53 protein-coding genes (2 of these 53 cut by a window edge) are annotated in these 57,671 nt (G+C 54.6%); 33 read left to right on the top strand and 20 right to left on the bottom strand.

The features are described from left to right. Together MKZ35_RS16630 and MKZ35_RS16625 are read left to right on the top strand one after the other, a co-directional pair. Window positions 1-476: the final stretch of a glycine--tRNA ligase gene (locus tag MKZ35_RS16630; RefSeq protein ID WP_482514775.1), read on the top strand. The gene continues 1,039 nt to the left of window position 1, outside the view; the window shows 476 of its 1,515 coding nt (coding positions 1,040-1,515); its start codon lies beyond the left edge, outside the window; its stop codon occupies window positions 474-476. 96 nt (window positions 477-572) lie between these two features. Continuing rightward, the gene (locus MKZ35_RS16625) at window positions 573-806 is read left to right on the top strand and encodes a DUF433 domain-containing protein (protein WP_482514316.1); all 234 of its coding nucleotides are present in this window, start codon (window positions 573-575) and stop codon (window positions 804-806) included. Window positions 807-1,438: 632 nt separating this feature from the next. On the opposite strand, the gene MKZ35_RS16620 is transcribed toward MKZ35_RS16625, so the two are convergent. Beyond that, window positions 1,439-1,846, bottom strand: a complete 408-nt coding sequence (locus tag MKZ35_RS16620; RefSeq protein ID WP_482514315.1) for a hypothetical protein — start codon at window positions 1,844-1,846, stop codon at window positions 1,439-1,441. Window positions 1,847-2,065: 219 nt separating this feature from the next. On the opposite strand from MKZ35_RS16620, the gene MKZ35_RS16615 reads away from it, so the two are divergent. The 9 genes from MKZ35_RS16615 to MKZ35_RS16575 all read left to right on the top strand — a co-directional run bounded on the left by MKZ35_RS16615 (window position 2,066) and on the right by MKZ35_RS16575 (window position 16,349). Further along, the gene (locus MKZ35_RS16615; RefSeq protein WP_482514314.1) at window positions 2,066-4,504 is read left to right on the top strand and encodes an efflux RND transporter permease subunit; all 2,439 of its coding nucleotides are present in this window, start codon (window positions 2,066-2,068) and stop codon (window positions 4,502-4,504) included. Window positions 4,505-4,656: 152 nt separating this feature from the next. Further along, complete coding sequence (ileS, locus tag MKZ35_RS16610; protein ID WP_482514313.1) at window positions 4,657-8,130, top strand: isoleucine--tRNA ligase; 3,474 nt, start codon at window positions 4,657-4,659, stop codon at window positions 8,128-8,130. Window positions 8,131-8,287: 157 nt separating this feature from the next. Next, window positions 8,288-8,935 (top strand): lipoprotein signal peptidase, encoded by a 648-nt coding sequence (locus MKZ35_RS16605; RefSeq protein ID WP_482514312.1) that lies wholly within the window; start codon window positions 8,288-8,290, stop codon window positions 8,933-8,935. Window positions 8,936-9,060: 125 nt separating this feature from the next. Continuing rightward, window positions 9,061-11,007, top strand: coding sequence for an ABC transporter ATP-binding protein (locus MKZ35_RS16600; protein WP_482514311.1), 1,947 nt, complete (start codon window positions 9,061-9,063; stop codon window positions 11,005-11,007). 356 nt (window positions 11,008-11,363) lie between these two features. Then, the gene (locus MKZ35_RS16595) at window positions 11,364-11,753 is read left to right on the top strand and encodes a hypothetical protein (RefSeq protein WP_482514310.1); all 390 of its coding nucleotides are present in this window, start codon (window positions 11,364-11,366) and stop codon (window positions 11,751-11,753) included. Continuing rightward, entirely contained in the window at window positions 11,753-13,873 is a 2,121-nt protein-coding gene (gene rnr, locus MKZ35_RS16590; RefSeq protein WP_482514309.1) for a ribonuclease R, read from the top strand. Before MKZ35_RS16595 ends, rnr begins: the two co-directional genes overlap by 1 nt. Window positions 13,874-14,208: 335 nt before the next feature. Then, window positions 14,209-15,180 carry a polyprenyl synthetase family protein gene (locus tag MKZ35_RS16585; RefSeq protein ID WP_482514308.1) on the top strand — a complete coding sequence of 324 codons (972 nt, stop codon included), beginning with the start codon at window positions 14,209-14,211 and terminating at the stop codon, window positions 15,178-15,180. A gap of 144 nt (window positions 15,181-15,324) precedes the next feature. Next, window positions 15,325-15,963, top strand: a complete 639-nt coding sequence (locus tag MKZ35_RS16580) for a rhomboid family intramembrane serine protease (RefSeq protein WP_482514307.1) — start codon at window positions 15,325-15,327, stop codon at window positions 15,961-15,963. Between the two features lie 110 nt (window positions 15,964-16,073). After that, complete coding sequence (locus MKZ35_RS16575; RefSeq protein ID WP_482514306.1) at window positions 16,074-16,349, top strand: PLD nuclease N-terminal domain-containing protein; 276 nt, start codon at window positions 16,074-16,076, stop codon at window positions 16,347-16,349. Window positions 16,350-16,464: 115 nt separating this feature from the next. Here the strand turns inward: MKZ35_RS16575 and MKZ35_RS16570 are convergent, their stop codons facing one another. Continuing rightward, window positions 16,465-17,097, bottom strand: coding sequence for a DUF2939 domain-containing protein (locus tag MKZ35_RS16570; protein ID WP_482514305.1), 633 nt, complete (start codon window positions 17,095-17,097; stop codon window positions 16,465-16,467). A gap of 306 nt (window positions 17,098-17,403) precedes the next feature. On the opposite strand from MKZ35_RS16570, the gene MKZ35_RS16565 reads away from it, so the two are divergent. After that, window positions 17,404-18,246: a glycerophosphodiester phosphodiesterase family protein gene (locus MKZ35_RS16565; protein WP_482514304.1), complete on the top strand. Its 843-nt coding sequence runs from the start codon at window positions 17,404-17,406 to the stop codon at window positions 18,244-18,246. Between the two features lie 362 nt (window positions 18,247-18,608). Then, window positions 18,609-18,995 carry a helix-turn-helix domain-containing protein gene (locus MKZ35_RS16560; protein ID WP_482514303.1) on the top strand — a complete coding sequence of 129 codons (387 nt, stop codon included), beginning with the start codon at window positions 18,609-18,611 and terminating at the stop codon, window positions 18,993-18,995. A gap of 100 nt (window positions 18,996-19,095) precedes the next feature. Here MKZ35_RS16560 and MKZ35_RS16555 read toward each other — a convergent pair whose 3' ends face one another. From MKZ35_RS16555 to recF, 3 genes are all read right to left on the bottom strand, one after another. Next, complete coding sequence (locus MKZ35_RS16555; RefSeq protein ID WP_482514302.1) at window positions 19,096-19,659, bottom strand: acyl-CoA thioesterase; 564 nt, start codon at window positions 19,657-19,659, stop codon at window positions 19,096-19,098. 412 nt (window positions 19,660-20,071) lie between these two features. Continuing rightward, entirely contained in the window at window positions 20,072-20,389 is a 318-nt protein-coding gene (locus MKZ35_RS16550; protein WP_482514301.1) for a DciA family protein, read from the bottom strand. Window positions 20,390-20,481: 92 nt separating this feature from the next. Then, window positions 20,482-21,798 carry a DNA replication/repair protein RecF gene (recF, locus tag MKZ35_RS16545; protein ID WP_482514300.1) on the bottom strand — a complete coding sequence of 439 codons (1,317 nt, stop codon included), beginning with the start codon at window positions 21,796-21,798 and terminating at the stop codon, window positions 20,482-20,484. Here recF and pdhA point away from each other — a divergent pair. The 14 genes from pdhA (at window position 21,785) to MKZ35_RS16475 (ending at window position 36,130) form a co-directional block, all read left to right on the top strand. Next, complete coding sequence (pdhA, locus tag MKZ35_RS16540; protein WP_482514299.1) at window positions 21,785-22,837, top strand: pyruvate dehydrogenase (acetyl-transferring) E1 component subunit alpha; 1,053 nt, start codon at window positions 21,785-21,787, stop codon at window positions 22,835-22,837. The two genes, recF and pdhA, sit on opposite strands and share 14 nt — an antisense overlap. A gap of 44 nt (window positions 22,838-22,881) precedes the next feature. Beyond that, complete coding sequence (locus MKZ35_RS16535) at window positions 22,882-23,652, top strand: tetratricopeptide repeat protein (RefSeq protein ID WP_482514298.1); 771 nt, start codon at window positions 22,882-22,884, stop codon at window positions 23,650-23,652. A 172-nt stretch (window positions 23,653-23,824) separates the two neighbouring features. Further along, complete coding sequence (gene ribH, locus MKZ35_RS16530; protein ID WP_482514297.1) at window positions 23,825-24,301, top strand: 6,7-dimethyl-8-ribityllumazine synthase; 477 nt, start codon at window positions 23,825-23,827, stop codon at window positions 24,299-24,301. A 248-nt stretch (window positions 24,302-24,549) separates the two neighbouring features. Next, a complete protein-coding gene (locus tag MKZ35_RS16525; RefSeq protein WP_482514296.1) occupies window positions 24,550-24,933 on the top strand; it encodes a TraR/DksA family transcriptional regulator in 384 nt (127 codons plus the stop codon). Between the two features lie 175 nt (window positions 24,934-25,108). Beyond that, window positions 25,109-26,212 (top strand): hypothetical protein, encoded by a 1,104-nt coding sequence (locus MKZ35_RS16520; protein ID WP_482514295.1) that lies wholly within the window; start codon window positions 25,109-25,111, stop codon window positions 26,210-26,212. Next, the gene (locus MKZ35_RS16515) at window positions 26,179-26,985 is read left to right on the top strand and encodes a pseudouridine synthase (protein ID WP_482514294.1); all 807 of its coding nucleotides are present in this window, start codon (window positions 26,179-26,181) and stop codon (window positions 26,983-26,985) included. Before MKZ35_RS16520 ends, MKZ35_RS16515 begins: the two co-directional genes overlap by 34 nt. Window positions 26,986-27,172: 187 nt before the next feature. After that, window positions 27,173-27,925 (top strand): type III pantothenate kinase, encoded by a 753-nt coding sequence (locus MKZ35_RS16510; protein WP_482514293.1) that lies wholly within the window; start codon window positions 27,173-27,175, stop codon window positions 27,923-27,925. Continuing rightward, window positions 27,912-29,255: a BamG family beta-barrel-assembly machinery protein gene (gene bamG / locus MKZ35_RS16505; protein ID WP_482514292.1), complete on the top strand. Its 1,344-nt coding sequence runs from the start codon at window positions 27,912-27,914 to the stop codon at window positions 29,253-29,255. The genes MKZ35_RS16510 and bamG overlap by 14 nt, the downstream gene beginning before the upstream one ends. Window positions 29,256-29,292: 37 nt before the next feature. After that, on the top strand, window positions 29,293-29,832 hold the full coding sequence (lptC, locus tag MKZ35_RS16500; protein ID WP_482514291.1) for an LPS export ABC transporter periplasmic protein LptC: 540 nt from the start codon (window positions 29,293-29,295) through the stop codon (window positions 29,830-29,832). A gap of 111 nt (window positions 29,833-29,943) precedes the next feature. Beyond that, window positions 29,944-30,222 (top strand): hypothetical protein, encoded by a 279-nt coding sequence (locus MKZ35_RS16495; RefSeq protein WP_482514290.1) that lies wholly within the window; start codon window positions 29,944-29,946, stop codon window positions 30,220-30,222. Between the two features lie 108 nt (window positions 30,223-30,330). After that, a complete protein-coding gene (locus MKZ35_RS16490) occupies window positions 30,331-32,457 on the top strand; it encodes a peptidylprolyl isomerase (protein WP_482514289.1) in 2,127 nt (708 codons plus the stop codon). Between the two features lie 197 nt (window positions 32,458-32,654). Further along, a complete protein-coding gene (locus tag MKZ35_RS16485) occupies window positions 32,655-33,308 on the top strand; it encodes an outer membrane beta-barrel protein (RefSeq protein ID WP_482514288.1) in 654 nt (217 codons plus the stop codon). Between the two features lie 245 nt (window positions 33,309-33,553). After that, a complete protein-coding gene (locus MKZ35_RS16480) occupies window positions 33,554-34,186 on the top strand; it encodes an outer membrane beta-barrel protein (RefSeq protein ID WP_482514287.1) in 633 nt (210 codons plus the stop codon). 117 nt (window positions 34,187-34,303) lie between these two features. Then, complete coding sequence (locus MKZ35_RS16475; protein WP_482514286.1) at window positions 34,304-36,130, top strand: tetratricopeptide repeat protein; 1,827 nt, start codon at window positions 34,304-34,306, stop codon at window positions 36,128-36,130. A 106-nt stretch (window positions 36,131-36,236) separates the two neighbouring features. Here MKZ35_RS16475 and MKZ35_RS16470 read toward each other — a convergent pair whose 3' ends face one another. From MKZ35_RS16470 to MKZ35_RS16450, 5 genes are all read right to left on the bottom strand, one after another. Further along, complete coding sequence (locus MKZ35_RS16470; protein ID WP_482514285.1) at window positions 36,237-36,914, bottom strand: hypothetical protein; 678 nt, start codon at window positions 36,912-36,914, stop codon at window positions 36,237-36,239. Window positions 36,915-37,001: 87 nt separating this feature from the next. Further along, window positions 37,002-37,610, bottom strand: coding sequence for a hypothetical protein (locus MKZ35_RS16465; RefSeq protein ID WP_482514284.1), 609 nt, complete (start codon window positions 37,608-37,610; stop codon window positions 37,002-37,004). A 216-nt stretch (window positions 37,611-37,826) separates the two neighbouring features. Next, on the bottom strand, window positions 37,827-38,435 hold the full coding sequence (locus MKZ35_RS16460; RefSeq protein WP_482514283.1) for a hypothetical protein: 609 nt from the start codon (window positions 38,433-38,435) through the stop codon (window positions 37,827-37,829). Window positions 38,436-38,577: 142 nt separating this feature from the next. Then, on the bottom strand, window positions 38,578-39,267 hold the full coding sequence (locus MKZ35_RS16455) for a hypothetical protein (protein WP_482514282.1): 690 nt from the start codon (window positions 39,265-39,267) through the stop codon (window positions 38,578-38,580). Next, complete coding sequence (locus MKZ35_RS16450) at window positions 39,267-41,129, bottom strand: hypothetical protein (RefSeq protein ID WP_482514281.1); 1,863 nt, start codon at window positions 41,127-41,129, stop codon at window positions 39,267-39,269. Before MKZ35_RS16450 ends, MKZ35_RS16455 begins: the two co-directional genes overlap by 1 nt. Before the next feature lie 804 nt (window positions 41,130-41,933). On the opposite strand from MKZ35_RS16450, the gene recJ reads away from it, so the two are divergent. Further along, the gene (gene recJ, locus MKZ35_RS16445) at window positions 41,934-43,661 is read left to right on the top strand and encodes a single-stranded-DNA-specific exonuclease RecJ (protein ID WP_482514280.1); all 1,728 of its coding nucleotides are present in this window, start codon (window positions 41,934-41,936) and stop codon (window positions 43,659-43,661) included. A 14-nt stretch (window positions 43,662-43,675) separates the two neighbouring features. Here the strand turns inward: recJ and MKZ35_RS16440 are convergent, their stop codons facing one another. The 3 genes from MKZ35_RS16440 to MKZ35_RS16430 all read right to left on the bottom strand — a co-directional run bounded on the left by MKZ35_RS16440 (window position 43,676) and on the right by MKZ35_RS16430 (window position 45,823). Beyond that, window positions 43,676-44,068 carry a GtrA family protein gene (locus tag MKZ35_RS16440; protein WP_482514279.1) on the bottom strand — a complete coding sequence of 131 codons (393 nt, stop codon included), beginning with the start codon at window positions 44,066-44,068 and terminating at the stop codon, window positions 43,676-43,678. A gap of 15 nt (window positions 44,069-44,083) precedes the next feature. Beyond that, a complete protein-coding gene (locus tag MKZ35_RS16435; RefSeq protein ID WP_482514278.1) occupies window positions 44,084-45,313 on the bottom strand; it encodes a glycosyltransferase family 87 protein in 1,230 nt (409 codons plus the stop codon). A 144-nt stretch (window positions 45,314-45,457) separates the two neighbouring features. After that, entirely contained in the window at window positions 45,458-45,823 is a 366-nt protein-coding gene (locus tag MKZ35_RS16430; RefSeq protein WP_482514277.1) for a DoxX family protein, read from the bottom strand. A gap of 152 nt (window positions 45,824-45,975) precedes the next feature. Here MKZ35_RS16430 and MKZ35_RS16425 point away from each other — a divergent pair, with 152 nt between their 5' ends. From MKZ35_RS16425 to MKZ35_RS16410, 4 genes are all read left to right on the top strand, one after another. Continuing rightward, complete coding sequence (locus tag MKZ35_RS16425; RefSeq protein WP_482514276.1) at window positions 45,976-47,826, top strand: M61 family metallopeptidase; 1,851 nt, start codon at window positions 45,976-45,978, stop codon at window positions 47,824-47,826. Between the two features lie 132 nt (window positions 47,827-47,958). Further along, window positions 47,959-48,690: an LPS export ABC transporter ATP-binding protein gene (lptB, locus tag MKZ35_RS16420; RefSeq protein WP_482514275.1), complete on the top strand. Its 732-nt coding sequence runs from the start codon at window positions 47,959-47,961 to the stop codon at window positions 48,688-48,690. 109 nt (window positions 48,691-48,799) lie between these two features. Continuing rightward, the gene (locus MKZ35_RS16415; protein ID WP_482514274.1) at window positions 48,800-50,317 is read left to right on the top strand and encodes a GH3 auxin-responsive promoter family protein; all 1,518 of its coding nucleotides are present in this window, start codon (window positions 48,800-48,802) and stop codon (window positions 50,315-50,317) included. A 120-nt stretch (window positions 50,318-50,437) separates the two neighbouring features. Beyond that, the gene (locus MKZ35_RS16410; protein WP_482514273.1) at window positions 50,438-50,917 is read left to right on the top strand and encodes a toxin-antitoxin system YwqK family antitoxin; all 480 of its coding nucleotides are present in this window, start codon (window positions 50,438-50,440) and stop codon (window positions 50,915-50,917) included. Between the two features lie 400 nt (window positions 50,918-51,317). On the opposite strand, the gene MKZ35_RS16405 is transcribed toward MKZ35_RS16410, so the two are convergent. The 5 genes from MKZ35_RS16405 to MKZ35_RS16385 all read right to left on the bottom strand — a co-directional run bounded on the left by MKZ35_RS16405 (window position 51,318) and on the right by MKZ35_RS16385 (window position 55,110). Further along, complete coding sequence (locus MKZ35_RS16405) at window positions 51,318-52,088, bottom strand: TIGR00266 family protein (RefSeq protein ID WP_482514272.1); 771 nt, start codon at window positions 52,086-52,088, stop codon at window positions 51,318-51,320. A 190-nt stretch (window positions 52,089-52,278) separates the two neighbouring features. After that, the gene (locus tag MKZ35_RS16400) at window positions 52,279-52,587 is read right to left on the bottom strand and encodes a hypothetical protein (RefSeq protein ID WP_482514271.1); all 309 of its coding nucleotides are present in this window, start codon (window positions 52,585-52,587) and stop codon (window positions 52,279-52,281) included. A gap of 202 nt (window positions 52,588-52,789) precedes the next feature. Beyond that, window positions 52,790-54,331 carry a glutamate--tRNA ligase gene (gltX, locus tag MKZ35_RS16395; protein WP_482514270.1) on the bottom strand — a complete coding sequence of 514 codons (1,542 nt, stop codon included), beginning with the start codon at window positions 54,329-54,331 and terminating at the stop codon, window positions 52,790-52,792. Window positions 54,332-54,448: 117 nt separating this feature from the next. Further along, window positions 54,449-54,634: a hypothetical protein gene (locus MKZ35_RS16390; protein WP_482514269.1), complete on the bottom strand. Its 186-nt coding sequence runs from the start codon at window positions 54,632-54,634 to the stop codon at window positions 54,449-54,451. An 86-nt stretch (window positions 54,635-54,720) separates the two neighbouring features. Continuing rightward, a complete protein-coding gene (locus MKZ35_RS16385) occupies window positions 54,721-55,110 on the bottom strand; it encodes a RidA family protein (protein WP_482514268.1) in 390 nt (129 codons plus the stop codon). A gap of 55 nt (window positions 55,111-55,165) precedes the next feature. Here MKZ35_RS16385 and MKZ35_RS16380 point away from each other — a divergent pair, with 55 nt between their 5' ends. Next, window positions 55,166-55,876: a 3-hydroxyacyl-CoA dehydrogenase family protein gene (locus MKZ35_RS16380; protein ID WP_482514267.1), complete on the top strand. Its 711-nt coding sequence runs from the start codon at window positions 55,166-55,168 to the stop codon at window positions 55,874-55,876. 36 nt (window positions 55,877-55,912) lie between these two features. Here MKZ35_RS16380 and MKZ35_RS16375 read toward each other — a convergent pair whose 3' ends face one another. After that, on the bottom strand, window positions 55,913-57,130 hold the full coding sequence (locus tag MKZ35_RS16375) for a DUF6056 family protein (protein ID WP_482514266.1): 1,218 nt from the start codon (window positions 57,128-57,130) through the stop codon (window positions 55,913-55,915). A 325-nt stretch (window positions 57,131-57,455) separates the two neighbouring features. Beyond that, on the bottom strand, window positions 57,456-57,671 hold the end of the coding sequence (glmS, locus tag MKZ35_RS16370) for a glutamine--fructose-6-phosphate transaminase (isomerizing) (RefSeq protein ID WP_482514265.1). 1,620 nt of this gene lie beyond the right edge of the window; only the last 216 of its 1,836 coding nucleotides appear in the window; its start codon lies off the right edge, out of view; it ends in the stop codon at window positions 57,456-57,458.

Below are 57,671 nucleotides of genomic sequence, written 5' to 3'. Positions count from 1 at the left end.
ACGGCAACTATGTGCCTTTCGTAGTGGAAACCTCCGTGGGTGCCGACCGCCTGTTCCTGGCCACGTTGTGCCAGGCGTATACTGAGGAAACCATCACGGAAGGGGAGGGCGAGCAGCAGCAAACCAAAACCCGCACCGTGCTGCGCCTGCACCCAGCCCTGGCTCCGGTGAAAGCCGCTATTTTTCCGCTGGTACGCAAGGATGGCTTGCCCGAAAAAGCCACCGAAATCTTCGATGAGCTGCGCCACGATTTCCGCCTCGTGTACGAGGAGCGCGACGCCATCGGGAAGCGCTATACCCGCCAGGACCTCATCGGTACACCGTTCTGCATTGCCGTCGACCACCAGACCTTGGAGGATAACACTGTAACTGTGCGTGACCGCGACTCGCGCGAGCAAACCCGCATGCCGATCAGCGAGCTGCGCAATTACATTGGCGAGGCCGTCAGCTTCAAGCGAATCTTTGAGAAGCTGTAAGTTGATTTTGCTTACCTGAGTCTGCCTCGCGCCGTATTTCTGATAAAGAAGTACGGCGCGAGTTTTATTATCTTGCTAGTAAATAATTACCCCGTCATGCAATACATCCACGACCGAATTACGATTGACCCGAACTTATGCAATGGACGGCCAACCATTCGTGGAATGCGCATTACCGTAGCCACGATTCTGGATTTTTTGGCCGCTGGCGACACCGTGGAAGACATGCTGGACGAATATCCACTCCTTGACCGGGAGGATATTCTGGCTTGTATTCACTTTGCCGCAGAGAATCTGGCCCGGCAAAACTTTGTGAGCTACGCAGCCTGATAAAAGAATTGGGGGGCATTTTTAGAAATTAAAAAGCCGTTCTACGGTGAGCTACACTAGTAACTATTAATGTATTTTCCAGCGCTGAAACAGCCTTATATGTTTGCGTCACTCGCTCTCGGTGAGCCAGCACTTCAGCTACTGTGATGCCCAAATTTCTGATTGACGCCAACCTGTCTTCTCGTTCCATACTCTGGCAATCAGCTGATTATGAACCTGTGCCGGACCCAACATGGCGCGATACCCAAGTTTGGCAATATGCGTTGGAGAGGAGCCTGACTATTATTGAAGCTGTTTAGGAAGTCCTCCAAAGTAAGCTGGGACGTCATGCTGAGCTTGTCGAAGCATCTCTACCGCTTCGTTGAACTACTCTAGCGAAGCGGTAGAGATGCTTCGACAAGCTCAGCATGACGTTCTCTCGACTTCCTAAACAGCTTCATTACTAAGGATGTTGACTTTGACCACCGGGCGTTAACGGATACGGCGGCGCGGGTAGTTCGCATTTGTGTAGGCAACATGCGGCGGCGAGAGTTTCGCACGTTTCTGGGCGAGATTTGGCCACAAGTATTGGCGGCATTAGACCAGCCCAACGTCCGACTTGTGCGCGTGTATAGCACTCACCTCGAAACGGTCTAATTATCACCCAGCCAATCGGTGGCTTCGCGGCGGGAGGTGAAGTAATTGAACTCCACTTGCGGGGGGGCAAATGTGCGGTCGAAGGAAGGGGAGTAGCAGCTCAGCTGGTGTTGGTACTGGCCCTCCGAAAGCAAAGCCGCTATGAAGATCGGGCGGGCCGAATGAGCCGGTAAGTGGCGCATGATGGGCGCCAGCAGATACTCTTCGTCCTCATCAGTCGGTGGGGCGTTGCGCTTCAGGTCCAGCAGCAACTTATCCACCCCCAGATTGTGCATAGCTTCGAGGGCCAGCTGATATACTTTATCAAACGTTTCCGCCAATGAGGCCGCCGCATACTGCAGCTGCATGGTAGCAGTAGCAGCATGGTAAGCAAGCGAAACAGTAGGAGTTTGGTACAAAATCATGGAAGCGGGAAGCTGGCGAACCAGACTTCAAAACGGCATTGGGGGGCAAAAATTGCTTTAGTCGGACTAATACGGCATTCGAGCTGTCTGTGTTTACAAATTGTTAAGTTGAAAGATTCAAATGCGTGCTATTCAGTTGCCTGGGGCAGCTGCAGTTTGAGTGGCTATAGGCTTACTACCTACTCGGCTTTCCGTACCTTTGCTGCATTTTAACGGCCTATGTGGAGCTCTCTTGCGCTTTTCGTCATCAAGCAGCGGCGGATTCTTATCCTGCTCATAGCCGTGATGACCGTATTTATGGTCTGGAAAGCCAAAGACGTGGAAATGACCTACGACTTTGCCCAGGTCGTGAGTCCGAATGACCCGGATGTGGTCTACTTCCAGCAGTTCAAGCAAACCTTCGGCGAAGACGGCAACGTGCTCGTGCTAGGCTTACAGGACAGCAGCGTGTATAAGCTGGGCAACTTCACTGAGCTACGCAACCTCACCGACACGCTGTCCGCAGTAGAAGGCGTGAATGGCGTGCTGTCGGTATCGAAGGTGCTGGCCCTACGCAAGGACACGGCTACGCAGCAGTTCAAGGCCATTCCCATTTTTCAAAAAGCCCCCGAAACCCAACGCGAGCTGGACAGCCTGATGCGGGAAGTGAATCGGGTGGAGTTCTATAAAGGCCAGCTCATCTCGCCCACCACGGGCGCCACACTGCTGGCTCTCACCATGGACCCCAAGTACCTGAATTCCTCGCGCCGTCAGGCCGTGATGAACGAGATTCTGGGCCACGCGGAGGCGTTTAGCAAGAAAACGGGCATCCGGCTGCACTACGCGGGTCTGCCCTACGTGCGCTCCACCATGACCACGAAAGTGGCGGCCGAAATGAAGTTTTTCGTGCTGCTCACGGTGCTCATGATGGCCGCTACCCTGTTCATGTTCTTCCGAACCTGGGCCGCCGTTATCTTCCCCATCTTGGTGGTGCTGGTGGTGGTGGTATGGTGCGTGGGCACCATGGTACTCTTTGGGTACAAAATCAACCTGCTGACCGGCCTGATTCCCAGCATCCTGATTGTTATCGGGATTCCCAACTGTACGTATCTGCTCTCGCGCTACCATTATGATTACCGCAAGTCGGGTAATCAGATCCTGGCCATGACGCGCGTGGTGCGCAAAATCGGGTTGGTGACCCTGATGAATAACACGACCACAGCCATCGGCTTTTTCGTGTTCTGCTTCACTGATATCGCCATCTTGTATCAGTTTGGGCTGATTGCCACGATCAATATTTTCGTGGCTTTTCTGGTTTCCTTTATCCTTATTCCGGCCGTATTTACCTACCTGCCGCCGCCTACGCCCAAGCAGTTGGAGCACCTGGATGCCAAGCCCCTGACCAAGCTGCTGGAGTTCTTCGAGCACCTGGTATTGGAGCGCCGCGGCACGGTGTACCTGATAGGAGCGGGCCTTGTGGCGTTGTCGTTGCTGGGCATCACAAAGATCAAATCCGTCTCTTATATGGTAGATGATTTGCCCAAGGAAAGCTCCGTCAATAGCGATTTGAAGTTCTTTGAGCAGCATTTCAACGGCATTATGCCCCTGGAAATCGTGATTGACACGGGCAAGAAGCAGGGAATTCTCAAGACTAAGAACCTGGAGAAGATTGACCGACTGGAGAAATTCCTGCGCACCCAGCCCGTGCTCTCGTCGCCGGTCAGCATCGTTACCTTCCTGAAAGCCTCGACCCAGGCTTTCTACAACGACAATCCCGAGTATTATCGCCTCCCCGATAACTCGGAGCGGAACTTCATCCTGCGGTATCTGGCCCAGTCCAGAGGACAAGGGTCGGCCAACGGCCCGATGAGCGATAAGCTGTTGCGCTCCTTCGCCGACTCCACGGGCCAGCGGGCCCGCATCTCCCTCAAGATTGCGGACATCGGCTCGCGCAACCTCGACACCCTGATCAACCGCCAGATTCAGCCCCAGATTCAGGAGATCTTCAACGGTTCGGGGATGACGGTGAAGCTGACGGGCACTACTATTCTCTTTACTAAAGGCAACGAATACCTGATTAACACGCTGAAAGAGAGTATTATAATCGCTTTCGTTCTGGTAGGGCTGGTTGTGCTGATTCTGTTCCGCTCGCTGCGGGCGGTGTTCTTCGCGTTACTGCCCAACCTGGTTACGCTCATTCTGACGGGGGGCCTGATGGGCTACTTTGGTATTCCACTCAAACCCAGCACCGCTCTTATTTTCAGCATTGCCCTGGGTATCGACGGCGACAATTCCATTCACTTACTGGCCAAATTCAGGCAGGAGTTAGCCGTGAACGGGCGAAAAGTGAGGGCTGCTATCAGTACTACCTTGCGGGAAGCGGGAACTAGTATGATTTATACCAGCATTACCCTGTTCCTGGGCTTTAGCGTGTTTGCTTTCAGCGAGTTTGGCGGCACCAAGGCCCTGGGTTTGCTGATGTCGGCGAGCCTGCTGATTACCAACTTTTCCAACCTCATTCTGTTGCCCTGCCTGCTCGTCACCTTTGAGCACGGCAAGGACGAAACCATCGACAAATCCTTACTTCAACACTACGACGACGATTATCACCAGGAAGACGATGACTCCGAACTCAACCTCAGCCGTATGACGGTGAAGCGGTTAGGTACGGAAGCGTAATAATCACCTCATCCCCAGCCCTTCTCCTCGGGGAGAAGGGGACTAATTTTAGCGTCTTTAATTCTAGTCTTCTATCATTTCAGAACTAGTCCCCTTCTCCCCGAGGAGAAGGGCTAGGGATGAGGTCCCCGCCAGAACGACAATACCATCACATGAAATACACCGAATACAAACAGCCGCTCAACTACGCCCAGGTCGGGACCGACATCCTCAAATGGTGGCAGGAAAACGGCATTTTCGAGAAGAGCGTGAGCACCCGCGAGGGCCAGCCCACGTTCGTGTTTTACGAAGGTCCGCCGTCGGCCAATGGGGCGCCCGGCATTCACCACGTAATGGCCCGGACGGTAAAGGATATATTCTGCCGCTACCAGACCTTGCTGGGCAAGCAAGTATCGCGCAAAGGTGGCTGGGATACCCACGGTCTGCCCATTGAGCTGCAAGTTGAAAAGGAGTTGGGCATTACGAAGGAGGACATCGGTAAGAAGATTTCCATTGCCGATTACAACCAGCGCTGCCGCGAAACCGTGATGCGCTTCAAGGCGCAGTGGGACGACCTGACTCAGAAAATGGGCTACTGGGTTGACCTCGACGACCCCTATATCACCTTCGAGCCGGAGTATATCGAAAGTTGCTGGGCGCTGCTCAAGAAGCTCTACGATAAGGGTTTGCTGTACAAAGGCTACACCATTCAGCCTTACTCACCGGCGGCTGGCACTGGCCTGTCCTCGCACGAGCTAAACCAGCCCGGCACTTACCGCGACGTGAAGGACACAACTATTGTCGCGCAGTTTAAAGTGATTCGCAACGAGGCTTCAGAGAAGCTGTTTGAAGCTGGAATGAAAGCTGTGAAAGGCGATGAATTGCCTTTGAATTACAAAATTTATCTAGACTACTTAGGTGGTGAAGCAGATGAGACGGAAATTTTCGTCTTAGCTTGGACAACTACTCCATGGACGCTGCCAGCCAATACCGCATTGGCTGTAGGGAAAAATATCCCTTATGTATTGGTACGTACATTCAATCCATATACTGGCGAACCTATTCGAGTTGTACTAGCAAAGGCTCTAGTCAACCGATACTTTACTGATAAAGGAGCAACGGCTCCTTGGGCAAGTTATCCTGATGGTTTGGGTCCCGGCAAAGCATTGCCTTGGCGAATTGAAGCTGAGTTCACGGGTACTGACCTCATTGACATCAAGTTCGAGCGCCTGTTTGATTTTACACCGTTTGAAGGCGAAGAAAGAGGCTTTCGTGTCGTTGCCGGCGACTTCGTTACGACCGAAGACGGCACCGGCATTGTTCACATTTCGCCCACGTTCGGCGCCGATGACTTTCGGGTAGCGCAGCTCAATGACATTCCGGCATTGCTGGTGACGGATGCGGAAGGCAAACTGACGCCCATCGTGGACCGCACGGGCCGCTACGTGCCGCAGATGGGTGAGTTTGGCGGCCGTTTGGTGAAAAACTACGACGGCCACGACGAGACGGGCACCGACTACAAAACTCTCGATGAGAGCATCGCCATCAAGATGAAAGGGGATGGCACCGCCTTCAAAGTGGAGAAGTACGAGCACACCTATCCGCACTGCTGGCGCACCGATAAGCCCGTGCTGTACTACCCGCTCGACTCCTGGTTTATCAAGACGACGGCGGTGAAGGACCGCCTCATCGAGCTCAACAAAACCATCAACTGGAAACCCGAAAGCACGGGCTCCGGCCGCTTCGGCAACTGGCTCGAAAACCTGGTCGACTGGAACCTGAGCCGCTCGCGCTACTGGGGTACGCCGCTGCCCATCTGGCGCAGTCAGGATGGCTCGGAGGAGATTTGCATCGGCTCCATTGCCCAGCTAAGCGCCGAGATTGATAAGGCCGTGGCCGCCGAGATTATGACCCACAACCCGCTGACGGCTGGGGGGCAAATTGACCTGCACCGGCCCTACGTGGATGATATATTCCTGGTGTCGCCCACCGGCCAGGCCATGTACCGCGAAACTGACCTCATCGACGTGTGGTTCGACAGTGGCGCCATGCCCTATGCCCAGTGGCATTATCCGCTCGAAAACGAAGCGAAATTCAAGAAGAACTTTCCCGCCGATTTCATTGCCGAAGGCGTGGATCAAACCCGCGGCTGGTTCTTTACCCTGCACGCCCTGGGCGTGATGCTGGAAGACTCGGTAGCGTTTAAAAACGTGATTGCCAATGGGTTGGTGCTAGCCAAAGACGGACAGAAGATGAGCAAGCGCCTCGGCAACGCCGTCGATCCGTTTGCTACCATCCAGCAATTTGGCCCCGATGCTACGCGCTGGTACCTGATTGCCAACGCGCCACCGTGGGACAACCTCAAGTTCGACCCCGCCGGCGTAACGGAAGTGCAGCGCCGCTTCTTCGGCACGCTGTTCAACACGTATTCCTTCTTCGCGCTCTACGCCAACCTCGACGAGTTCCGCACCCGCGAGTTTGACCGTATTCCGCTCACCGATCTAAGTGAGCTGGACCGCTGGGTATTGTCGAAGCTGCAGTCCTTAATTCTGGAAGTCAGGGGGCATTATGACAACTACGACCCGACCAAAGCGGCCCGCGCCATCCAGGATTTCGTCACCGATCAGCTGTCTAATTGGTACGTGCGGCTCTCGCGCCGCCGTTTCTGGAAAGGCGAGCTGACCACGGATAAAAAGGCCGCTTTCGAGACCTTGCAGGAATGCTTAGTGGTCGTTTCGCAGCTGATGGCGCCCATCGCGCCCTTCTTCGGCGAGTGGCTCTACAAGAACATGACCGACGGTATGCGTCAGGAAGCCCTGGCCAATAACACGCCGCTGGCTCCTGAATCGGTGCACCTCACGCTGCTCGTGGAAGCTGATACTCGTCGCATCGATACGGCCCTGGAGGAGCGTATGGAACTGGCCCAGCGCATCAGCTCTTTGACCCATTCTTTGCGCAAAAAGTCGGTGCTGAAAGTGCGTCAGCCCTTGCAGCGCATTCTGGTGCCGGTGCTGAACGACACGACCCGCGACCAGGTAGGATTGGTTGAAGACCTGATTTGTGCCGAGGTAAACGTGAAGCACGTGGAGTTTCTGGACGATACGAGCGGTGTGTTGGTGAAGTCGGTGAAGCCCAATTTCAAGCGCTTGGGTCAGCAATATGGCCCGAAGCTCAAAGCCGTGGCGGCCCGCATCCAGCAGATGACGCCCGAGGAAATCAGCACGCTGGAAGCGACCGGCACGCTGGCCGTGGAAGTAGGAGGGGAGCAGTTGAATCTGGCCCCCGACGACGTAGAAATCCGCACCGACGACCTGCCCGGCTGGCTCGTCGCTACCGACGGTCCGCTCACCGTGGCCCTCGACGTGACCCTGACCGACGAGCTGCGCCGTGAAGGTGTGGCCCGCGAGTTGGTGAACCGTCTGCAAAACCTGCGCAAAGACAGTGGCCTGGAAGTGCAGGACAAAATCCGCATCACGCTAGGCGGCGAGCAGCCCGATCTGGCGGCTGCCGTGCAGTTCTTCGGCGACTATATCCGAACCGAAACCCAGGCGCTTTCGCTCACTTTCAATCCGGAGCTGACGGGCGGTGTGACGCTGGAGTTTGACGACTACAGCGTGCCGGCTCAGCTGGAGGTAGTAACTGCTTGATAGTGAATAGCCAACCGAGCCGCAAAAAGCTCGGTTGGTATAACCTCGCACAAAGCATCGCAGGGTGCGTTTAAAGTCGTTCAAAATCCCATTAAGCAAGCTCAAACCGGCACAAAATGCCCCCCGGAGCTTGTACTCAAGCGTTATTAGCACAAGAATGAAGTACTGGAAATATTACTTGCTGGCCTTGCTGGTTATTCTCATCGATCAGGTCTCGAAATGGGCGGTACACGCCTACATGGAGCCGGGAATGCCGGGTGAAATTCCGCTCATCGGTGATTGGTTTAAGCTCCATTACACCCTGAACCCGGGCATGGCTTTCGGGGTGGAGTTGCCGGCGCCCTACGGCAAGGTTATCCTGACCAGCTTCCGCCTGGTGGCCGTCACCTTTATTGCCTACCTCATTTACAAGCACAGTTTTCGGCTCACCCACCCCGGTTTGCTGGCCTGTGGGGGGCTTATTTTGGGCGGTGCCATCGGCAACCTGATCGACTCGATGTTCTATGGTGTGATTTATAATAACGCCCCTTTCGAAGCGCCCACACCGTGGCTGCACGGGCAGGTAATCGACATGATTTACCTTGACCTGTACGAAGGCTTTTTGCCCATGAGCTGGCCGCTAATAGGGGGTTCTCATCTCTCGCTGTGGCCCATTTTCAACATCGCCGACTCGGCTATTTTCATTGGTGTGGCCCTTATTCTGCTCAATCAAAGCAAGTTCTTTCAGCACGAAGATTCGCCCACGAAAACCGTCATGTCGCCCCGCGACACCGAGCCGACGTCTACGGAGCATGTGCAGTTGTAACGCGAAGCGATGCTTCGCTCATTGAACGATAACGGATGGGAGCTTTTGGCATTGACTCTGGTTCGTTAAACACTAAAGAACGAGCGAAGCACCGCTTCGCGCTACACTCAACCTAAAGCCACTCCGTGCAGCCTCTCCTCACCGTCGCTAATCTTACCATCGATTTCACTTCTCACCGCGGCGACGTGCGGGCGGTGAATGACGTGTCGTTTGAGCTGCACCGGGGCGAGACGCTGGCAATCGTGGGCGAATCGGGTTCGGGTAAGTCGGTGACGTCGCTGGCGCTGATGGGGCTGATACAAATGCCCCCCGGCCGCGTAACGACGGGCCAGACGCGGTTTCATTCGGAGGAGCTGGGCGAAGTGGACTTGCTGAAACTCTCCGATGAACAGCTGCGGCGGGTGCGGGGCAACGAGATTTCGATGATTTTTCAGGAGCCGATGACCTCGCTCAACCCTGTGCATACTTGCGGGGCGCAGGTGGTGGAGGCTCTGCGTTTGCACACGTCACTGTCCTCCAAAGAAGCCGAAGCGCGCACCATCGAGTTGTTTACCACCGCCCAGCTGCCCCGGCCCGAGAAAATCTTCAAAGCGTATCCGCACGAAATATCCGGGGGGCAAAAACAACGGGTAATGATTGCCATGGCCATGGCCTGCAACCCCGCCATCCTCATTGCCGACGAGCCCACCACCGCCCTCGACGTGACGGTGCAGGCCCGCATGCTCCAGCTCATCGACGACCTGCGCCGCCAGAATAATACGGCCGTTCTCTTCATCACCCACGACTTAGGAGTAGTAGCCGAAATTGCCGACCGCATCCTAGTTATGTATCGGGGGAAAGTGGTAGAGCAGGGTCGCGTGCTCGATATTTTCACTAATCCCCAGCACCCCTATACAAAGGGGCTTTTGGCCTGCCGGCCCAAGCTTTCCGTGGGCAAGCAGCGTTTGCCTGTTGTAGCCGATTTTATGGCGGAAGACGCGTCCGGCCAGCTTACCGAAATCAGCGCTCCGCAGCCTGAAGCTCCTAGTGTTGAGCCAGATAAGGTGCCTGCGCTTACTGAGAATTTGCCGGTCGAAATCCCCAAAATGTTCCACGGGGAACATTTTACGCCCGTTTCTGACTTAAAAGTAGCCCTAGAAACTACTATTTCGGAACCCGTTTCGGGGGGCTTTTTGGCCGCTGAAAACGGCTCGGAGCAAGCCAAAAAAACCGGGCCGGTACTGCTGCGAGTGGAAGGCTTAAATGTGCACTTTCCCGTTCGCAAAGGCCTCTTCAATCGGACCAAAGAGTACGTGCGGGCCGTGGATGGTGTGAGCTTCGACATCTACCCCGGCGAGACGGTAGGGCTGGTAGGCGAGTCGGGCTGCGGCAAGACGACTTTGGGTAGAGCGTTGTTGCGCTTAGTGGAACCAACGGCGGGGCGCATTCTGTTCGAAGGCACTGACCTGGCCACGCTGCCGGCGGGCGAGTTGCGGCGGCGGCGGCGCGAGTTCCAGATGGTGTTTCAGGACCCCTACGCGGCGCTCAACCCGATGATGACGGTAGGCGAGGCCATCATCGAGCCCATGCAGGTACACAGTGTGGGCGGCACCAAACAACAGCAGAAGGCTAAGGTAATGGAGTTGCTGCGCACCGTAGGGCTGCGCGAGGAGCATTACCTGCGCTATCCGCACGAGTTTTCGGGCGGACAGCGCCAGCGCATTTGTATTGCGCGGGCGTTGGCGTTGCAGCCTAAGTGTATCATCTGCGATGAGTCGGTATCGGCGCTGGACGTGTCGGTGCAGGCGCAGGTACTGAACCTACTCAACCAGCTCAAGCGGGACTTTGGCATTACTTACCTCTTTATCACCCACGATTTGTCGGTAGCCCGGTTCATGTCGGATCGGTTGCTGGTGATGAACAAAGGCCAGATTGTGGAGAGCGGACCCGCCGCTGAGGTGTATGCCAACCCCCAGCACGAGTACACCCGCACTCTGCTCAGCGCCATTCCTAAAGATGAGCCATCTGATATTCGGGCAGCCCAGGCCCGGCGGGCGGCGGAAGTAGCCCCCAACCTAGCCGCTGGGATGTAACGCGAAGCGGTGCTTCGCTCGTTGAACGACTAATGCTGGGGGGCTTTTTGGAGCGACTTATTCTGCTAAACAACGAGCGAAGCACCGCTTCGCGTTACACTCAACGATTCGCCAAACTGCCACCTCGCAACAATTACATAACCCATCATTATCCACAGTAAATAGTTATTTACCCTAATATTCCGTAGTATTTACTTTGGAGCGGAAAATACGTACTTCCGCCCACCTTCACTCGCCTTTCGGGCGACTTCTGACTTTTGACTTAACCCCGGAGAAACGCACCTGCGTATACTCCAACCTACTTATAGCTGGCCGCCTGCGAAAACGACAACCACTGGGCGGCACCTTCTTTTCGAATGAAGAACCAAGATGAATCCGCAGCTCCCCGCGCCCCTCGCGCGAAAGCTGCCCGCGGCGAAAAAGCCGCCGTTACCCCCGTTACCAAAACGCAAGTGTTCCGGGTATTTGCCGACAACCCCGGCAAAGTATTCTCCTATCGTCAACTCTCACGCCGCCTGGGCGTGACCACCAAAGAGCAGCGCGACGAGGTGTTTGATCACCTCAAAGCCCTGCGCAAATCCAACCAGCTTACCCACCTCCAAAACGACGACTACCGCCTCACCGACCCTGCCGCTGCCCGCGTGCAGCCCGACGCTGGTCAGCGCCCCGAGCGCGGCCACAACCGGGGGGCAAAGCCCGCCCGGATGGCGCGGCCATTGAGGCTCAGTTTGGCCAGGACCCCGTAGTGCACCGCCGCCGTGATGCTGGCTTCGACTTTCCCGGCGATGACCGCCAACGCTCTCGTGAGCGGGCCGGCGGCTCGGGCGGCGACGTTATCACCGGTAAGGTGGCGCTGGCTACCAACAAGTATGCTTTCGTGGTAAGTGAGGAAAGTGAAAACGACATTCGCGTCTTCACCGACCGCCTGAAGTTTGCCATGAACGGCGACACCGTGCGCGTGCGGCTGCGGGGTGAGCGCGACGGCCGCCCCGTAGGCGACGTGGTGGAAGTGCTCAAGCGGGAGCGAGAGGAAGTAGTGGGCCAGCTGACGGTGCAGAACGCCGGCTTCGGCTTCGTGTCGCCCGACCACCGCAAGATGTACTTCGATGTATTCGTGCCCCACGAAGGCCTCAACGACGCCCGTAGCGGCGAGAAAGTGCTCGTGCGCATCACGCAGTGGCCCGATGACCCCGGCCGCCAGCCAGTGGGCGAAATCGTGCGCTCCTTTGGACAGGCCGGTGAGAACGAAGCCGAGATCAACGCCATCATGGCGGAGTTCGGGTTGCCATTTGAGTTTCCCCAGGATGTAGAAGAAGAGTCGGAAGGCATTTCGGACCGCATTCAGGAGGACGAAATTGCCCGCCGCCGCGACTTCCGCGACATCACCACGTTCACCATCGACCCCGCCGACGCCAAGGACTTTGACGACGCGCTATCCATCCAAAAGCTGGAAAATGGCCACTGGGAAATCGGCGTCCACATTGCTGACGTGACCCACTACGTACGGCCCGAGTCGATGCTGGAGCGGGAAGCCCGCCACCGCGCGACGTCGGTTTATCTGGTCGACCGCGTGATTCCGATGCTGCCCGAGCGCCTGTCAAATGGTCTATGCTCATTGCGGCCGAATGAAGACAAGCTGACCTTCTCAGCTGTGTTTGAGCTGGACGAAAACGGCAAGCTCTACGACTCGTGGTTTGGCAAAACCGTCATTCACTCCGACCGGCGCTTTGCTTACGGCGACGCCCAGAAGCGCATCGAAACCGGCGAGGGCGACCTTGCCGAGGAGGTGAATACCCTGAACAACATTGCCAAAAAGCTCTCGGCTCAGCGCTTCAAGAAAGGCGCCATTGGCTTCGAAACGCAGGAGGTAAAATTTCAGCTGGATGAAAACGGCAAGCCGGTGGGTGTGTACGTGAAGGAGCGCCAGGATGCGCACAAGCTCATTGAGGAATTCATGCTGCTGGCCAACCGCAAGGTGGCCGATTTCGTGTTCCAGAAAAAGAAGACCAAGCCGCGCTTCACCATGGTGTATCGTACCCACGATGCGCCCGACGCTGACCGCCTGGCAAACTTCGCTTTGTTTGCCAAAAAGTTCGGTCACGACCTAAACCTAGACAACCCCAAGAAGCTCAGCAACGAGCTGAACAGCCTGTCGGAAGATGTGGTGGGCAAGCCCGAGCAGAACGTGATTCAGACCTTGGCTATCCGGACGATGGCCAAGGCCAAGTACACCACCGAACCGCTGGGCCACTTCGGTCTGGCCTTCGACCACTATTCGCACTTCACCTCGCCCATCCGTCGCTACCCCGATATGATGGCGCACCGCCTGCTGGAACATTACCTGCAGGGGGGCAAAAACGTGGAAGTCGAGCCAGTGGAAGAAGAGTGCAAGCACTCATCGGAGCGCGAAAAGCTGGCCGCAAATGCCGAGCGTGCCAGCATCAAGTACAAGCAGGTAGAGTACATGGCGGCCCGCGTCGGTGAGCAGTTCAAGGGCGTGGTTTCGGGCCTCACGGAGTGGGGCATGTACGTGGAAGTGGAGGAGAATAAGTGCGAAGGCATGATCCGCGTGAGCGACATTCCCGGCGACTTCTTCGAGCTGGACAAGGACAACTACCGTCTAGTAGGCCAGCGCAGCAAGCGTATCATTCAGTTCGGCGACGAGTTGCAAGTCATTGTTAAAGCGGCTAACCTTCTCGACCGCACCATCGACTTTGAGCTGGTAGATGAGCGCCCCATGTCGCAGCGCCGCAACGATGCTCCCCACCGTGAGGAAGGCGGGCGTGGCCGTCGGCCAGATCGTGGGCCTGAGCGAGGCGGTAAAAGCAGTGGTGGTCCGGGTGGTGGCGGTAAGCGCCGGCGCTAGGAGCCTCACCCCCCAGCCCCCTCTCCAAGGGGCGAGGGGAGCCGCACGCTCGGCCAGCGCAGACCCTTCGGCTTTCGCCTCAGACACTGCTACCACGCAGTAGAACGAAGGTATTTTAAATAGGAAAAGCCCGTGACAGTAAGTCGTGGGCTTTTTTTGTTGCTACCGGAACAAACCATTCGGTAGCGGTTGCGGAGGCGGAAGCCAACGTAGCCGCGTAGGCCGAGCGTGTGGCTCCCCCTCTCCCCTTGGAGAGGGGGCCGGGGGTGAGGCCATTCGTTGAGTGGATGAGGCCCAACGTCCGTACCTTGCCTGCCCCAACACATCTTGCCCCTGTGAGCCCCACTGATTTCACGCAAAAAATAACCGCCGCCCTGGCTAGTCTTGAGTACGGCCAGCAGCCAGTTGCCCTCTACGAGCCCATCCGCTACATCATGGCGCTGGGGGGCAAACGCATCCGGCCCTTGCTCACCCTCATGGGCGCTCACCTCTTCACCGATGAGCTGGACCCCGTGCTACGGCCGGCGCTGGCCACGGAGGTCTTCCACAACTTCACCCTCCTCCACGACGACATTATGGACCAGGCGCCCCTGCGTCGGGGCCAGCCTACGGTGCACGAGAAGTGGAACGCAAACGTAGCCATCCTGAGCGGCGACGTAATGCTGGTGCAGGCCTACGAGCTGTTCCTGGATGTGCCACCGGCGCTATTACCAACAGTGCTGCGCAAGTTCAGCCAGACGGCGGCCGAGGTCTGCGAAGGCCAGCAGTGGGACATGGATTTTGAGACCAATGAGCAGGTTACCATTGAGCAGTATCTGGATATGATTCGGCTGAAGACGGCCGTGCTGCTTGGTTTCTGCCTGGAGCTAGGTGCCCTACTGGGTGGCGCTTCACCCGAAGATGCCGACCACCTGCGCCAGTTCGGAACCGACGTAGGCATTGCCTTTCAGCTCCGCGACGACTTGCTCGACGTGTACGGCGACGCGGCCACCTTCGGCAAGCGCGTGGGCGGCGACATCGTGTCAGATAAAAAGACCTTCCTGCTGCTCACGGCCCAGGCTCAGGCAAAAGCCCCCCAGCAAGCCGTGCTGGCCCGGCACCTCGGCCAACCCACCGCCGACGCTGCCGCCAAGGTGCAGGCGATTACCGAAGTGTACGACCAGCTCGATATCCGCTCCCAAACGGAAGCGCTGATCAACGACTACTTTCAGGATGCCCTCCAGCACCTGGAGCGTATGGGAGCACCGGCCGAGCGCAAGGCTATCTTGCGGCAGTGGGCATTGGAGCTGATGGCCCGCGAAAGCTAAAGCCTGATTTTAGGCCCAATTCAGGCTCGCTCCGCGCATTTTTCCCCCCAGCGCACTTGATTCCACCCGCTAAAGCCGACGAAAGCGCCTGGAAGCCGTACAATGCGGCTTCCCTTATTTCTCCTTTTACTTCTCTGTTTTCTAATGCTGAATCTGAACGTCGTCCTCGCCCTCATGATCCTGACGGGGGGCATTTCTTTATACGCCTGGTCGAATCCTGGCTTGCGCGAGAGCTGGATCATGACGCCCTTTCTGGTGCGCCGCCGCAACGAGTGGTACCGCTTCCTCACCTCCGGCTTCCTGCACGCCGACTGGATGCACCTCATCTTTAACATGATTGCCTTCTACTCTTTTGGGCAATTAATTCAGGATGTGTTCGTGCAGGTGTTCGGTCCGATGGGGGGCATTTGGCGCTTCCTGCTGCTGTATCTCGGGGGCATTATTGTGTCGGATATTCCTACCTACATACGCCACCGCAATGACCCTGATTACCACAGTCTGGGTGCATCGGGTGGGGTGGCTTCCGTGGTTTTCTCGGCCATTCTCTTTAATCCGGTCAAGGGCGGCATCTACATTTTCCCTATTCCGGTTGCCATTCCCGGCGTCATCTTCGGGGTACTATACCTAGCTTATTCCTACTATCAAGGCCGCAAACAAGGCGATAACATCAACCACGACGCTCACTTTTATGGGGCACTCTACGGTATTCTGCTCACGCTGGCGTTGGTGCCCGAATCAGCTTCTATTTTCTGGAATGAAGTACAAGCTTACCTATTTAATTAATTGATTATCAAATAGTTAACGATTATAAATAAGCATAATCATATCTATTACCTCGGCAGGTGCGTAAAGGGAATCTTTCAAACACATCTCCCCCTCCAACTTCACCTGCTATGAACAAGCTTCTCACCTTAACTAAACGTCTGCCGATAGCGGCCTTATCACTTTCTCTTTCACTGTCTCTCCTGCTTAGCAGCTGCTCCGGTCGTCGTAGCGATGGCACCACTACTATTGCTGGTATCATTTATCTGGCGCTGGCGGTGTTTGCCGTTATCAGCCTCATCAAGCAGGATTGGTCAATTGGTAAGAAAATTATCTGGGGTCTGGTCATTTGGTTCTTCCCCTTCCTGGGCTCTATTATTTACTTCCTGTTTTCGGGCCGTAAATAAGCTCTGAGATCAACGCATAAAAAAGCCCCGGCACTAAGCTGTGCCGGGGCTTTTTTATGCGTTGATCTCAGAGCTTAATAGTTGAAGACTATGTAAATAAAGGGGAAGTAAGAAATTACTTTTTGCCCTCCAGTAGCCTTTGCTTTTCTAAACGTGCGGTGCGCTTGATGAGGGCACCAGTATTAGAAATCTCCGTCACGCGCCAGTAGTCGCCTTGGTTTAGCATTTTCAATTCTACCACGAGCGTCGTGTCGTATTGGGGTTGGGTGAACTCTATTCCTACCAAGGTTTGCTCATCCTGCTCATTTACGTATTTGATGCCTTTGAATTGAGGGTTAGGTCCTATCACCCGGCCTGCCAACCCCAACACCGACAGATTCATACCGCCCATCGGCTGAGCCGTAGCGGCGGCTTGTTCCGGGGAGCCCGTTTCCACAAAGCGCCGCACTTCCCGTTGCGCCGACTTAGCCAGTTGGGGCTTCAGTAGCTGCAGCGCGCTTTGCAGCATCTCCTGGTTTATGTTCAGCCCTTGCAATTCTGAGCTTTCGGCCGCTACCTGATCCACCAGGTTGCGGGCCACCTTATTAATGTCAACGTAGCGCTCAAAGGTGGCTACGTCGTGGGTGCGCACAGCATTAGCCGCCTGCGCCAGAGAATATTGGGGACTTGATGATACCACGGTGCGATAGTACCAATAGCCGCCAGCTACAAGAGCAATCAGCAACCCAAACAACAGCGCTTTCTTCATAAGATAAGTAGAGAGTGACGAGGCAATCAGACAAGGCAAAATTACCTCATTTCGCGGCCGGCACTGATACCTCGTGTGCACTACTATGCCACTACGCCCAGACAAAGCTACAGTCGCTTACAGCCCACGCTGGGAAGTGTTTTGCCTCTGAGAGGCCGTTCGACTTAGGCTGTGAGCCGCTAACACGAGGTAGAGACGCAAAATATTGCATCTCCTCTCTACCTACCGTTAGCTAGGGGATCAAATAGCCTATTTGATCCCCTAGCTAACGGTAAATCCGTAGTTATATTTCCCAATGCTGCAAAAATGCCCCCCAGAAGCTCCATTCACCCAGAAATTCATGGTCATCGTGGCTGCCGTGGCCTTCGACCTGAGAATACGCTGCCGGCCTTTCGGTACGCGCTGGAGTTGGGAGTGGATGCACTGGAATTAGACGTTGTAATTTCGGTCGATGAGCAGGTAGTGGTATCGCATGAGCCCTGGATGTCGGCCGCTATTTGTCGCGATAAGGAAGGGGCGCCCATTGAGGCAGACGCTGAGCGTCGACACAATCTTTTTCAGATGCCTTACGCCCTCATCCGGCAGTACGACTGCGGCCTGACCCAACACCCGCGCTTCCCCGAGCAACTGTCGGAGCCCGCCTACAAACCGCTGCTTAAGGAGGTGGTTTCGGTTAACAATGCATATGCTCGTCAGCTCGGTCGGCCGCTTCCAAAATTCAGTATCGAAATAAAAAGTAGCTCGGCCGGCGATGGTCATTTTCACCCTTCGCCCCTGCGCTTCGTGGAGCTTGTCTTGGCCCAGGTGCGAGCTGCCAACCTTGCCCCGCGCACCACGCTCATGAGCTTTGATAAGCGGGTGCTGCAAGCAGCGCGGACCCAGGCCGCCAACCTCCCTTTATGCTTGTTGGTAGAAGACCAGCGCCCCTTCGCCGAGCACCTGCAAGAGCTCGGATTTGTGCCCACTGTCTACGGCCCCCACTATCAGCTCGTCGACGAAAGTCTGCGCGACGAAGTCCGCGCCCGCGGCTTACGGCTCGTTCCCTGGACGGTGAATGAGCCCACCGATATGCAGCGCCTGCTCGCTCTGGGCGTCGACGGCATCACCACCGATTATCCAGACCGGTTGCTGCAGCTGTTGCAGCGTTAAGCAATGAATGCACACTTGTCCATTGGTCTGTGCACGTTACTTCATCGCACTCAAGCTTCCGGTTTTTATACCAGGCGTTTGATTCTAGCTTATTAAGCTCTTGTAACGATTGTACAAAGACTAAAAACTTGTTTCTAGCCCTATATAAGGAGGCTTTTGGGTTTATTACAGGTGCGTGTTACATATGCTGTAACGGCAGCGTTCGTTACACAAACCGTGTAAAGTGTACACTGTTACGCGTTACAAGGTGTATCTTTGTATTGTATTTACACTTGATGTAACTGTCTATAATTACGTTTGTATTTGTACATACGAAACATATTTGACACCTTTACAAACTAATCAATACATAACGCTTACTTATGCCGCACCAGGGCAAAATCCTTCAAGATGCCATCAAAAACAGTGGTATTTCCATCACACGCATCGTGGAGGAGCTGGGTATTACACGTCCGACTATTTATCGCAAGTTCAAGGAAGAAACACTTGATTACGGTTTCGTAAAACAAGTCGGAGAGATCATTACACACGATTTTTCCCAAGACTTTACATCGTTACAGCAATCTGTATTGCCATTTGTATCTGCTACACCAAGTATGCCTGTTACAAGTAGTGTAACGCAACGTTCTGTAACGTTACAGCAGATGGAAACCGACCCCAATAAGCAGCTTATGACCCTTCAGGCTAAGTATATAGCCCTTTTAGAAGCCTATAATGAGCTCCTATTAAAAGTGTATGGGCCGAAGTAACAAATATGTTCCACGTGAAACATGTGGTCGTTACGAACGTGTATTGGGGCTTAATTAGCGGATATTTGTACGGTACGGGATGTATCAAATTGGAGCAGATCTAGTAGCCCAACTGACAGTTCTCCTCGTGTAATAGATCAAGCTGCTGAGTCACGGCCAACATGGAGCGAGCGTTATCGAACTCAACGCTAAACTGAGCTTTAAGCTCCTTTCGTTTTATAGATTCCATGAAGCGCCGTGTGTCATCTGGCGTCTCCAGTATCAGGCCTGGCACGGGAGTCGGGCGGCCATTATCGTCCTTGGCAACCATCGTGAAATAGCAGGTATTGGTATGCTTCACAGAACCGGTTCGCACGTCTTCAGCAATGACCTTGATGCCGATTACAAGGGAGGTGTGACCCACGTAATTAACGGAAGCAAGCAGCGATACCAGCTCGCCTACTTCAACCGGCTGGAGAAAGTTTACGCCATCTACACTCACCGTCACGCAGTAGGTGCCGGCGTGTTTAGCGGCCGCAGCATAAGCCACTTTATCCATAAGTGAGAGCAGGATGCCACCGTGAATTTTGCCCCCCAGATTGGCATAGGATGGAATCATAAGCTCGGTGAGCGTTACCCGTGAGTGGGATACCAATCGGAAGTCGGGGAGGAGGGAGGTAGGCATAGGAAAGGGTTAGGAAATATGTACCTGCAAGCGAGCCGAGCATAAGGATAAAAAGCTCTGACTGAGCCCAGCTAGTATGCGCTAATATCGGGAGCACATTAAATGGAAATGCCCCCCACTGGACAGAATATGACTGAGCTTGAAGACGCGTTAAATGGCAGCCTTACTGCAGCAGTCATACCGTGACCAGGATTAGATTCGATTCAAAGATGAGCTGGGCATAAGCGAGCAGCAACAAAATTTTGCAGCTCTTCTTCTCTATGTCATACACCACCTTTAAAGCACTTATTGCTTTAAAGGTGTACCCAAAACATTTAGTAGCTATAAGGGAGAATGAGAGCTATGCAAAGGCGAGCGAAGATGAGAAAGCCTAATTACGCAAGAACGACTAGACAAGGGTAGCCAGGACGGCCTATAGAAAGACAACCTCCTTAATAACGGTCTCGCCAACCTCATCATTGATTAGCTCCATGACACGGGTTTTGGCCATGACCAACTCGTGCTTGAGTGGGGCCGAGCTAAGGCGCACGAATAGCTTGCCATTGCTGATATATATCTCCTGGGTCTTTAGTGCCACGGCCTTGCCCATGATGCGCTCCCAGCTCGACACGACGAACACCTCATTTAGCTTACCCTGTAAGCGGTAAGCCTTCAGCAAGGCTTTGATACCATCCTTCAACGGGACAATATCAGCTTGGCGCGACTTGTCGGAAGTGCTTGGTTTTTTCAAGGGAATATAATACACTAATGCGCGAACCAAGTGGCAAGGTAGCCGTTGGGGGGCAAAAACAGGTGTTGGCAAAGGTACGTCATCAAGACCAGCTAGAGAGCCTTAACGGTGCCGTTCTGCACCTCAAATCGAGCCACCTGTTCGGAGATATTGGCCAAGATCCGGTCGGTGCGCTCTAAGTGAGTATCAGTAAGAAAGACTTGCCCAAAGGTATGCTCAGCCACGAGCTGCATAAGACGGGTAATGCGCTTCTCGTCAAGCCGGTCGAAGATGTCATCTAGGAGGAGCAGGGGCTTGTGCTGCTTGCGGCTGGCAAAGATTTCGAACTGGGCAAGCTTTAGCGCAATAGCATACGACTTCTGCTGGCCCTGGGAGCCATAGCCCTTTACTGACAGCTCATCCATTAGAAAAGTGAAGTCGTCTTTGTGGGGTCCTATAGTAGTACGCTGGAGCATAATATCACGCCGCTCGTTGGTGCGGAGCAAATGAGCAAAATCGGCACCGGATAGCTGGCTTTTATATTGCAGCGTTACCTGCTCACGACCATCAGCGAGTTGCTGATAATGACGCTGAAAGAGGGGAGTGAACTCCGTTAGAAATTGCTGGCGCCGTTCCATGATTTGGATACCGGCAGGCACTACCTGTTCGTCGAGCACCAGCAAATAGTCCCGGTCATAGCCACGGCCATCGGCGGCTAGCTTCAGCAGAGCATTGCGCTGACGCAGGAGGTTGGTGTAAGTAATTAGCAGCTCCAGGTAGTCATGGTCGAGCTGGGAGATGAGGCTATCGAAGTACTTGCGCCGCTCCTCGCTGCCCTCCCGAATTAGATCAGTATCGTAGGGCGAAATGAGCACCACCGGGTAACGGCCAATATGATCGGCCATGCGCTCGTACGCCTGCTTGTTGCGCGTAACTAATTTCTTTTGGCCCACGCGTAAGCTGCATTGAATGGTGTCGGCGTCGGCGGGGGGCGTTTGGAAGCGGCCTTTCACTACAAAGAACTCAGCATCCTGCTTAATACTTTGCGTATCGGCAGTAGCGAAAGCGCTACGGGTGAGCGACAGGTAATGGATGGCATCGAGCAGATTGGTTTTACCGCTCCCATTGTCGCCGACGAAGCAATTGATATGGGGCGAGAAAGCCAACGTAGCTTCGTCGTAGTTTTTAAAGAACAGTAGGTGTAGGCTTTCCAGAATCATCCGGTTCGAAATTGCAATCCTTTTGCGTACTTTCGCATCCCAAACGCGAACAACCGAAAGCACGATGGCGGAGACGAAAGTAAAAGCTGACTCAAAAGCGACTAAGTCAACTAAAAAAGCGGCAGCCCCGAAAGCCACTTCCAACGGAAACGACGCAGCGTCGGTTACCGAAACGGTAAACCAGCCTGACTCAGGTATGACGGCCTCCAACGAGGAGGCTGAAGCAGCTACCGGTGCACCAAAGGCTAGCGTGCCTGCCAAGCCCCAGTTTCCTAAAGAAACATACCTGCAGTGGTATGAGCAGATGCAGCTCATGCGCAAGTTTGAGGAGAAGGCCGGGCAGCTCTACGGTCAGCAAAAAATCAAAGGTTTCTGTCACCTGTACATTGGGCAGGAAGCTTGCGTGGCCGGTGCCGTGTCGGCGCTTACCAAAGACGATAAGTGGATTACCGCTTACCGCGACCATGCCCATCCGCTGGCATTAGGAACCTCACCCAATGCCATCATGGCTGAACTATTTGCAAAGGCCACTGGCTGTTCCAAAGGCAAAGGTGGCTCCATGCATATGTTCGATAAAGAAGTGAACTTCATGGGTGGCCACGGCATCGTGGGCGGCCAGGTTCCGCTGGGTGCTGGTATTGCTTTTTCTGAAAAGTATAACAAGACCGGTAACCTCTGCATCTGCTACATGGGCGACGGTGCCGTGCGTCAGGGTGCCTTGCACGAGGCCTTCAATATGGCCATGCTGTGGAAGCTGCCGGTTATCTTCGTTATCGAAAACAATGGCTACGCGATGGGCACTGCGGTGCAGCGCAGCTCCAACGTAACGGAGCTATACACGCTGGGTGAAAGCTATGATATGCCTTCGTTCCCGGTGAATGCTATGAACGTAGAAGATGTTCACGAGGCCGTAGCCCAAGCCGCTGAGCGCGCTCGCGCCGGCGAAGGTCCTACGCTGCTTGAGTTCAAAACCTACCGGTATAAGGGCCACTCCATGAGTGACCCGGCTAAGTACCGTACCAAAGAAGAGTTGGAAGACTACCGCTCGCGCGATTCCATCGAGGCCGTCCGTCATACTATTCTGACGAACAACATGGCCAGCGAAGACGAGTTGAATGCCATTGATGAGCAAATCAAAGCGGCCGTAAATGAGTCCGTAGAGTTTGCTGAAACATCCCCTTACCCTACTGCTGACGAGCTATACAAAGACGTGTACGTGCAGCAGGACTATCCTTATATCCGCGACTAACTGTCGACTTTTTCCAGCCGTGAGGCTGCTTTTTGCCCCCCATAATGTCGAAGATTCCCTACACGCGCAATTCTCCTAATGCTCGCCAGCGGACGGAGGTACCCGCAGATCCAAACCAACCCATCACGGAGGGTGTTACCGAGCATCCGCTGATGGAGGACCCCGACGCGCTGGCCACCCGGCTAGTGGAGTCGGAAGACTTTGTCCGACGCAATAAAACGGCCTTGCTGAGCTTGCTGGCTGTAGTAGTGCTGGCTGTAGTTGGTGCTTTCGCTTTCTATACCTGGCGCACTACCCAGAATGAAAAGGGCCAGGCTGCCATGTATCAGGCGGTAAACTATTGGGAGGCTGACTCGCTGAACAAAGCGCTCAAAGGCGACGGGCAATACGATGGTTTGGCTGCCATCACTTCCGAGTACAACGGTACCCAAGCGGCCAACCTGGCTAATTTCTACGCTGGTGTAGCTGCCTTGAAAGATGGTAAATACCAAAATGCCATCGATTATCTGGAAGACTTCACTTCGGACGACTTACTGGTGCAAGCCCGTGCTTACTCTTTAACGGGTGATGCTTACCTGGAGCTGAACAAGTACAAAGAGGCAGCTGATCAGTATGAGAAAGCCGCCAACTACAAGTCCAACGAGTACTTCTCGCCTGGCTACCTGATGAAAGAAGCTACGGCCCGCGAGCTTGCCAAAGACTACGATGGTGCGATCAAAGCCTACACTCGGATTGTAGACGAGTACCAGAACGCAACTGAGGTTACGGAAGCCAAGCAGTACCTGGCCCGCGTTCAGGCAATTGCTGGTAAGTAGTCATTGCGAGTCCGTAAATCCTGCGGGTTAGGCAAACTTGATAAAAGGCAAAGGACGGTTTTATACCGTCCTTTGCCTTTTATCATCCAGTGTTCATTTACGATGTCTCTTCACAGAATGGGCAACTTCAGGCCGATCTGTGCAGGACAACCATCCTGCAAATCTGTGCTTCATGGCAACCGCTTTAAAAAACCTTAGTGATTATAACTCCGACCACTTCGTTGACATTGCCGAAAAGCGCTTTGGCTTGGTAGTAGCCGAGTGGAACCGCGAAATCACGGACATCCTCAGCGCCGGCGCTTATGAGACCTTGCTCAAGCACGGCGCGCAGGCCGACAATATTTTTCGCAATACAGTACCAGGCAGCTTTGAGCTGACACTAGGTGCCCAGTTGTTGGCCCAGCATGAAGAGATTGATGCTGTTATCTGTTTGGGAGTGGTTATTAAAGGCGATACAAAGCACGATGACTACATCTGCCACGCAGTAGCTAACGGCATCACCAACGTAGGATTGAAGTATAACAAGCCTGTCATCTTCGGTCTTGTAACAACAAATACTTTGGAGCAGGCCTGGGACCGGGCGGGGGGCAAACATGGTAACAAGGGAGTAGAGGCGGCAGTAGCCGCTATTCAGATGCTTGGCTTTTGATTCGAGCGTGAGGCCAGCCTACTGGCAATATGGATGTATTGTGGTCAATTAGCGTACAAAAGCGTAGCTTTGCGGCCAAATGCACCAGCGGAATCCGTTAGAATACCAAAGTCGTAACTCCCTGTAGCAATTTTACTTCTAACAACTCAATGGGTTATGCCAGTGTTAGGGGAGGTATCAAGCTGATCTCATTTTGAAAAAGGTTAGCTAATCAATTCACATTCAATAGTTTACTTTTCTAAGCTGACATGAGTGAAGAAACCATACGCTACTCCAAAGAAGACCTAGCGGAGTTCCAAGAAATCATCCAGGACAAACTTACGGCTGCCCGTAAGGAGGTGTCATTTATCAAAGAAACGCTGAGCCGCCGCAACGATTCGGGTACCGACAATACAGCCTCTTCCTCGAAGGTACTGGAAGATGGTGCTGATACAGCCGAAAAGGAAAGTATGAACCAGTTGGCTTCGCGCCAGATGAAGTTCATTCAGCAGTTGGAGAATGCACTGGTACGCATCAAGAACGGTACGTATGGTGTGTGCATTGGTACTGGCAAACTGATTCCGAAAGAGCGCCTGCGAGCTGTGCCGCACACGCAACACTCCATTGAGGCCAAAATGGCGCGGCGCGACTAATAGCTTTCCTGCTACCTACACAATTGCCCGGACTTGCGACCGGCTACCCACAGCAGGGTTGCGGCGCAGGTTCGGGCACTGTTTTGCTGACTAGTGTGTTAGCATCACCTCGCCTTATTTAGCGATATTTACTTTATAACCGTACCGTAGCGATACGGCACTTACTTCCCCGACCATGGGCAAAAAGCACAAACCTGATTTTAACGCCGGCCGCAACGGCCGCAACGACTCTCGCCCCTCCGGTAACACGGGCGGCTCCGAGGGCTTCCGCAAATCTTCAGACCGTCCCGCCAATCGGGATGGTAACGACTCCCGGCGTGGAGGCGAATTCCCCTCGCGCCCCGCTTTTGGCCGACCCAACACTGGCGGTAATAATGCCGGTGGTGGTCGTTTTAGTGGAGGAAACGCAGGGGGCAAATTTGGCGATAGAAACAGGCGGCCAACTGGTGGTGATTTCAACCGGGGTGAAGACCGCGGGCCGCGCGGCAACTTTGCCCCCCGGCGCGATAACAACAGCCGGCCGCCTTTCAACCGCAACAATGATGAGCGGCCCGCTCGCTCGTTTGATCGTGACGCGCCCCGTCGCTTTGACGACCGCCGCGAAGGTGGCTTTGGTCGCGACCGTGACCGCGCTGATGATCGGCCTGCGCAGCCTTATCAGCCTAAGGCCAACTGGCCCGGCCAGCCCTACCGGCAGGAAGGCAAGCTAGCCGTACCGCGCGGTGGGGCGGGTGAGCGCAACCGAAAATTTAACAAGGTCAATCCTTTTGAGGCCGACAAGCCTGCGCCTGCTAAAGCTCCGTACGAGCCCGATGCTCGCCGCGACGCACGTACCGACGAATCGGGTCCGGACCGGCCAATACGCCCGGCGCGGCCTTTCGATTTTAAAAATGCCCCCCAAGACAGAGACGCTGACCGCGACGACCAGCGTCGGGAAGGTGGTTACGAGCGGCGCGACCGCAACGAGGGCAGCTTTGGCAAACCACGCCGCGACGAAGACCGGGGCAGCTTCGCCCCCGCAATGATCAGCGACGCGAAGGTGGATTTGGCAACCGCAACCCGGATGATAAGCGCGGCAATTTTGCCCCCCGCAGCACCGGTGACCGGGGCAACGCTGGTGGCCGCGACTTTGGCTCCTCTGCTCCCCGCGACGCCCGGCCTTTTGGTGAGCGTCCGGCGCGGCCCGAGAACCGGCCGGCACGCGATGCCAGCAGCAACCGGGCCGACAAGCCTAAGCGCGACGAGGTGCCCGGCGAGGCTCCTGCTTATAAGAACCTGAAATTTTACGAAGAAGATAAAACCCGCGGCAACAAGCGTCGGCGTGAGGAAGACGATTCAGCTGGCGACACGCTGCGCTTGAATCGCTACATCGCTAATGCTGGGGTTTGCTCTCGTCGCGAAGCGGATGCTCTTATTGCCGCCGGTGAAATTCGGGTGAATGGCGAGGTAGTTACCGAAATGGGCTACCAGGTACAACCCACGGATACGGTGCAGTATGGCAAAACCAACCTCAAGCGCGAAAAAGAGGTGTATGTGCTGCTCAACAAGCCGAAAGACTTCATTACCACCACCGATGACCCCGAAGGGCGCAAAACGGTAATGGATTTGGTGGCTACCGCCTCGAAGGAGCGCATCTTCCCAGTAGGCCGCCTGGACCGCAACACGACTGGTCTGCTGCTTTTCACCAATGATGGCGAGGTAGCCCAGAAGCTCACGCATCCATCGCACAAGAACAAGAAGATCTATCAGGTAGAGCTGAACACACCGCTTACCGAAGAACATCTGCGCCAGATTGCCGAAGGCATTGAGCTGGAAGATGGGAAAGCGGAAGTAGACGATGTGGCCGTGGTAGCGGGCAATGCGCACTTCGTGGGCGTGGAACTCCACATTGGTCGCAACCGTATCGTGCGCCGCATATTCGAGCACTTAGGTTACGAGGTCGTCTCCCTGGATCGGGTGCAGTATGCGGGGCTCACTAAAAAAGACCTGCCCCGTGGTAAGTGGCGCTATCTGAACGAGAAGGAAGTTATTCGCCTGAAGTATTTCTTGTAAGAAGCAACCTACGGACGCTTTACCGGCTCATAATCAAAGTCGGTAGGGCGTCCGTTGCTTTTGGCCCTTCCCGCTGCATTCAGCTTTCTTGCCCAATTATTCCCGACTGCTTTGATGGCCGCTATGATCGGTTATTTCTTTCCAAGAAGAACTGACTTAGCCCGCGCCTTACGTAAGCCCTGTTCTCATGCGCACCCTCACTCTCGATATCGGCAATTCCACCGTAAAATACGGTTGCTTCGAGGACAATGTGTTACGTGAAACTGCCATTGCTCAGACTACAGAGCAAGTAAGTAAGGTCGTGGAGCGGTGGAAGCCGACGCACGTTATTCTGGCGTCGGTGGCGGGGCCAACAGATGCGTGGGCTACTGATTTGCGCACGCGGGTTCCGGGGCAAATAGTGGAGTTTAAACCGGCGTCTACGCCTTTGCCTATTCGTAATGGATATGCCACGCCTCAAACCCTCGGAGCCGATAGGCTGGCGGCGGCTGTAGGAGCTGCGTGGCTCCGGCCGGGCCGCGACTCTTTGATTATCGACGCGGGTACGGCCATCAAGTGCGACTGGGTAGAGGGCGGGCATACGTTTCGGGGCGGTAGCATTGCGCCAGGGCTGCGGCTGCGCTTTCAGGCTCTACACACGTTTACGGGCCGGCTGCCGTACCTGGAAATGCCCCCCAACCTGATGGCCGAGATTCCGCTCACGGGTACTGATACAGAATCAGCTATTCGCAGCGGGGTGCTTAATGGGGCAGTGGCAGAGGTTAACGGAATGCTTGATCAGTACCGGGCTCAGCGACCCGCTTTAGGTGTACTCCTGGCGGGCGGCGACGCAGCCTTTTTTCAATCGCGGCTCAAAGGCCCTATCTTTGTAATTCCCGAACTCGTGCTGCTCGGGCTTCACCGAATTTTGGTGCATACCATTGACTATGTGGAAGAATAAATTAGCCGGCCTGGTCGGTTTTGGGTTGATGGGTTTGGCCACAGTGCCGCAAAGCCAGGGACAAGGGCTCGGCAACTCGCCGTATTCGCGCCTGGGCCTGGGCGATGCCAATCTTAATACGGGCGGCGTGCGCCAGCAAGGAATGGGAGGTGTCGGTCTGGCTGCCCCCAACAGCGTCCATATAAACGAGCTGAATCCTGCCTTGCTCTATTATACGGCTCGTACTACCTACGAAATGGCCGTGAATGGACAAATCAAAACCATTCGTAACCAAACAAATTCCCAGCGCGACGGAAGTGGTACGCTGGGCTACCTGGCCTTTGCCGTGCCACTGTCCAAAAGCTGGGCCGGCGCAGTGGGCCTGAAGCCCTATAGCGCCGTCGATTATGAGAGCAACGTAGTCGAAACCGTAGCCAGCGGGCCCGCTGGCACGCGAGTACTCAAGCGCTATCAGGGTGAAGGTGGCTTATCAGAGGCGTATATAGGCCAGGCGTACCGGGTGGCTAAAGGCCTGACGGTGGGCGGTACAGCCGCGTACGTATTTGGTAGCATCGATCAGCGCGTAGCTACGCAGGTGGCACCACCCGATGTCACTGATGTTTCGCAGCTAGCCAGTGTGGTGTTGCTGGAGCACGTACGCTACTCCGATTTCACCTTTCGGGGCGCGGCGCACTATCGGGGCACCATCAGTGGCAAGCTCAACTATAACCTGGGGGGCGTTTATACCTTCCGGTCGAGCATAAACGGTGTGCGCAACACTTCCCTGGACCGCGAAGATGTGGCCGGCAACCAGCTAGAGCGTATTCAGCTGGAAGACAGCCAAAAGGGTGAGGCCCGAGTGCCCGCTATGGCTCAATTAGGCATCAGCATCGACAACAACAAAAACTTTAGCGCCAACCTCGACGTGGCTCATCAGCAATGGTCGAAGTTCCGCTCCTTTGGTATCGCTGGTGGTCCCACTACCGGAGTTGTTTTGGATAATACGGTACGCGTAGGTCTGGGGGGCGAATATACCCCCGATCCGACCTCCGTAGATAGCTACTTCAAGCGCGTAACCTACCGCGCTGGCATCAGCGCCGCGCAGCTGCCTTACCGTCCGGCTGATCAAACGCTCTACGACCGGGCCATAAGCTGGGGCTTCACTTTGCCTGTGCCGTCGGCAACGCCTTTGGATGCCGCCAGCATGAACCTGGCCTTCACCTACGGGCAGCGCGGCAACACCGACCCCAATGTGGCAAACCCTAACGGCAACGTGCGCGAAGAATATGTGCGGGTGCAGGTGGGTCTAACGCTCAATAACCGCTGGTTTATCAAGCGGCGCATTGAGTAACCAAGGTGCGCTCATGATAATGCTTGGCCGTGGTTGGATGAAGCTCCTGGGGGGCATTTTGGTGGTAGCCGGTTTAAGCACGGGCTGCCAGAAAAATGACGCCGAGGTCAAAAAGAAGGTAATGTATAATGGGCCATTACTGGAAGCTACCAACGTGACTATGCTGGTCAGTGACTCGGCTAAGCTGCAAATCAAGCTTACGGCTCCGGTGTCGCAGCAATTCGAAACCGGCGACCAAGTGTACCCCAAGGGTATGAAAGTGACGTTCTATTCAAAGGATGGCAGCATCGTCAACACCCTGCAAGGCAAGTACGGGCGGTACGATAAAGCCAAGGACCTCTATTTGGTACGCAATGACGTGCGGGTAAGCAACGAGGAGAAAAAGCAGAAGATGAACTCCGAGGAGCTGTATTACGACAAGCAAAAGGCTACCATCTACACCGAGAAGTTTGTACGCGTCGAAACTCCCACGGAGATTCTGACGGGCACCGGCCTGACGGCTAACCAGGATTTCTCCCGCTACAAAATTCTCAAGCCCGCTGGCATCTTCACCGTGGAAGCGCCGGTAACGCAGTAGCGAATAGCCAGTTCATAAGCTGTTGAACAACCGTTTTATTGGCTGGGGGGCTTTTTCAGCAACTAGCACAAATCGCCGACCTAACCCGTTGGTCTACACCTAAACAACCGCATGGACTTTCAATTTGACAAGGCTCTGGGGCGCACCGTGCTGTTTTCGGTGGCGGTAGTAGCCTTAGTCATTGGCGTGTACGAAACGATTCTATCAAATAGTCTGGACGCCATTTCCCGCAATTATTGGCTATTTATGGTGTCGTTTGCCTGCATGATGTGGTACCGCTACCTCGGCCAAACCAAAGCCGAAACACCGGGTCCAACCACGCCAACGAAGTCTGCGCCCACCAAATCGCAGCCGCGCAACCTCGCGCCGCGCAAAAAAGGCCGCCGCTAAGCAACCATCCGTTGGGGGGCATTCTGGCACAAAGCTTTGAATGTCCGACGGATTCTGGTTATTTTGCGACTCTTTCCACTTTTCTATACTGCGCTTTTTTTCAAGTACATGGCATTAATTAACACGATTCGAGAAAAATCGGGCTGGGCTGTCGGCGCCATCGTCATTGGCCTGCTGCTCTTCATTATCGGCGGCGACCTGATTTCGGGCCAGAACCGCATCTTCAATCGTAACGATAATACGGTAGGGGAGATATCCGGCGAAAAAGTGGAGCTGAACGACTTCAATAATACCCTCGAGCAGGCCAAGCAGGCTTTTATTGCTCAGCAGGGCCGCCAGCCCGACGAAAATACCCTTGGCTACCTCCGCGACCAGGCCTGGAATCAGACCATTTATCGCATTGCCTTTAAGGAGCAATTTGATGCGCTGGGCCTGGAAGTAAGCGAGGACGAGCTGTACGATATGGTGCAGGGTCGCAACGTGCATCCCAGCATTCGTCAGGCTTTCTCCGATCCACAAACTGGCCAGTTCGACCGCACCAAGGTGATTGAGTACCTGCGCAACCTCGACAAATTGCCCCCCCAGGCGCAGGATCAATGGCGGAATTTTGAAGCCGGTCTGACCCCCGACCGCTTGGCTTCGAAATATAACAACCTGCTTAAGCTAAGCACCTACGTAACGTCGGCCGAGGCCAAGCGCTTCCACGAAGCTCAGAACACCCGCGCCAATATCCGCTACCTTATCGTACCGTACTTCTCAGTTTCAGATTCGTCTGTGAAAGTAACAGACGCTCAATTGCAGGCTTATCTGGACAAAAACAAAGGCCGCTACAAGGTGGAAGACGGTCGTGACATTGAGTATGTGACCATTCCGGTAACGGCTTCGAAAGAAGACAGCGCCGCCGTACGTGCTTCTGTTGATCAGCTGACTGCTCAGTTCCGCACGGCTCCTAATGACTCACTGTTTGCTAAGCTCAACTCCGACCAGCCTTACAGCGGTGCCTACGTTTCGCCCGCCGATCTGCCCGAGAAGCTCCGTGAGCAACTGCCGTTGCAGGTAGGCCAGGTGTACGGCCCTTACGCCGAGAATGGCGTGAGTTCGATCTTCAAAGTAACCGGCCAAAAAGCCGGTACGCAGCCCGCTGCCCGCGCCAGCCACATTCTTATCAAGCCCGAAAACACAACCCCCGAAGCCAAAGCTGCCGCGCTTGCTAAGGCAAAGGATGTGTTAGCTCAGATTAAAGGCGGTGCCGATTTCGCCGCTATGGCCCGTCAGTACGGAACTGATGGTACGACCGCTACCGGTGGCGACCTGGGCTGGTTTACGCAAGGCCGCATGGTGCCTGAGTTTGAGAAGGCTATTTTCGGGGCTACTGCTGCTGGCTTGCTGCCTAACCCAGTAGAAACTTCTTTTGGCTACCATATTATCAAGGTTACGGCTCCTAAAACCAGCCAAACGTATCAAATAGCTGCTGTACAGAAGAACTTAGTTCCGAGCGAAGGCACCCGTGAGGCGGCTTACCAGAAAGCGCAGGAGCTGAAAGGCGCGGCTACCAACCTAGAGTCTTTCCGCAAAGCGGTAGCCGCCGATAAGTCGCTGCAAAAGCAGGAAGCAAAAGGTCTCGGCCGCGGTGATCAGGCCGTGAACAATCTGCAGGGTGCGCGTGCCATCGTGCGTTGGGCTTATGGTGCAAACCAGGGCGGACCGGAAACCGAAATCGGTAATGTATCGGAGGTTTTCGAAATCGGCGACCAATACGTGATTGCTGCCCTCACCGGCGAGCGCACCAAAGGCCCGGCTGCTGTAGCCAGCATCCGGCCTGAGCTAACGGCCCTGGTTCGCAACGAGCTGAAGGCTCAACAGATTATGGAGAAGCTGAAAGGCAAAACCGGCACGCTGGAGCAGATTGCTGCTGGCTACGGTTCGCAAGCCCAGGTGAAAACGGCTAACGACGTAGTTGCCAGCTCCGGCATCATTCAGGGCTTAGGCGCTGAGCCAGTAGCTGTCGGTAAAGTACTTGGGTTGAAGCCCGGCCAGAAGTCAGCGCCTATCCAGGGTGAGCAAGGTGTAGTAATCGTGGAACCCGTGAGCATCACGCCCGCCGCTGCCCCCGCCGATCTGAAAGCCATTCGTCAGCAGCTTGCCTCGCAGCGCACCGCCCGCACCGATGGTGCCACCTATGAAGCTGTAAAAGCTAATGCCAACATCAAAGACGAGCGCACGAAGTTCTTTTAAATTGAGCGCTATTAGGTAAGTGAAAAAGGGTCGCGTCAGCGACCCTTTTTTGTTGGAAATACTTCTAAAAGAGCGGGAGTACCTGTGCAACCATTAAAAATTAATCTGGCTCTATACTATAAAGTAATAGCTTTGAAATCGTGTAGAGTTTTTCTCTTTTTCAATTATTAGTAAGATCATACTCAATCAAAAATTATATGTGTCTACGGTACCTACCTGCGTTTTTATTTCTTCTTGTTTTAAGTCAACCAGTCTTCGCGCAAAAAATTGAGGATGCGCCCTCCAAGTTTTATGTGGGCTTACAAGCGGGTGCGCATCGGTATTTGGTGGATTACCAAAGCGGCTATAATGAAATAACCACAGGGCCTGCGCATTTACAGGTCGGTTATCAGACATCCCCCCGCTTAGCTTTACAGTTGGGCGTTGGCTATCGACAGGAGCGGAGTGCTGGCGGCGCTGCTTCCCCGACAACTGGTCAGCTAGCCGGGCGATTCGAACAAAGCCATCAAACGGTAGATATACCTTTAGTAGCGCGATATACCTTAACTAGGAAGCCAACGAATCGCTTTAAGGTTGACTTGATTGGTGGGGTTACTGTGGTTCGCTCCCGGTACCGTTACGACCTGACAATCACGGAAGACGGCGTTATTACGCAAGATATTCACGTTGATGAAAGCTTATTAGATCCGTATGTGACGGCAGGATTAGGAATACGCTACCGGCTGAGTCCTAAGCTAGATGCTAGCCTTGATGCCCAGTTAAATAAGCTAACGCGTGATGTGCAGACTGATAATCGAAGCTTTCTGCGCTACTATTCAGTTGGCTTAGGCCTGCGCTACAGCTTTCGGTAGACTAAGCACCTGCTCGATTTGATGGTTGAAAGAAACCAGCCTTCAACAGAGCAGGTGCTTTTCCATCTGTTTGACTAATATTAAGAGCTGATGTTACGCGGCAACTGCACCTCTGCCTCAGAAAGAAGCTATTGCTGCTTCAGGAAACATCCTTTCCAAGCAATCGACTAATATGCCGCGTAACATCAGTTAAGAGTAAGCCTGATTAAACAAAAACCCTGATGTATCTCCGCCATATAGTTACCTTGATTCTTGCAGGTCTGCTAACTCATCCCGTCTTTTCTCAACAGCATGAGGATACGCCCGCCAAAGTTTACGTGGGCCTGCAAGTGGGTGCCCATCAGTATCTGCTTGACTATCCGAGCGGTAGTCAGGGAGTAGCTGTAAGCCCTGTTCATGTGCAGGTTGGCTATCAGATTTCCCCGCGCTTAGCTGTGCAGTTAGGAGCTGGCTATCGGCATAGGGAAAGTAGCGCAGGATCTACTATTTCGCCGATACCAGGCTATCCGGCCATTCAGTTTGAAACCAATTGGTGGACAACCGATCTGCCGCTAACAGCCCGGTATACGGTGACTAAGCCCGCTAGTCGCCTTAAATTCGACCTTATTGGAGGCGTTGTCCTGGTCCATTCTCGGTATCGCTACAACCGCTTGCTAGGCAGAGATGGCGTCATCATCGAGAGCGAATCTGTTGATAATAAAATAACAGACTCCTACCTTACGGCCGGCGTAGGACTGCGCTACGGGCTGAGCAGGAAGCTGGCTCTCACTTTCGACACGCAATTAAATAAGCTGCCCCGCTCCATAGCAGCCCCTCCGAATACGAGTTCCCTGGGCTATTATTCCGTAGGACTGGGGCTGCGCTATGCTTTTCGGTAGAGGCAATTCAATGAATTGAGTAAAAGCCCCATTGCATCAATGGGGCTTTTTTATTGTACTTCATGAAATGAAACCGGCCCGTAACCAGTTATTTGCACACGTCTTGTATCCGTTGCTATGCCGTTCCTGAATCTTCGTCAGCCTCATTTCTTTGTTTTAGTTCTGCTAAGCGTATTGCTCACCGCGCCCCTGCACGCCCAAGAGGACGGCGATATTGCCCTGGCCCGCGAGTACGTGCGCAAGGGCGAAAACGAGAAAGCCGCGTTTCTCTTCTCCCGCCTGCGCGCCGACGAGCAAACAGCCCCCAACGTCCTGCCCGACTACGTAAGCGCCCTGCAAAGCCTGAAGCGCCATAAAAACGCCGAGAAGCTAGTGAAGAAGGCGGTGCGGCAGCAGCCCAAGGAACTGGGCTACGGCGTGCTGCTGGGGGGCATTTACACCGCCAGCGGCGACGAGGCAGCCGCCGCCAAGCAGTACGAGCGGGTAGTAAATCAGCTGACGGCTGAGCAGGTAGTACCCGTGGCCACGGAGTTTATGAACCGCAAGCTGCCGGAGTGGGCCGAGAAAACCTACCTGCGCGGCCGTCAGCTGGCCGGCAACGAAACCGAATTTGCCCCCCAGCTCATTCAGCTCTACACCCAGAGCGGGCAAAATGCCCCCCTGATGGCCGAAACCCTGCGCCTGCTGCGCGACGACGACCGGCAGCTGCCCTTCGTGCGCAACATGCTCCAGAACAGTCTGCGTGAGGAAAAGGACTTTGAGGCCCTGGAAAAAATACTACTCACCAACGTGCAGCAGCAGCCCGACCAGGCCGTGTACAGCGAGTTGCTGCTCTGGCTACAAGTGCAGCGCCGCGACTTCACCGGGGCCCTGGTGCAGGCCAAGGCGCTTGACCGCCGCGCCCGCGCCGAAGGTGGCCGCGTGCTGGACCTGGCCGCTATTGCCCAGCGCAACAAAGACTACGAAAGCGCCATTGCCGGCTACGAATATGTGATTCGGGAGCATAAGCAAGGGCCGTTTTACCCGGTGGCCCGGCAGCGCCTGGTACAAACCCGTGAGCAGCAGGTGCGCAATACGTTTCCGGTGGATGTAGCCAAAATCCGCAGCCTCATTACCGAGTACGAGCAGGTGCTGACTGAGCTGGGCCGCACCCCCGAAACGGCCCCCGTGCTGCGCAATATGGCTACGCTCTACGCTTTTCAGCTCGACGATAAGCCCAAAGCCATGACGCTATTGCAGCAGGTAATCGATATGCCCCGCGCCAGCCTGAACGTGGTAGACGACGCCAAACTCAACCTGGCTGATATCTACCTGCTGCGCAATGAGCCCTGGGAAGCGACACTGCTTTACTCGCAGGTGGAAAAAACGCACAAGGATTCGCCCGTGGGCTACGATGCCAAGCTGCGCAACGCCCGCCTGAACTACTACGCCGGCAACTTCAAGCTGGCCCAGAGCCACCTTGATATCCTCAAGCAGGCCACCAGCCGCGAAATCGCCAACGATGCCATGCAGCTCAGCTTGCTTATCACGGATAATACGGCCCAGGACACGTCCGGCGTGGCTCTGCGCGACTACGCCGCCGTGGAGCAGCTCGTATTCCAGAACAAGCTGGCTGAAGCCTTGAAGGGCCTCGATAACCTCTTGCAGAAATACCCCGGCCACGCCCTCACCGACGACGCCTGGTACCTCAAAGGCCAGCTTCAGCGCCGCACTGGCGACTATCAGGGGGCAATTACGACCCTCAGCCGCATTACCGGCAACCCCAAATACGACGTGCTCAGCGACGATGCTCTCTTCCTAACGGCTACCATTATGGAGGAAGACGTGAAGGATCAGGCCAAAGCCCAGGAGTTGTACAATCAGGTGCTGACTAAGTATCCCGGCAGCATTTACGTGGCCGAGGCCCGCAAGCGATTTCGCAAGCTGCGCGGGGATAATTCGTAAAGCAAAAAGCCCCCCGCCTAACGTAGGCGGGGGCTTTTTTGCTTCTATTTAACAATAATGTTAAAGTTGCTCTTTTCAGTAAAAATTTTATTTACTAGCGAATTATTTATCTCGGGTGGAGGGGGTCGCCATATTGTTTGTACAAATGAAAATTGGTGTCGCCCTCGTTTATAACCGGAAATATTCCTTTTAATATCGCCACCTGCGCGTTGCCATTGCTATCTGGTGGTAATTGAATAAAAGGCAATATGGGGTTGTCCTTAAAGGGGGTCTTAGAAAAACTTGCTAAGAGCGAAAGTTGGACGACGCCCTGCCTGGTAGGAATCACACCAACTTTAAAGCTAAAGCGATTGTTAGCGTATACCGGTTTTAAGGTGCCAAACGTCTGCTGCACGTCATAAATGCCGCCCACCTTATTGACAAAAGTAAAGGCGCTGGCAAAGCTTCTAGGCCGAACACCCTTGCCCAGTAATTCAAAAAAACCAACGGCTAGCCGAGGATCGATATCCTGCGGACTAAGGCGAAACCTGCGCCCGCTATGCACTTCCAGCATCGAATCCGAATAAGAAGCTTCTAGCCACAGCGTATCGCCGCGCGCAATGCTCTCCTGCACGGGCTTGATGGTGACGGGAAAAATAAATAACACGTCCGCAAGCTGGGGCTGCTCCTCCTTTGGGCACGCCGTCAGCACCAGCAAGCAAAACAAGGAAAAAAAGTCAGGCCGCGCATCATTACCAGCGATAGGAAGTGACCAACTGCTCCATCTGCGCAGCCTGTAAGCCATTGTTTTGCGCTTGGATTATCATAGGCGGTTCAGTTTTGGGTAAACGAAAATAAAAGGTCTCGCCTGCCTACAGGCGAGACCTTTTATTTATTTCAGCACAACGGTAAAAGTACTTTTCTGCTCATAATACAGCGTAGACTCCGGCGCGCCAGGATCGGTGGAAAAGGTGCGGCGGTGCTGCTGCTGTAACTTAAAATTAGTATCGCCCTGATTAATGACGTAGTAAATGCCACCCAGCACAGCAGTTTGTGCTCGTCCATTACTGTCAAGGCCTAAATTAATGAAGGGCAGATTCTCTCCTTTCTCGAATTGAGCATAGCGGAAATCGGTGAGAAAAGATATTCTTACGACGCCTTTTTTAACAGGAATCAACCCAATTCGAGCTTGGTAGCGACTGCCGGTATAGTCGGGTCTGAATGTGCCAAACGTCGCCGAGATGTCGCTGATACTCCCTCGCTTGTTCACAAATGTAAAGGCATTAGCGAAGCTGGTTTCTGGCACTCCCGCCCCCAGCAACTGAAAAAAGCCAACCGCTATATCCGGCGCTAGGTCCTGGGGCCGCACCCGGAAACGTTTCTGACTACGAATTTCCAGTAAAGAATCGGAGTAGTCCGCCTCTAGCCACAAGGTGTCTCCCTGGTTGAGGGTGTCCTTAGTGGGGGTCATCCGTAAAGGAACTTCAAAGAAAACCTGCACAAAATTAAGTGGTGGCTCTTTCTTACAGGCCGATAAACTAAGTAGGAAGCAGGGGATAAGCAGATACCTGTACATAGCTACCACCGGTAAGACGCAACTAATTGCTCTATCGCAAAGCTCCGCAAGTTATTATTTTGGCCTTGAATTATCACCGGTAATTCAGTTATGGGTAGACGAAAATAAAGGTCTCGCCTGAATTCAGGCGAGACCTTTTAACTACTTCAGCACAACGGTAAAAGTGCTTTTCTGCTCATAATACAGCGTAGACTCCGGCGCGCCAGGATCGGTAGAAAACGTGCGGCGGTGCTGCTGCTGTATTTTGAAATTAGTATCACCCTGATTTATCACGTAATAAATGCCCCCCAGCACGGCCGTTTGTGCTCGTCCATTACTGTCAAGGCCTAAATTAATAAAGGGCAGGTTGTCTCCTTTCTCGAATTGAGCATAGCGGAAATTTGCCAAAAAAGATATGCTAACTATTCCCTTTTTAACCGGTAACAGCCCAATTCTGGCTTGGTGGCGAGTGCCGGTATATTCCGGTCTGAATATGCCAAACGTCGCCGAGATATCGCTGATACTTCCCTGCTGGTTCACAAATGTAAAAGCATTAGCGAAGCTGGTTTCTGGCACTCCCGCCCCCAGCAACTGAAAAAAGCCGACGGCTATATCCGGCTCCAAGTCTTGGGGCCGCACCCGAAAGCGTTTTTGAGTATGAATTTCTAACAGGGAGTCGGAGTAATCGGCTTCCAGCCACAAAGTATCTCCCTGGCCAAGGGTGTCCTTGATGGGGGTCATCCGTACAGGGACCTCGAAGTAAACCTTCACAAAATTTGGAGCAGGGTCTTTTTTACAAGCTGACAAACTGAGTACAAGTAGCATGAAGAGAAGGGAGCGGAATCGTAGGGTCATGGTAATGGCGGTAATGATTTACTAAAAGGTCCTACCTGAGACAGGTAGGACCTTTTTGCTATTTGATTACGACGTTAAATGTGCTTTTTTGTTCGTAATACATAGTAACTTCTTGCGTGTTGGGACTCGTGGAAATGGGCTGACTATGTTTTTGAAACAACTCAAAATTAGTGTTGCCCTCATTGATGACATAGTATATATTACCTAGTATGGGCCGTATCTTGCGTCCATTCGCGTCTTCCCCCACCTCCAAAAAGGACAGATCGCTTTGACGGCCAAAAGGATTGGAGGGATCAGAATTAAGATTCACCGTGATACTGGCAATACCAGTCTTAACCGCCACCAGCCCAATCTTGATGCGGTAGCGGCCATCTTGATATATCGGCTCAAAGGAGCCCGCCGTCTGCTGTAAATTGGCAATGCGGCCCACCTGGTTAATGACCTGAAATGCACTAGCGAAATTGCGCTGGCGTTCGGGCTGACCAGTCAGTTCCATAAAGCTGATAAAGACATGGGGCTTTCCATCTTCTGGACGCAGGCGATACCGTTGCCCGCTGCGAATCTCCAGCAGTGAGTCGGAGTAGTTGGCTTCCAGCCAGAGCGTATCGCCTATTGCCATCGTGGGCCTTGCGGGCCGCATCGTGAGCGGTATTTCAAAGAACAATTCCTGAAACGTGGGTGCCGGTTCCTTCCGGCAAGCGGCCGTGCATAGGAGCGCGGCAAGCGAGAGATAATTAAAAATGTTCATTACCAGAGGTAGGAGGCAACCAATTGGCCCATCTGTGGCGCCTGCAAATTATTGTTTTGCACACGAATTACTTCCTCGTAGGCCCGCACGGAGTTGGCCTGCGGTTGTAGACCGCGAAATACGGTGGCGGCGTTGAAGGAATCTACATTGTCTACTACCCCTGTAAAAGGCTCTCCTACATCAGTCATATCGTGGAGCATACCATAGACGAACCAGCCATTAGGGTCGGAATCATAAGGAACTTGATTCTCCAATTCGTTGAGAGCATCATTAGCCAAATCAGGAACAGTGCTACGATACTTATCCCTGATAAACAAGCGCTCCACATAATTGCCCCATCCTTCGCTAATAGCAATTCTACTCGCGTCATTGTCCGTTTTCTGCCCGTAAGGATTATCCGCGTTTCCATACCTCAACACGTAGGCGATGTAGGCCGTCCAGAAGTTGTTACCGACCTGCCCGTAGTGTTGGGAATGGCCTAGCTCGTGGTAGAAAGTGCGATTTACAGCATCACTTTCACGGGTAGCGCCGTAGTCACTACCACCGTAACGGTACGTAATATCCGGCAGTTGGCGTTGCAACACTTTCTTGATGGCTACTGCCCTACCACCGCTGAGGCCCGCCAAAAACAAGTCAAGTGCTTTGGAAACGTCCGACGTAGCAGCAATGCGGCGCAGCATAGGCGTGGAAGCGTTCGGAACAACGATAGATGACAGCCAAATATTTAGACCGCTTACCGGCGCTGAAATGCCGCGCGCCGCGGAGAGGGTATGCGAATCGACCAGCGCGTTGAAGGTAGTGGCGGCCACCCACGTTAGCGCGTTTTTACTATCGGCGTTGGCGTTATATAGATACGGGTAGCTCATGCCTTCCATCTGGCTTTTTTCATACGTTCCCAGAACGGAGCGAATGGGCAAGATGATGTCCCAGGGCTGAGAGTTTCTAGTGAAGCCGCGGGTAGTGGCGAGCGTATTCTTGAACTCGACAAATAGCTGAGTTTTATCCCGGTAGCCTGTATTGATAAAAAAATAGCCATTATCATCCGTCAGATCGTCATCTACCTTGAACCAACGCCGGGCAATTACATTCACACGCCGTAGGGGCACATTGGTGTCCAACGCTTTTTCCTGCACCCGAATTGTACCGCTCGGATAATAGCGCGTAGCTTGAATCATAATCTCCCCCGGCGCGGGTTCCCCGATTATCTCCTCCTTATGGCCAGTAATCCGCATGGCCTCATTATAGAGAGCCAGGGGTGAAATACCAGCCTTCTTTAATTGCTCCGTAGCGGCTTTGGTATTATTGCGCCTGGACGGAGCCACGATAAAGGGTTCGCAGTCAACGTAACAATTGCAGTTGGAATCCCAACGCGGGCAGTTCGGATCTGGCTCCGGCTCCCAGGGGTCATCCTGCTGGTCGCCCGCGTCTTCGTTGAACAGGTACAGGTTCTCCAGGGTCTCACGCTGAATGTGGTAGGGCAGTTCCACGCCGTAGGGCACGGCGCTGTACACCCAGGGAATCTCGGTCGCAGAGTAATCGACGAACGTAGTAGCGGCGGCCGTCTCGTCCAGGGGCTCGAAGGAAAGCTGCAAACCCAGGGCCTCCAGGTCAGCCAGCTGATCGGTGTCGGCGGGCTTGAAGCGCACGTAGGTATGGGTGGGCGCCTCGATAACCATCGTGGAAAAACTGCCATCAGCTTTGCCGGATTGAAGATTCTTCAGGGCTTTGCGCATCACTTCTACCGTGAAGGGATTGTCTTTGCCCTTGCCAGCCAGGTCCGCTTTGCTGGCGGCAGCGACACCGGCTTCACCCGGCTCCAGGTCGGGCTTCTCACAGGCCCCGAGTAGCAGCAGCAAGGCCATAGCACCGCTACGGACGGCAAGTTGTGGGTACGTGCGCCAGGAAGCGGAGCGGGCGCTTAGCCAGGAAAAAAATGGGGGGGGGTAAGGTAAGTTTTTTCATAAAACAAGAAATTGATAAGAAATGAAAAAAAGAGAATAACGCGTACTGTATAAATGAAAAATGAAGTGTGATTATCAGGCTGCACGCTGGGGTACGCTTTGCCCCGGCACCTCAAAGAGGCTAACCAAAACAGAACAGAACAATGAGGTTGCCGCCCGTACCCGGCTGCGAAGACCATACTATGCCCTCTTCAGCCGCTGGAGCAGCAGATAAACCTCGGGAAGTAGCAACAGGGGCAGGTAGGCGCGGTAGCGGTAGCAAAGGAAATCACCGGCCTACGGGTGAACACCTTTATAAAGATATATTGGGCTAAATATAGCCGCTGATCTAACAAAACTAAAAATTACTATAATATTATTTTTTTAGGAAGAAGCCGTTTGAGAAATTGAGCAATAGTCACTTACATAATCCGCGACTTGGGTTATATACCTTCCCCGGATTCCTAAGCAGCCTTATACAACCTGCGCCCCCAGGCCTTCAGGAAAAGAAAACAAACAGCAGCGCAATGAACAGGATGAAAACCAAGTACATCAGCCCATCGGTGAGGATGTATTGGCGGTAGTGCTGGTAGAAGGCACGAAGCTTTTTCATAAAACGCGGAGACAAACGGTTGGGGGGCAAAAATACGTATCCGTAGGCGGGACGCGGTTTTTCTGCTTACTTTTGGAGTCGTCGCCGGCTCTCGGCGATGCCCGCCGAGTAGTATGGAAAAGAGATGGATTCGCAAGCCCGTGCCTGAGCCCGCCACCGTGCGGCAGCTGGCCGACGCGTTGCGCGTAAACGAGGCCATCATCAGTTTACTCTGCCAGCGGCAGGTAAGTTGTTTTGAGGAAGCCCGCGCCTACTTCCGGCCCGTACTCCAGGAGCTTCCCAACCCTTTGCGCATGCGCGACATGGACCGTGCTGTGGAGCGCTTAGTGCGCGCCCTGCACGAGGGAGAGCGAGTGCTCGTTTTCGGCGACTACGACGTGGACGGGACAACTTCCGTAGCGGTAGTGTACTCCTACCTGCTCCCGCTTTTCGGCCCCGAGCGCATCGATTACTACATTCCCGACCGCTACCAGGAAGGCTACGGCGTATCAGAGACCGGCATCGACTACGCGGCTCAGCACGGCTATGCGCTTATTATTGCGCTGGACTGCGGCGTGAAGTCGGTGGATAAAGTGACTTACGCCAATACTCGCGGCGTCGACTTTATCATCTGCGACCACCACTTACCCGGCCAGGAATTGCCCCCCGCCGTGGCTGTGCTCGACCCCAAGCGCACCGACTGCGACTACCCGTACAAAGAGTTGTCGGGCTGCGGCGTTGGTTTCAAGCTCATGCAGGCCTTAGGTGAGCATTTGGGACTGGATGAGGAACCCCTCCACGATTTGCTCGATCTGCTGGCCGTAAGTATTGCGGCCGATATCGTGCCCATCACCGGCGAAAACCGAATTCTGGCCTATCATGGACTACGCTTGCTCAATGACCCCCAGCGTCCCCAGCGCCCCGGCCTCGACGCCCTGCGCGAGCTGGCTGGCCTGGGGGTAAATGAGCTGAATATTACGAGTCTGGTGTTCGGCTTTTCTCCTCGCATTAATGCGGCCGGCCGGATGGGCGACGCCAAACGCTCGGTGGCCATGCTGCTGGCGCAATCCAAGGAAGAAGCCAAGGAAAAGGCTGGCGTGGTCGATAAAACCAACCAGGAGCGCCGCGGCTTCGACACCAGCACCACCAAAGAGGCGCTGCAAATGATTGAGGACGACGCGGGGCTGCGCACGGCCAGCGCCACGGTGCTCTTCAAGCAGGATTGGCACAAGGGCGTGGTGGGCATCGTGGCCTCGCGCTGCCTCGATAAGTATTACCGCCCCACCATCATTCTCACGGCCAGCAACGACGGCAAAGCCACCGGCTCGGCCCGCTCCGTAATAGGCTTTGATGTGCACGAAGCCATAGGAGAATGCGCCGACCTGCTCGACCAGTTTGGGGGGCATATGTACGCCGCCGGCCTTACCATGCCTATTGAAAACGTGCCGGCCTTCCGCGAAAAGTTCGAGCGCATTGTTGCCGGTCGTATTTTGCCCGAGCAGCTGATTCCGCCCGTAGAGATTGACGGCGTACTAAAGCTGAAGGACGTGACACCGGGCTTTTTCAATTTGCTACGGCAAATGGAGCCATTCGGGCCGGGCAATTCCAACCCTGTATTTGAGTCGCGGAACGTGTACGTGGTGCCCCATTCGGCGCGTATTGTCGGCAATTCGCACCTGAAGCTGGTGCTCACTCAGGATGGGCACTACACCATCGATGCCATCGGCTTTGGGCTGGGCGAATTTCACGAGCGCATCATGCAGGGCGAGCCGTTCAGCGTGTGCTATACCGTGGAGATGAACGAGTTTCGGGGCGTGAAAAGCCTGCAATTGCGGGTAAAGGACATCCGCTGGGAAGAGTAAAGTTCGCTCCCTGATTAAGCAAATGTATAAAACGCGTTAATCACGAAGTTCCAGATCACCACTACGGCCGTGGAAGCCAGCTTAGCGACGTAAAACGGCACCTTCCAGCGCTGATGCAGCCAGCGTAGCAGCAGGGTATTCAGACCTAATCCGATGATAGCCGCCAGCGCGAAATACCCGAACTGACCAAGGATGGCCGGGTCGTGGCTCTGAAAGGTCCACATGCGGTTCAGGAAGAAGTTGATGCAGGTAGCCACACTGAAACCAATAGCGTTGGCCACGTATGGATTCAGTTTAAGCTTCTCTTTGGCCAGATAAGTCAAGCTGAAATCAACCCCAACCCCAAAAACCCCCACCACTCCATACTTGATCAGCTTCATTAATAATTGAGCGTATTCGGGGGGCATAGGAAAGGGATAAAGCTAAACGGAAAGAGAAGCGGCAGGCACCGCCGTAGCAGGTGCTTCGGGGGCCGAAGTAAGCTGGGGGGCAAAATCGCGGGTTAGGAGCTCAACCGTCAGGCGCGCCCAAACGAAGATACAGGGCACCGCCTTGAGCACGTACGGCACTACATACGCCTTACGCAGGAAGCGCGGAAACAGATCGGTAGGGGAGAGCACCGTGAACAGAACGACGCTGCACAGGAGCACCAGATCGGGCCAGCGCCGGCTGGGCTGTAAGCTCCACCACAGCCCTACGCCCGCCACCGCAATAACGAATGTGGGCGACTCGGCCTTATGATTAAACACGACTACCCACAGCAATACCGCCGCCAGTAACCCCGTCCGGAATGCCGCGTGCTGGTATTGCTCAAAGCGCAGCAGCGGTAAGCAAAACAGCGCCGCCCCCACCAGCACCACGGCCGTCTTGGGGGGCAAAAATCCGAACCAGGTTTCCAGCCAACCCATCACCGATAAGCCAAAGGAAGCCGAATGGTCGGCGGCCAGCATGCGGCCCCAGCTTTGGTATTGGGTCAGTAGCTCAGCGGGCGGCACTACCAGCAGCGGCAGCAGCGCCAGCACAATTCCCAGTCCAACGGACCACAGCACGAAACGCACCCGCTGGCGCGGATACAGCCAAAACAACACGAAAGCCACCAATCCGAACAGCTTCACGAATACACTCAGCAAGAGCCACAACGCCGCTCTTCCCGGCCGGACACGCTCCAGCGCCACCGCTCCCCCAATGATAAGCCCAGCCACCAGGCCGTTGCTCTGGGCATTCTGCATGGATGTCAGCAGCTCGATGGCCGCCAGCCAGAGCACCACGCGTCGGGCTCTGGTGTCGATGGTAGGTAATTGTTGCACGGCCCAGTACAGGGCGGCGGCGTTCAACGCATTCCAGCCCAGCAGTCCTATAAAATTGGGCAATACAGCAAACGGACCCATCAGCAGGGCAAACGTGGGACTGTATTTATACAAATCGTACTGCTCCACCAGGTGCAGGATGTACATATCCTGGCCTTGCAACAGGTGATAAAACGCGTTGCGGAAGATGATGTAGTTGTTGTAGTTGGTGTAAGGCAGATTGCTGCTTTTCAAAAACTGCACCACCGTAGCGGCCACGGTCAGGGTAATATACACGGTGGGCAGCGTGGCGGCATGGCCCACGAAGCGCCGCCAGCGCGTAGAAAAGGATACAGGAGTTGCCATAGAGGAGCAGAGGGCTTGGGGGGCAAAAGTAACGTCTCGGAATGTAGCGCGAACTTTTAGTTCGCGTATTGTTACTGCCCGTGGTGAAAATGCTCCTAGCTTATTCTTCAACGATACGCGAACTGCCAAATGCTAAAGTTCGCGCTACATCCGCGTGTGGCTCCATGCCCAGGCAATCAGCACCAGCTGCAAGGGCAACCGGCCCCACACGAGCCACACCGGCAAATGAAATAAGGTGTCATTGGCCTGCGCCATATACACGTTGGCAGGCAACACGGCTATAAATAAAGCTACCGTGCCCCAGGCCGCCCAGCGCTTGGTTTGTCGGAAAAACAGCCCGAGTCCCAGCCCGATTTCGCACAGCCCACTCAGGTACACCAGCAGGAGCGGAGTCGGCAAATACGGCGGCATAATGCGCACATAAGGCGCCGGCGCTACAAAATGCAGCGCTCCGGCCACCACCAGCAGAAAGCCAAGCACATAGCGACTAGCAGAAGAAAAACGGGCCATTCTGGGGGGCAAAATAAGGGCGCAATCAGCGCCAAACTACAGGTTAGGGAATCCGACCCGGCTATTCTGCGTTGAGCAGAATTCGCGAAGCGCAATGTATAACTTGCGCGCTCGTTTTAACCGCTCCTTTCATTCCCCGATATTCTTATTGCATGAAAATTCTTGGTCTTGCCTTCGGGCTTGGATTAGGGGCCGCCGTCGCGGCTCAGGCTCAGCAGCCAGTTTCCGCGGGCTATCAGATTGCCGTCGATTTACAGAATGTAGCAAATGATCAGGTGCGCGTAGTCGTAAATACGCCGCCCGTGAAAGAGTCGCAGGTTTCCTACGTGATGCCCTCGGTCGTGCCCGGCTCTTACTCCAAAAAAGACTACGGCCGCTTTGTGACCAACTTCAAAGCCTTCGATAAAAAAGGCAAAGCCCTGAAAGTCACGCAGCCCAATCCTAACCTGTTTGTCATCAACAAAGCAAAAGATTTGGCTCGCCTTGAATACCTGGTTGATGATACCTGGGATGCCAAGCAGGGCGACGATTATATCTTCCAGCCAGGCGGCACCAATTTCGAAGCGGGCCAGAACTACGTGCTCAACCACTATGGGCTGTATGGCTACTTGGAGGGCTACAAAATGGCCCCCTACCAGGTAACCGTGGCCAAGCCCGCCGACCTGTACGGCGCTACTTCCCTGGAAAAAAAGGCCCCGACGCCCACCCAGGATGTATTTACCGCGCCCAACTACGTTGATCTGGCCGACGGCCCAATCCTTTATAGCCGCCCCGACACAACCAGCTTCGCTACCGGTGGTGCCCGCATTGGCGTATCGGTCGTATCGGAAACGGGGCAGATAAAGGCCGCTGATGTGCGCGAGATTATGCGCCCAATGGCGGAGGCGCTGACGCAGTTTTTTGGGCAAATGCCCGTGCCGAAGTACCATTTCCTGATGTACTTCCCGGCATTAGGCTCCCCACTGATCAGCAAGGACGGCGGCTTTGGGGCTATGGAGCACTCGTACTCCTCGGTGTATTTCCTGCCCGAGTTTCCCGACTCAGCGCGCCTGCGCAGCATGGTGCAGGAAGTGGCCTCGCACGAGTTTCTGCACATGCTGGCACCGCTGAACATCCATAGCCGCGAAATCGGCGAGTTTGACTTCCGCGACCCCAAAATGTCGCAGCACTTGTGGCTGTACGAGGGCGTAACAGAGTATTTCGCGCAGCTGGTGCAGGTGCGCGGCGGCCTGGTAACGCCTGATGCTTTCCGGGAAAAGATGAAGGAGAAAATCGACAATGCCTCGAAGTTCAAGGATGTGTCATTCACGGAAATGAGCCGCAATATCCTCGTGCCACCCTACAAGGATATGTACCAGAACGTGTATGATAAAGGCGCGCTCATTGGCCTGCTGCTCGATATTCGCATCCAGGAGCTAAGCCAGGGCCGCCAAAGTCTGCGCGACGTGCTGCTGACGCTGCGCCAGAAATATGGCCCTACGCGCTCCTTCGAGGACAGCCAGCTGATCCCGGAAATCGTAGCTCTCACCAACCCGCAGCTTCAGCAATTCTTCGATCAGTACGTTATCGGCAGTCAGCCGCTGCCGTACGCCGAGTATTTTGCTAAAATCGGCTGGCGCTACGCTCCTACGGAGCAAAGCAAAGCGCTGGCCTTCGGCCGTTTAGGCTTTGGCTACGACACCGAAAAGCAACAGTTTAAAGTGGCTTCCACTGCTCCTGATCAGAACGCGTTCGGTCTGAAGGACGACGACGTGATTCTGGCCGTGAACGGGACTAAGCTGGATATGTCGAATGCTGAAAAGCTTTTGCGCCCATTGGTGGAGCCCACGTCGGCCGCGCCGGTGAAGGTGCGTTTCCAGTCCAAAGACCAAAAAGCCCCCCAGGAGCGCCAGGCCACGCCCCAGGAGTTTGAGGTAGAGCTAACCAACGTGGTAGAAGCCAGCCCTGCCCCCACGCCCGCACAGCAAGCCCTGCGCACCCAACTGCTCGCCCCGAAAGCGTAAACTGTAGCGCGGAAATCTGTTCCGCGTCGAGCAGCGCGAGAAGCAAGCGTATGCTAACGTCTATTTCTCGCTCCGCTCGACGCGGAACGGATTTCCGCGCTACAACCCCGCCAACCGTCCTACCTTTACCCCATGATTCTACGCGCCGATAACCTGATCAAAACCTACAAGGCCCGCACCGTGGTCAACGACATGAGCGTGACCGTGGAGCAGGGCGAAATCGTGGGTTTGCTGGGGCCGAATGGGGCTGGTAAAACCACCTGTTTTTACATGATAGTAGGCATGGTGAAGCCCAACTCGGGCACCATACACCTCGACGACGAAAATATTACCAAGCTGCCCATGTTTCGGCGGGCCCAGCGCGGGGTGGGCTATCTGGCTCAGGAAGCGTCCGTGTTTCGCGATTTGACGGTGGAGGAAAATATTCTGGCCGTGCTGGAAATGACGGATTTGCCCAAAAAAGCGCAGCGTGATAAAGTGGAAGAGCTGCTCCATGAGTTCAGCCTTACGCATGTGCGCAAAAACCTGGGCCGGGTGCTGTCCGGCGGGGAGCGGCGGCGCACCGAAATTGCCCGCGCCCTGGCCGTCGACCCCAAATTCGTGCTCCTCGATGAGCCTTTTGCCGGCGTTGACCCTATTGCCGTAGAGGAAATTCAGGGCATCGTAGCCAAGCTTAAGCATAAGAATATCGGCATCCTCATCACCGACCACAACGTGAACGAAACGCTCAGCATCGTGGATCGGGCGTATCTGCTATTTGAGGGCAAATTGCTCAAAGCCGGTACCGCCGAAGAGCTGGCCGCCGACGAAACCGTACGCCGCGTGTACTTAGGCAAGCATTTCGAGTACAAGCGGAAGATCTAGCCATAAGCGCAGGTAGTATTGTCCCTCTCGCATCAGGTGCAGCTTGATACGAGAGGGTTTTTGTTTGTAACTATCCGTCCACTTCCCGCTCCATATTACCTCTTGCGCCATGATTGACTCCATTCTCACTTGGGCGGTACAAAGGCGACTGACGGCTATTGACCACTTTCGCCAACACCCCCACGAGGTGCAGCGCGAGTTGTTGCGCGGGCTGCTGTACACGGCGCGGGCCACAGAATGGGGGCAGCGCTACGGCTTCGCTGATGCCTTTGATGGCCGTGAGCTGGCCCAGCGGCTGCCCGTAAGCAGCTACGAAGACTTGTACCCGGCTATTGAGCGCGTATTACAGGGCGAGCCCGACTTGCTGTGGCCTGGCCAGGTAACGTGGTTTGCCAAATCCAGTGGTACTACCAATGCGCGCAGTAAGTACATTCCTGTCACCCGCGAATCGTTGGAGGCGGGCCATTACCGCGCCGGCCGCGACATGACAGCTCTGGCTACGGCGCTGTATCCGTCGGAGCGAATACTGGGGGGCAAAATCTTGTCCTTGGGTGGCACGCACGGCCCCAATCCTTTTCGCCCCGATAATTCCGACTCCCGCGTCGGCGACGTGTCGGCCGTCATTATGCAGAATTTGCCTCGTTGGGCCGAGTTTCTGCGCACTCCACCGCTGGAGCTTGCTTTGCTGGATGAGTGGGAGGAGAAAATCGAGCGCATAGCGCACCATGTGCAGCACGTAAACGTGACCACGCTCGCCGGCGTGCCCACCTGGATGATGCTATTGCTACGTCGCGTGACAGCCCTGGCCGGGGCTGATAACATTACGGAGGTATGGCCCAATCTGCGTCTGTTTCTGCACGGCGCTGTGGCCTTCGGACCGTACCGGGCGCTATTCAAGGAGTTAATACCACAGGAGTGTATGCGCTACCTGGAGATTTATAATGCCTCCGAAGGCTACATTGCCGTACAGGATCAGGCTGATTCAGAAGACCTGTTGCTCCTGCTCGACCACGGCATTTACTACGAGTTTATTCCGGCTGATCAGTTTGAGGCAGAAAACCCGCGCACGCTTCAGCTTGAGGAGGTAGAACTAGGGCGCAGCTACGCGTTGATAATCAGCACCAACGCTGGGCTATGGCGCTACAAGATTGGCGACACGGTGCGTTTTACTAGCCTTTCGCCCTATCGGATACGCATCTCTGGCCGTACCAAGCACTTCCTGAATGCTTTCGGCGAGGAGGTTGTGATTGAAAACGCCGATGCCGCTATTGCTGCCGCCTGCCAGGCCACAGGTACCACCGTCCGCGACTATACGGCCGCGCCCATTTACTTCGATGCCTCTGCCACTTCCCGCGGCGGCCACCAATGGCTTATCGAGTTCACAAAAACGCCCCCCAGCTCCGACCAATTTGCCGCTGTGCTAGACCAAACCCTGCGCCAGCTAAACTCCGATTACGATGCCAAGCGCCACCGCGATTTGGCTCTGGCCCCGCCTCAGCTTACGGTAGCACCGACGGGCACGTTTGAACGTTGGCTAGCCAGCAAAGGCAAGCTCGGCGGCCAGCATAAAGTGCCCCGCCTGAGCAACTCGCGCGAGCTGCTGGACGAAATTCTGCGTATTTTATAGACTGAGCACTAGGTAACTAAACCCGTATACGCTGGTTGAAGAAATGTACGTCTTCAGGTGAAACTCCTGATGGTGTGCAGTGCGTTGTCGTTACTCCGCTTTACTTCAACCGTTACTCGCATGTGTCAGAAACTTTGGATTGTAGCCTTGGGGCTATGGCTCTCGTCCTGTGCTAGCTCAGCCTCTACTGCTACCTCACGCAACCGGCTACCCATCGGATTTTGGTCGCTTAATGAGTACGACCGGACGGGTGAGCGGCATGGCCGCTGGAACGCCTATTATGATGAGCAATATCAGAAAATAGGTACCAAAGGGCGTTTCAAGCATGGTCAGCCAGTAGGGCGCTGGCGATATTATGGTCTGTCGGGCCTACTTGAGCGGCAGGAGGTTTATTTGCGTCGGCCGGCTGGTCGGCAGCTTATTACCTACTATCACCCCAATGGCCGGGTGGCAAAACGTGGACAAGCACAATTCGAGACTGACGCCACCAACGCTCATTTCTACTGGCTGGGCGACTGGACTTCGTACTCACCCAGCGGCCAACCAGAGAAAGTAGAAACGTACAATACAGGCAAGCTGCAGTCTGTTAGAAAGCTTTAGTTACGTTTCTGATAACGCGCTTATGAGAGAAGCCTTTAGGTATTTGCAAAATGGGCGTAAATAAAGATGAGATATAACTATTTCATACGGCATTATTGTTGATATATTACGCGAGTATTTACTTTGTGCAAATCTCAAACGATTAGACTTCACACTGTGCCCGCCCCTACTACCCGCTCCCGCCCCTATGTTTCCCGCCGCAACTCTACTTCTGATAAAGGTGAGCTTTCTTCGCTGAGTGCCATCTTAACCATGGGGCTTATTGGCGTATTGGTTTGCACATTAGTTATCAGCATCGGCTTTATAGCCACGCAGCTTTAGCGGCGGTTAGTAAACCCGCGCAATAGTATAGAGCCAAGAGTCTGTCTCGATAGCGAAAGCACGACCTTACAAGCGGAGCTTATTCCTCAAGAAAGCTACCTAACAGACCGCCGCTTTCCTTTCGGGCATTCCCGCCATTAGGCATAAGCGCCTGAATCAGTTTTTTCACGGGCATCGATTGGATCCACACTTTACCCGTGCCGCGCAGGGTGGCCAGTAATAACCCTTCTCCTCCAAAAATCATCGATTTTAGCCCCCCAGCCCGCACAATATCAAAGTCGATGCTGGGCTCGAAAGCGACTACACAGCCCGTATCAACGCGCAGCAATTCATTGTTGAGCTGCCTCTCGATGACGGTGCCGCCGGCGTGAATAAAGGCTTTGCCATCGCCAGTAATCTTTTGGAGGATAAAGCCTTCGCCGCCGAAAAAGCCCGCACCCAGGCGACGGTTGAAATGAATAGCGATTTTAGTGCCTCGCGCCGCTGCCAGAAAACCATCTTTCTGCACAATTAATCCCTGCGGGAGAGTGCGCAAATCAAGTGGGATAATGGTGCCGGGATAAGGCGCCGAAAAGGCCACCCGGCTTTTGCCATAGCCGCCGCGATGCGTAAAGTGCGTCATAAATAACGACTCCCCGGTCAGCAGGCGCGACCCGGCCGAGAAAAGCTTACCCATCAATCCCTGATCCGGCTCCGACCCATCGCCCATCTTCGTTTCGAAAGCAATGGCCTCATCCATGTACACCATCGCGCCGGCTTCGGCAATGACGGTTTCATTCGGGTCGAGTTCTACTTCGAGTACCTGAATATCGTTGCCCAGAATGCGGTAGTCTACGTCGTGAGATTGCATAGCGAAAGAGGGAAGAGCAAAAGTTTCTCAAGTATAGTGAAATGCTATGATTGCTGATTCTCATGGCTTAGCAAATGCAATCAGAACATTGCGGCCCTCTGCGGGCTAAATTCGTTGAACGACGGTTCCTGCAGAGGACTGCAGTGTTCTGGCACAAAAAAGCCCCCCAATAATAGTCTGGGGGGCTTTTTTACTCTGGTGACTCCGTGGTTGGGATGCTTTCCTCATCGTCATCCGCCGCGCCGGCCGTTGACTTTTTAGGCTTTTTGGCCTCGCGGCTCGTGCGGCGCATAAATTCTTCCTCCGACTCTTCCGGCTCCGGTGTGCCTTCTTCCAGCGGAAACTCCTCGTCTTCCTCAATCTTCTCGCCAAACTGTCCATCGCGGTTCACCAGCTTCTTGTCGCGCACATGCCGATTCAGAAATTGATTCACTTCTTCGATGGTGTAGGTCGAGGTTATTTCGCCTAGCGGATTGACCTTTATTTCAAAGCCATCCAACTCTTTATGAACCCGAGCTTTTTTTCCGGGTCGTTTTTCTTCTTTTTGACGGGTTTCTTAGCCATTTCGTCGTCCGTTTTCAGTGGGTTAGGTCACAGCACCCTGCTCCAAAACGCAAAGGCCGCCCCGTAGCAATACGGCGCGGCCCCTGTAGTGGATGCGGAAAGTAGCGACAGCAAAGAACGCCGCCCCTCCTCTTGCCTTATTGTGGCAGCTGCTGCACAGCCGTTTCGATGCGCCGGGCCGTTTCAGCGGCACCGATAATGCTCATCGTCGCCATCAGGTCGGGGCCAGCGCTGACGCCTGTTATCACCATGCGCAGTGCTTGTAGTACCTGTCCAATCTTAATACCCTGGCGTTCGAGTACCTGGGTAAGCAGCGCTCTGATTCCATCGGGTGAGGCATCGGAAGAATCAGGTAGCTCACGGGCAAATTCGGCCAGCGCGGCGGCGGTAGGTGCGTTCCACTTCTTGGCAATTACCTGCTCATCATACGTAGTCGGGGCCTGGAAGAAGTACTGCGCTTCGCGCCAGAAATCCTGGGGAAACGTCACGCGCTCCTTCATCACGCCGGCAATCAGTACAGCTTTTTCCTCTGAGCACTCGATGTTGTGCTCGCGCAAAGCGGCTAGCAGGTACTGCGCCAGCTCCGTGTCGGGCTTGGCGCGCAGGTACTGCTCGTTGTACCAGCGCACTTTGTTCTGATCAAAGCGGGCCGGTGACCTGCTCACGCGCTCAATCGAGAAAGCCTCAATCAGCTCGTCCATCGTAAACAGCTCCTGCTGCGAACCGGGATTCCAGCCCAAAAACGCCAGAAAATTGATAAATGCCTCGGGCAAATAGCCACTTTCCCGGTACCCGCTGCTCACGGTTGGCTCGCCGGTTTCGGCATCCTGGCCGTGCCATTCGAGCGGAAATACGGGAAACCCGAGCTTGTCGCCGTCGCGCTTGCTGAGCTTGCCCGTGCCATCGGGCTTGAGCAGCAGCGGCAAGTGGGCAAACTGCGGCATGGTGCTTTCCCAGCCCAAATAGCGGTACAGCAGCACGTGCAGCGGCGCCGAGGGCAGCCACTCCTCACCCCGGATAACGTGGGTAATCTCCATCAAATGGTCATCCACGATGTTGGCCAAATGGTAGGTCGGCATCCCATCCGACTTCATCAGCACCTTATCATCAATGGCCGAAGAGTGCACCACGACCCAGCCCCGAATCAAATCCTGGAAGCGTACCTCTTCCTTGCGGGGCACTTTGAGGCGAATAACGTAGGGCGTGTTGCTGGCCAATAGCTCTTTTACCTCATCCTCGGGCAAGGTAAGCGAGTTGCGCATCTGGTTGCGCGTAATGGCATTGTACTGCGGGTTGGGCACCTTAGCAGCCGTAAGGCGCGCGCGCATGGCGTCCAGGTCCTCGGGCGTATCGAAGGCATAGTAGGCGTGCCCGCTGTCAATAAGCTGCTGGGCATACTGCCGGTACATCGGCTTTCGCTCACTTTGGCGGTAGGGGGCATGTGGCCCACCTTGCTCCGGGCCTTCATCAATTACGATACCTGCCCAATGCAGGGCTTCCATGATGTACTTCTCGGCACCAGGCACGAAGCGATTCTGATCCGTATCCTCGATGCGCAGCAGCATTTTGCCCCCCAGTTTGCGGGCCAGCAGATAATTATACAGCGCGGTGCGCACGCCGCCAATGTGCAGCGGCCCCGTAGGGCTGGGCGCAAATCGCACCCGAACTTCTCTTTCCATACAAACAAATAGTCGCGCTCAGACTAAAAAACGCGGCGCGAAGGTACGACAAAACCGCCCGTTGCTGGCTGGCTCAGGCGGTTTTGTAGCTAGGTAGTTAACCAGGTAAAGCTGTGCTTAGTCGCGGTTACGGTAGGCTAGGTAGAGCACGAGTCCTAGCACTGTGATACCGCCCCGAATGAGCCAGGCTATGGTGGTGCCCCATTGATCTATCCAAGTTAGCAGCATAGATTTCATGCCCAGAAAGGGTAGAAGCAGCGACAGTAAGCCCAGCAGAAATAATCCTGGACCAAGCTCTTTCATCTGATTAAGTAGCTAAAAAAATTATCAGGCGGTCATGCCGAATTTGGCGTCCGGCAACGAAGCATAACTGCCTTTTTGCCTACTTCTCAACCTCGAACGGCTACGCAGGAGATTTCAACCTGCACATCTTTGGGCAGGCGGCTAACTTCTACGGTTTCGCGGGCGGGCGCGTAGTCGGCCTCGAAGTAGCTGCCGTAAATGTCATTGATAAGGCCAAAATGGCCGAGGTCTTTGACGAAGATGCTGCACTTCACCACGTCGCGCAGACTGAGGCCCGCGGCTTGCAGCACGGCTTGCAGGTTGCGCATTACCTGGTGGGTTTCGGCTGTCACGTCGCCGTTGCCAACTAGCTGACCGGTGTGCGCATCCAGGGCAATCTGGCCCGAAACGTACACGGTATTGCCGGCCTGAATACCCTGGCTATAGGGGCCGATGGGCGCCGGCGCGTCGGGGGAGTAGATGATGGTGGGGGGCATTTTGGTGGGGTTGTGAGGAAGGAAGGTATCTTTAAGCCGAAACTTACGAGAAAATATGCACCTGCTGATTATTGATGGTGGCCATATGGCAACCGAGTTGAAGAGCAAGTTCGGTTCCGACCATCAGTACAGTTTTATCGAACTAGAACACGAAACAACGGATGAGTGGCCGGCAATCAAGCAAGAAGTTGAAGCAGCATCTGCTGTTAGTGATGTCGTACTAAACTTTGGGTCGGTCTGGGCTTGGCGAATGTTTGATGAAGTTGGTAAGATTGTCTTTGTTGAAGCTTCCACTGATTCATTAAGCGGGGCTGTTTCTCATGAGAATAATAAGAAGCCCAAAGCGACACTCTTCGGCTTTTGCGGCCTGCCGACCCTGCTGAATCGGCCGCTGCTGGAAGTCAGCCTCTATAACCTCGAAAATGCCCCCCAGCTCGCCGAAACTTGCGCTGCCTTGGGCACTGACTACCGTGTGGTACAGGACCGCGTGGGCCTGGTCACGCCGCGGGTTATCTGCATGATTATCAATGAGGCCTGCTACACCTTGCAGGAAGGCACGGCCAGCATTCAGGATATTGACAAGAGCATGAAACTGGGCACCAGTTACCCGCGCGGGCCGTTCGAGTGGGCCAATCTGATAGGGATAAGTCGGGTGTATGAGGTGTTGGAAGCTATGTGGCAGGATACGCACGAGGAACGCTACAAAGTGTGCCCGCTCCTAAAAACTATGTACTTACGCGGCGAGTCATTTGTGCTAGCGAGCTAAAATTGCCCCCCAGAGGCAGAAATTCGTGCGTGTCCCTTACCGGGCCGGCACTACCCGAATAGTGCGCTTGCCAAAACTTCTGGCCCAACCTTCATTGCCCCACCACTGCGGGTCAGTAGAGAATTCCCGGCCTTCGATGCTTTTGGGCTGCGCCGTCAGGGCGGGCAGCAGCACATCGGGGGTGGGCCCGGTCAGGAGGCGGTAGCGGGCTTGCTGCTGCTGATCGTAGCGGACCGCAGAGCCATCGAGCAGGTCGCGATAAGCGGTGAATACCGTATTAAGGCCCCGGTTTACGTGGATGCGGCTCAGCGCGACATCATGGTCGCTCCACAGCAGCACCCCAGCCAGCAGAAGTAGGAGCAAACGAGTAGGCCCCGCAAGCACCGGTGCCCGCTGGCCGCGCCGCAAACGATACGCTACCCAACCATAAATGGCTATGAACCAGGTTATAATAAAGAAAAAGTAAAGAACATTGCGACACCGTAAGGGTGGTGGAACGTCGATGGATAAGTAAGTGAGCAGGTAGCTGCCGTAAAGTCCTCCTATCATGAAAACGGGCCAGACCAATACGTGCCGCGTGAGGCGGTGCAGGATAGGTGCCGCCTGATTATCAGCCAGTTTCTGAAAGAACGGCATCACTAAAACGCTGGCGATAACCAATGGGCCTGTACCTAGCCAGTTGATGAAGGTGTAGCAAGTGGCAATAGTAGCGGAGAATACCGCGTGCGCCGGGTCAATGACTGTTGTCCCCAATATCACATGCATTCGGGCAAAGTTGCCTGGGGCGCTAAGCATGAGCCCGGTGCCCAGGCCAGCCGCTAACCAGAGTGCCCACCACCCAAGCTTTAGTTGGCGGTGACGCACCAATAGCGGTGGCAGCAACAGCGTAGTCGTCAGGCCCAGGCAAGCAGTTATTTCCGAAAATCCCGGAATAAGAAAAGCCAGCGTCCCGGCGCCTGCCCAAAGAAAGCCGCGCGCAATGGGCTGCTGAATCACTAAAAGCAAGCAGATGCACGTCAGCAGCGCCGCGCTCAGAATGCAGGATAGGATATAGGCTAGTGTACTGATAAACCAATAAAAGGCCTCAGTAGGATTAGGCAGCCAAAGCAAAAACAAGCTAAGCAGCACGCTCCCAGCCGCTAGCTTGGTGCGTAGCGGCACTGAGCCTCCGGCCAGCAGAGCCGCTGCTACGCCATAAGTGCTACCTGCCAGCAACAGAATGGCACCACCCACATAGAGCCGGTAGTTACTCAAGCTCACACCGGCATGGAGAAAAGGATGCAGACCGGTGGCAAGCGAGGAAGAAAACCGGCCAGACCAATCAAGGTGAGTAGACGTTATATGGTTTACAAACCCTATTTTTTTAATATGCAACGTAATTTCATAGTCATCCAAGTAGGGATGACAATAGGCCGTTAGCCACAGAAAAGGCAGCAAGCACAGGAAGGAAAAACCGAGTAACCCAACAGGCCAGGCATATTGTTTTGAGAGCGTAAACTGCATGAGCTAGTACCAATAGCGTACTAAAAAAGGGATGCGAAGCGCATCCCTTTTTTAGCAATAATGGATTTTTACTTTACTACTCGACCGTCACCGACTTGGCCAAGTTACGGGGCTGATCGACGTTGCAGCCGCGCAGCACGGCGATATGGTAGGAGAGCAACTGCAAGGGTACTACCGAAACGAGCGGCATCAGTACCTCACTCGTAGCGGGCACTTCAATCACGAACTCAGCCATAGCCGGAATTACTTGGTCGCCTTCGGTTACCACGGCAATGATGCGGCCCTTCCGGGC

This window comes from Hymenobacter sp. R533113, assembly GCF_056835965.1.
Note: the sequence above shows the minus strand (reverse complement) of the source record. Positions and strands in the feature narration are given on the sequence as shown.

What these genes read in the sequence shown, in the direction of transcription:
- MKZ35_RS16385 (WP_482514268.1), bottom strand. Translation starts at nt 55,110, where the DNA reads ATGCCCCCCACCATCATCTACTCCCCCGACGCGCCGGCGCCCATCGGC.
- MKZ35_RS16485 (WP_482514288.1), top strand. Translation starts at nt 32,655, where the DNA reads ATGTGTCTACGGTACCTACCTGCGTTTTTATTTCTTCTTGTTTTAAGT.
- MKZ35_RS16560 (WP_482514303.1), top strand. Translation starts at nt 18,609, where the DNA reads ATGCCGCACCAGGGCAAAATCCTTCAAGATGCCATCAAAAACAGTGGT.
- MKZ35_RS16580 (WP_482514307.1), top strand. Translation starts at nt 15,325, where the DNA reads ATGCTGAATCTGAACGTCGTCCTCGCCCTCATGATCCTGACGGGGGGC.
- MKZ35_RS16570 (WP_482514305.1), bottom strand. Translation starts at nt 17,097, where the DNA reads ATGAAGAAAGCGCTGTTGTTTGGGTTGCTGATTGCTCTTGTAGCTGGC.
- lptB (WP_482514275.1), top strand. Translation starts at nt 47,959, where the DNA reads ATGATTCTACGCGCCGATAACCTGATCAAAACCTACAAGGCCCGCACC.
- MKZ35_RS16520 (WP_482514295.1), top strand. Translation starts at nt 25,109, where the DNA reads ATGGGCAAAAAGCACAAACCTGATTTTAACGCCGGCCGCAACGGCCGC.
- ileS (WP_482514313.1), top strand. Translation starts at nt 4,657, where the DNA reads ATGAAATACACCGAATACAAACAGCCGCTCAACTACGCCCAGGTCGGG.
- MKZ35_RS16615 (WP_482514314.1), top strand. Translation starts at nt 2,066, where the DNA reads ATGTGGAGCTCTCTTGCGCTTTTCGTCATCAAGCAGCGGCGGATTCTT.
- gltX (WP_482514270.1), bottom strand. Translation starts at nt 54,331, where the DNA reads ATGGAAAGAGAAGTTCGGGTGCGATTTGCGCCCAGCCCTACGGGGCCG.
- MKZ35_RS16575 (WP_482514306.1), top strand. Translation starts at nt 16,074, where the DNA reads ATGAACAAGCTTCTCACCTTAACTAAACGTCTGCCGATAGCGGCCTTA.
- MKZ35_RS16410 (WP_482514273.1), top strand. Translation starts at nt 50,438, where the DNA reads ATGTGTCAGAAACTTTGGATTGTAGCCTTGGGGCTATGGCTCTCGTCC.
- MKZ35_RS16565 (WP_482514304.1), top strand. Translation starts at nt 17,404, where the DNA reads ATGCCCCCCAGAAGCTCCATTCACCCAGAAATTCATGGTCATCGTGGC.
- MKZ35_RS16555 (WP_482514302.1), bottom strand. Translation starts at nt 19,659, where the DNA reads ATGCCTACCTCCCTCCTCCCCGACTTCCGATTGGTATCCCACTCACGG.
- bamG (WP_482514292.1), top strand. Translation starts at nt 27,912, where the DNA reads ATGTGGAAGAATAAATTAGCCGGCCTGGTCGGTTTTGGGTTGATGGGT.
- ribH (WP_482514297.1), top strand. Translation starts at nt 23,825, where the DNA reads ATGGCAACCGCTTTAAAAAACCTTAGTGATTATAACTCCGACCACTTC.
- MKZ35_RS16430 (WP_482514277.1), bottom strand. Translation starts at nt 45,823, where the DNA reads ATGGCCCGTTTTTCTTCTGCTAGTCGCTATGTGCTTGGCTTTCTGCTG.
- lptC (WP_482514291.1), top strand. Translation starts at nt 29,293, where the DNA reads ATGAAGCTCCTGGGGGGCATTTTGGTGGTAGCCGGTTTAAGCACGGGC.
- MKZ35_RS16405 (WP_482514272.1), bottom strand. Translation starts at nt 52,088, where the DNA reads ATGCAATCTCACGACGTAGACTACCGCATTCTGGGCAACGATATTCAG.
- MKZ35_RS16435 (WP_482514278.1), bottom strand. Translation starts at nt 45,313, where the DNA reads ATGGCAACTCCTGTATCCTTTTCTACGCGCTGGCGGCGCTTCGTGGGC.
- MKZ35_RS16380 (WP_482514267.1), top strand. Translation starts at nt 55,166, where the DNA reads ATGCACCTGCTGATTATTGATGGTGGCCATATGGCAACCGAGTTGAAG.
- MKZ35_RS16510 (WP_482514293.1), top strand. Translation starts at nt 27,173, where the DNA reads ATGCGCACCCTCACTCTCGATATCGGCAATTCCACCGTAAAATACGGT.
- MKZ35_RS16470 (WP_482514285.1), bottom strand. Translation starts at nt 36,914, where the DNA reads ATGGCTTACAGGCTGCGCAGATGGAGCAGTTGGTCACTTCCTATCGCT.
- MKZ35_RS16625 (WP_482514316.1), top strand. Translation starts at nt 573, where the DNA reads ATGCAATACATCCACGACCGAATTACGATTGACCCGAACTTATGCAAT.
- MKZ35_RS16440 (WP_482514279.1), bottom strand. Translation starts at nt 44,068, where the DNA reads ATGCCCCCCGAATACGCTCAATTATTAATGAAGCTGATCAAGTATGGA.
- MKZ35_RS16455 (WP_482514282.1), bottom strand. Translation starts at nt 39,267, where the DNA reads ATGAACATTTTTAATTATCTCTCGCTTGCCGCGCTCCTATGCACGGCC.
- MKZ35_RS16425 (WP_482514276.1), top strand. Translation starts at nt 45,976, where the DNA reads ATGAAAATTCTTGGTCTTGCCTTCGGGCTTGGATTAGGGGCCGCCGTC.
- MKZ35_RS16535 (WP_482514298.1), top strand. Translation starts at nt 22,882, where the DNA reads ATGTCGAAGATTCCCTACACGCGCAATTCTCCTAATGCTCGCCAGCGG.
- MKZ35_RS16620 (WP_482514315.1), bottom strand. Translation starts at nt 1,846, where the DNA reads ATGATTTTGTACCAAACTCCTACTGTTTCGCTTGCTTACCATGCTGCT.
- MKZ35_RS16450 (WP_482514281.1), bottom strand. Translation starts at nt 41,129, where the DNA reads ATGGCCTTGCTGCTGCTACTCGGGGCCTGTGAGAAGCCCGACCTGGAG.
- pdhA (WP_482514299.1), top strand. Translation starts at nt 21,785, where the DNA reads ATGACGGCCTCCAACGAGGAGGCTGAAGCAGCTACCGGTGCACCAAAG.
- MKZ35_RS16595 (WP_482514310.1), top strand. Translation starts at nt 11,364, where the DNA reads ATGAAGAACCAAGATGAATCCGCAGCTCCCCGCGCCCCTCGCGCGAAA.
- MKZ35_RS16415 (WP_482514274.1), top strand. Translation starts at nt 48,800, where the DNA reads ATGATTGACTCCATTCTCACTTGGGCGGTACAAAGGCGACTGACGGCT.
- MKZ35_RS16390 (WP_482514269.1), bottom strand. Translation starts at nt 54,634, where the DNA reads ATGAAAGAGCTTGGTCCAGGATTATTTCTGCTGGGCTTACTGTCGCTG.
- MKZ35_RS16495 (WP_482514290.1), top strand. Translation starts at nt 29,944, where the DNA reads ATGGACTTTCAATTTGACAAGGCTCTGGGGCGCACCGTGCTGTTTTCG.
- MKZ35_RS16605 (WP_482514312.1), top strand. Translation starts at nt 8,288, where the DNA reads ATGAAGTACTGGAAATATTACTTGCTGGCCTTGCTGGTTATTCTCATC.
- recJ (WP_482514280.1), top strand. Translation starts at nt 41,934, where the DNA reads ATGGAAAAGAGATGGATTCGCAAGCCCGTGCCTGAGCCCGCCACCGTG.
- MKZ35_RS16475 (WP_482514286.1), top strand. Translation starts at nt 34,304, where the DNA reads ATGCCGTTCCTGAATCTTCGTCAGCCTCATTTCTTTGTTTTAGTTCTG.
- MKZ35_RS16525 (WP_482514296.1), top strand. Translation starts at nt 24,550, where the DNA reads ATGAGTGAAGAAACCATACGCTACTCCAAAGAAGACCTAGCGGAGTTC.
- MKZ35_RS16490 (WP_482514289.1), top strand. Translation starts at nt 30,331, where the DNA reads ATGGCATTAATTAACACGATTCGAGAAAAATCGGGCTGGGCTGTCGGC.